This window comes from Achromobacter mucicolens (genome assembly GCF_902859725.1).
Classification (GTDB): domain Bacteria; phylum Pseudomonadota; class Gammaproteobacteria; order Burkholderiales; family Burkholderiaceae_B; genus Achromobacter; species Achromobacter mucicolens.
In genome coordinates this window covers 165,663-221,038 of record NZ_CADIJP010000010.1, presented here as the reverse complement: position 1 = coordinate 221,038, position 55,376 = coordinate 165,663, and the positions used below count along the sequence as shown (strand labels likewise).

Genomic DNA, 55,376 nt, shown 5'->3' with positions numbered 1-55,376 from the left:
AACAGCATGCCGTCACGTTCGCGGCCGGCGTGGCGTGCGAGGGCCAGAAGCCCGTGGTCGCCATCTACTCCACCTTCATGCAGCGCGGCTATGACCAGTTCATCCATGACGTCGCCCTGCAAAACCTGGACGTGACCTTCGCCCTGGACCGCGCCGGCATCGTGGGCGCGGACGGCGCCACGCACGCGGGCAACTATGACATCGCGTTCCTGCGCTGCGTGCCCAACATGGTGGTGGCCACGCCCTCCGACGAAAACGAAACCCGTCTGCTCCTGTCCACCTGTTATCAGTACCCGGGTCCGGCGTCGGTGCGCTATCCGCGCGGCGCGGGCTGCGGCGCGGCGGAAGCCGAGGCCCTGGATACCGTTGAGCTGGGCAAGGGCATCGTGCGGCGCGAAGGCAAGAAGATCGCCATCCTGGGTTTTGGCACGCTGGTGCAGGCAGCGCTGGGCGCCGCTGGCAAGCTCGATGCCACCGTGGCCGACATGCGTTTCGTCAAGCCGATTGACCGCGACCTGATCCTGGATCTCGCGAGCCGCCACGACGCGCTTGTCACCGTGGAAGACGCCTGCATCATGGGCGGCGCGGGCAGCGCGGTGCTGGAAGTGCTGAGCGCGGCCGGCGTGCTGATCCCGGTGTTGCAACTGGGCCTGCCGGACGAATTCATCGACCACGGCGAACAATCGGCCCTGCTGGCCGGCCTGGGCCTGGATGCTGTCGGCATCGAGCAGTCGATCCGCGCGCGTTACGCCAGCCTGCTGGCCTGAGCCGGCTTCATGCTTGCGGCCGAGGGCGCGCGCCTTCAGCCGCAAGGATGAAACACACTGTTCCGGCCCCTCGGGCATGCGGGCCACAGGGTTACCGCTCCTGATCGCCTGCGGGTGGGCGATAATTAGCCCCTTTCAAGACAACTGGGCGGGTCGCTCCACGGCGCACCGGGCCCGGACAGGTAAGCCGAAATGAATTCTCCGATCGACCCCGCCATCGTGATGCCCGACGTCCAGAGCGCCACGGATACACGGCATATCCCGATCCAGCGCGTCGGCATCCGCGGCGTGCGTCACCCCATGCTGGTCCAAAGCGGCGACGGCTCGGCGCAAGGCACGGTGGCCAACTGGACGCTGACGGTGGCCCTGCCGCCCGAAGAAAAGGGCACGCACATGTCCCGCTTCGTGGCCTTGCTCGAAAAATACCGCAGCACGCCCATGACGCCGGCGCTGTTCCGCACCATGGCGGCCGACATGCTGCCGCTCTTGCATGCCGAGCGCGGCGACATCACGGCTTCGTTCCCGTACTTCATCAACAAGTCCGCGCCGATCTCCGGCGTGCAGAGCCTGCTCGACTACGAGGTTCAGTGGATCGCGCGCGCACAGGCCGACCGGGTCGAATTCGAGCTCGTGGTGCAGGTGCCCGTCACCAGCCTGTGCCCGTGTTCCAAGGCCATCTCCGAGTACGGTGCGCACAACCAGCGTTCGCACGTCACGGTTTCGGTCATCCTGAACGAAGACATCTCGATGGACGGCGTGATCCGCCTGATCGAAGACGAAGGCTCGTGCGAGCTGTGGGGCCTGCTCAAGCGGCCCGACGAAAAGTTCGTCACCGAGCGCGCCTACGACAACCCCAAGTTCGTCGAAGACCTGGTGCGCGACGTGGCCGCCCGCCTGAACGCCCACCCCGGCATCGCGCGCTATCGCGTCGAGGCCGAGAACTTCGAGTCCATCCACAACCACTCGGCATACGCCGTCGTCGAAGGCTGAGCGCCGATGCGCCACCCGGCGGCCAGCGACTGGCCGCTCATTGCCGACCTGCAGCAATGGGAAGCGCGGCTGGCCAGCAATCTGGCCAGCCGCGGCCGCCTTGGCGTGGCACTGTACGAGTTCTTCCGCTTTGGCGTGAAACAGGCGTGGGCCTGCCTTTTTGGCGGCCTGATGTGCGCGCTGCTGCTGGGCACGCACTGGTGGTATCCCAAGGATGCCGCCCTGGCGCGCTACGACTTCCTGACGCTGGCGGCGCTGGGCATCCAGGCCGCGTTGCTCGCGCTGCGCATGGAAACCTGGAGCGAGGCCCGCGTGATCCTGATGTTCCATGTGGTCGGCACCTGCATGGAATTCTTCAAGACCGCCGCCGGCTCGTGGATCTATCCCGAGGCGAGCGTGCTGCGCATTGGCGGCGTGCCGCTCTTCACGGGCTTCATGTATGCCGCGGTGGGCAGCTATCTTGCCCGTGTGTGGCGCCTCTTCGACTTTCGCTTTCGGGCGCATCCGCCGCTGGCCGCGACGGTGGCGCTGTCGGTGCTGATCTACCTGAATTTCTTCGCGCACCATTATGTCTGGGACTTCCGGTGGGTGCTGTTCGCGATGACGGCCATGCTGTTCGCGCGCACGTGGGTGTATTTCCGCATCTGGCAGGTCTACCGGCGCATGCCGCTCCTCCTGGGCTTCGTGCTGGTGGCGCTGTTCATCTGGTTCGCCGAGAACATCGGCACCTTCGCCAATGCGTGGCGCTATCCCAACCAGTCGCACGTGTGGCAGGTGGTGTCCATCGCCAAGCTGGGCTCCTGGTTCCTGCTGATGATCATCAGCTACGTCATGGTCAGCGCCGTGAACCGGCCGCGGCCCATTGGCCAGGCCGATCTGCCCGCCGCCGCCGGGCAGGCGCCTGCCGGTAACGCGTCCCTTATTTCCTGAGCTTTCAGCGGCTTGCACGGGATCGCTCAATCGGTGATAATCGAGAGCTTTCTTGCTCGACCGCCCATGGTTTTTGGGTAGCGGGCTGCCCCTTGCGGCGATCGTCGATGATCCTTGATCCACCCATGATGGAAAGCGCGGGTGCAAGACGAACTGCCAGCAAGACATCCTCAAGGAGTTTTACCCATGCGTCACTACGAAGTAGTGTTTATCGTTCACCCCGACCAAAGCGAGCAAGTGCCCGCCATGGTCGAGCGTTACCAAGCACTGGTCACGGGCCAAGGCGGCTCGATCCATCGCCTGGAAGACTGGGGCCGCCGTCAACTGGCCTACCCGATCCAGAAGCTCGTCAAGGCTCACTACGTCTGCCTGAACATCGAGTGCGGCCAAGCCACGCTGGATGAGCTGGAACACTCGTTCCGCTACAACGACGCCGTGCTGCGCCACCTGGTCATCAAGACCAAGAAGGCCCAGACCACCCCGTCGATCATGATGAAGTCGGTCGAGCGCGAAGAAGCCCGCAAGGCTTCGGCGGAAGCTGCCCCGGCTCAGGCCGAGTAAGCAGGCTCACGCAGAGCTCATCGCATCAAGTCCCCTCGGCGCCTGGCAGGATGAACAAGCTGGAACTCAGCGCACGCGTTCTCGAATGCGAGCCTTTGCGCCACACGCCCGCCGGTCTGCCAGCACTCGAAATGCTGCTGGCGCACGAGTCGGAGGTCATCGAAGCCGGCCACCCGCGCCGTGTCGAGCTGACGATCGCCGCCGTGGCACTGGGAGATCTGGCGCTGCTGTTGAAGGACACCGCGTTAGGGTCCGAATTGCTGGTGCAGGGGTTTTTGGCTCCCACCCGCAAGGACTCGGTGAAGATCAAGCTGCATCTGCAGCAGGCACGCAAGATCAAGGCAAGCGCCGGACGCGATCCGCAGGTGGCTTGAAGCGAATGAGACCCAGGGTGCGAGAGCGCCTTCTGAATACGGATAGGTTATGGGGAAGTGGGCAATGACCCAGTCCCCTCAAACATAAAGGCACATATCATGGCTTTCTTCGGAAAACGCAAAGAAAAACGCAAATTCACGCAGCAGAACCCGCTCTTCAAGCGTCGTAAGTTCTGCCGCTTCACCGCAGCCGGCGTCGAAGAGATCGACTACAAGGATCTGGACACCCTGCGCGACTTCGTGCAAGAAAACGGCAAGATCATCCCGGCTCGCCTGACCGGCACCAAGGCAATCTACCAGCGCCAGCTGGACACCGCCATCAAGCGCGCGCGCTTCCTGGCTCTGTTGCCTTACACCGACAACCACAACTAATCCGGGGCACTGAAATGCAAGTTATTCTGCTCGAAAAAGTCGTCAACCTGGGCAACCTGGGTGAAGTCGTGCGCGTGCGTGATGGCTACGCCCGCAACTTCCTGATTCCCCAGAAGAAGGCCCGTCGCGCAACCGACGCCGCCCTGAAGGAATTCGAAGCCCGCCGCGCCGAACTGGAAAAGGCCCAGGCTGAAAAGCTGGCCGCTTCCCAAGCGCTGGGCGAGCGCATGAACGGCTACCAGCTCAAGATCGTTCAGAAGGCCGGCGTCGACGGCCGTCTGTTCGGTTCGGTCACCAACGCCGACATCGCCGAAGGTCTGAAGAAGGCTTCGTTCGAAGCCGTTGAAAAGGCTCAGGTCCGTCTGCCCAATGGTCAGCTCAAGGCCATCGGCGAGTACCCGGTCCAGGTCGCCCTGCACGCCGACGTCGTGGTCGATATCACGGTGCTGGTCGAAGGCGAACTGTCCTGATCCGGCAGTCGCGGTAAAAAGAAGCCGGCCCGCGTGCCGGCTTTTTTTCTTTTCGCGGCAATGGGCCCATTTTCTGCTGAAGGGTGCGTGGCCCCACACCCTTGCTGTACGCTGTCATTACCGAGGACCTCTTGACTCATCCGCCTGTCCACCACAACGCCCCGCCCGGATTGCGAGCCTGGCTCGACAGCGTGGATGCGTCGCGTGAACCTTCGGTGCGCGATGTGACGATAGATGGCGTGCGCTGCATCATCAAGCGGCGCCGGCCCGGCATCCTGCAGGGCGTGAGCTATGTGCTGCGCTACGTGCGCGCCTTGTTCCTCGCCGTGGGCTGCAAGGTGTTCCTGGGCGAGTTTCCGCGCCCCAGCGTGCTGCTGCGTAATGGCCTGGCCCACGAAGGGCAGCGTCTGGCGCAGTTGCTGCAAGCCGGGGCCCGTGTCCCCGAAGTCTGGTGGCGCGAGCAGAACCTGCTCGTGCTGGAGTTCGTGGGCGAAGACCTGGCCGATCTCATCCGCAACGAAGACTCCACCTCGCGCCTGTGGCTCACGCGCGCCGCCGCAGCCGACTTGGCCGCTTTCCATGTGCGCGGCATGTGGCATGGCGGGGCGCAGATCCGCAACGTGACGTTGCGCGACGGCGAGATCTGGCGCATCGACTTCGAGGAAAACATCGGCGCGACGCTGTCACGGCCGCTTGCGCAAGCGTATGACCTGTTCCAGATGCTGGCCTCGCTGGTCTCCTTGCGTAAACTCGAAGACGACGACGCCAGGTTGCTGGGCAAGCTGGCGCTGGACGTCTACCTGGAGAGCAATCCGGATCCCGAAGTGCGCGTCCGCTTGAAGCGCCTGGCGCGCGTGCTGTGCGGCATCGCCATGCCCCTGCGCCCGATCCTCGCCCGTTTTCCCTCGCGCGATATCCAAGGGTTTTTCCGCGTCGCGGACATCCTGCAGCCGTTACTATTGAAGCCATGAACACACCCGCCGATTCCCAGCTCGAGTACCTGCGCGTCCCCCCCCATTCCATCGAGGCCGAGCAGTCGGTCCTGGGCGGACTGCTGCTGGACAACGCAGCATGGGACCGCATCGCGGACGTGCTTCTCGAAGAAGACTTCTACCGGCACGACCACCGGCTGATCTGGCACCACATCGCTCGCCTGATCGGTCTGGCGCGCCCGGCCGACGTTATCACCGTGCACGAATCCCTCGTCAGCGCGGGCAAGGCCGAAGAGTCCGGCGGGCTGGCGTACCTGAACGCGTTGGCGCACAACACGCCGTCGGCCGCCAACATCCGCCGCTACGGCGAGATCGTGCGCGAGCGCGCCATGCTGCGCAAGCTGGTGTCCATCGCCGACGAAATCTCCTCGGCCGCCATGAACCCGCAGGGCAAGGAAGCGCGCCAACTGCTGGACGAGGCCGAGTCAAAGGTATTCAAGATCGCCCAGGAAGGCGCGCGCGGCGCCGCGGGCTTCCAGGAGATCCAGCCGCTCTTGACCCAGGTGGTCGAGCGCATCGACGAGCTCTATCACCGCGAGAGCACGTCCGACGTGACGGGCGTGCCCACGGGCTTTACCGACCTGGACAAGATGACGTCCGGCATGCAGGGCGGCGACCTCATCATCGTGGCGGGACGCCCGTCGATGGGCAAGACCTCGTTCTCCATGAACATCGGCGAACACGTCGCCATCGAAGAGGGCCTGCCCGTGGCGGTGTTCTCCATGGAAATGGGCGCGGTTCAGCTCGCCATGCGTATGCTGGGCTCCGTGGGGCTGCTGGACCAGCACCGCATGCGTACCGGCAAGCTGATCGCCGAAGACTGGCCGCGCGTCACCCACGCCGTGCAGCTCATGCAGGACGCGCAGGTCTACATCGACGAATCGCCCGCGCTCAGCCCGATGGAAGTGCGCGCCCGCGCACGCCGTCTGGCGCGCCAGTGCGGACAGCTCGGCCTCATCATCATCGACTACCTGCAGCTCATGTCGGGCAACGGCTCCGGTGAGAACCGGGCCACCGAAGTGTCGGAAATCAGCCGCTCGCTCAAGGGTCTGGCCAAGGAACTGAACTGCCCCCTGATCGCGCTGTCGCAGTTGAACCGAAGCCTGGAGCAGCGCCCCAACAAGCGTCCCGTGATGAGCGACCTGCGTGAATCGGGCGCTATCGAACAGGACGCGGACGTGATCCTGTTCATCTATCGCGACGAAGTCTACAACCCGGATTCGCCGGACAAGGGCACGGCCGAGATCATCATCGGCAAGCAGCGTAACGGTCCCATCGGCACGGTGCGCCTGACGTTCCAGGGCTCCAGCACGCGCTTCCTGAACTTCTCCGGCGCGCAGCCGCGGGACATGTACTGATCCTGGCAACCGCCGCCGCCCAATAAAAAACCGCGCTGTGCGCGGTTTTTTATTCTGGGCAGCGATCAGTGCTGCGCATCCGGCCGCTTGCCGTAGCGGGCCGCCAGCACGCCGCAGACCATCAGCTGGATCTGATGGAACAGCATCAACGGCAGCACCACCGCACCCACGGCGTGGCCGGCGAACAGCACCTGAGCCATCGGAATGCCGCTGGCCAGGCTCTTTTTCGAGCCGCAAAAGAGCAGCGTGATGCGGTCTTCGATGCTGAATCCAAAAATCCGGCCGGCCAGGGCCGACAGGCCCAGCGCCAGCGCCAGGATCACGCAGCAGCACACGACCAGGCCAACCAGCGCGGGGATGGGGGTGCTGCTCCACAGGCCTTCGTTGATGGCTTCGGAAAATGCCGTGTAGACCACCAGCAGGATCGAGCCCTGGTCCACGAACTTGAGCATGGCCTTGCGTTTGTGGACCCAGGCGCCGATCCAGCGCCGCGCGAACTGGCCCAGCACGAACGGCAGCAGCAGTTGCAGCATGATCTTGCCGACCGCATCGAAAGAGATCGGCGCGCTGCCGGCGTTGGCCACGACCGTGCCAACCAGCAGGGGCGTGAGAAAGATGCCAAGCAGGCTCGAAGCCGACGCGCTGCACACGGCGGCCGGGACGTTGCCGCGCGCCATGGACGTGAACGCGATGGCCGATTGCACGGTGGCCGGCAGGCAGCACAGGAACAGGATGCCCAGGTACAGCTCGGGCGTGACCAGCGGCTCGAGCACCGGCTGCAGCGCCAATCCCAGCAGCGGGAACATCAGGAACGTCGCCGAGAAGATGGTCAGGTGCAGCTTCCAGTGCGTCAGGCCCGCGATGATGGCCTCACGGGAAAGGCGCGCCCCGTGCAGGAAGAACAGCAGGCCCACGGCCACGTTGGTGATCCAGCCGAACACGACGACGCCTTGCCCGTGCGCGGGCAGGAAACTGGCGATGATGACGGTGCAGATCAGGTAGAGGGTGAAGCGGTCAGGCAGGAGTCGAACGAGGCGGGACATGGGAAGGGAGGGAAGAACGGAAAGCGGTGGCGCAGGGCGCCGGAAACGGGGCGTATTGTAGACCCGGCGCGCGGCCGGGCCGTGGCGCGGCCGCGCGAATCGTCCGCGCGCTGAGGCAGCTGGCGGCTTTTTACGCGCTCAGGGCGTCATCGCGAGCGCGAGGTCGAAGGCGGCGACCAGGGATGCATGGTCGGCCAGTCCCTTGCCCGCGATGTCGAACGCGGTGCCGTGGTCAACGCTGGTGCGCACGAAGGGCAGTCCGACGGTAACGTTCACGCCATGATCCAGGCCCAGGTACTTGACCGGGATAAGGCCTTGGTCATGGTATTGCGCCACGACGATGTCGAATTCGCCGCGGCGGGCGCGCATGAAAATGGTGTCGCCCGGCCAGGGGCCGCTGGCATCGATGCCTTCGGCGCGGGCCGCAGCGATGGCCGGTTCGATGATGTCCACGTCTTCGCGGCCGAACTTGCCGCCTTCGCCTGCGTGCGGATTCAGTCCCGCGACGGCGACGCGCGGCTGCGCGATTCCCATCTGGCGGCAGGCGTGGTGCGCCAGGCGCATGGCAGTCAGCTCGGCTTGCCGTGTGATGCGCGCCATGACATCGGCCAACGCGACGTGGATCGTCACCAGCAGCACGCGCAGCTCGTCGTTGGCCAGCATCATCGCGAAATTCTGCGTTCCGGAGCGGTCGGCCAGGATTTCGGTGTGGCCCGGAAAATCGATGCCGGCCTCGTGCATGGACTTCTTGTTCAGCGGCGCGGTGACGATGGCGCGGATGCGTCCGGCGAGCGCATCGTCGATGGCGGCGCAGACGTAATCGTAAGCCGCGCGGCCGGCCAGCGCGCTGACCCGTCCCAACGGCAGGTCTGCTGGCAGGGCGGGGCTGCAGGCCACCACCTGGATGCAGCCCGCATCGGGCCGAGCCTGGCCGATGCCGGAGATCTCGACGATGTCCAGGCGGGCGCCAAGCTGCGCGGCCGCCCGGCGCAGCGCACCCGCGTCGCCATACACGACACAGGGCGCGCCCAAGCCTTGCGCGCAGGCCTTGACGACGATTTCGGGACCGATGCCGGCGGCATCGCCCATGGTGATGCCCACGGGCAGGAGAGTGTTCACGATGCAGGCAGAGAGAGGGGGAATGCGGAAATGCTACACCCGAAGCCGGACGGCGCCGTGGGCATCTACTGGGCGGCGGGCTTGGGCGGATCGATCGGCGCGCATTCGAAGGTGACCGTGGCGCGCTTGGAGCCCAGCCCGGTGGCGTGGTTGGACGTCACGCTGGGCTTCACCAGCTTGCGGCCAAGCGACTGGCAGTACTCGTCCGCGCGCTCCAATGTCTTGATCTTGATCTCGACCCAGCTCAGCAGTTGCGTGCCGGAGCTATAGGTGACGCTGTATTGGTCTTTTTCGAGAGACTTGACCTCGCTCATGCTGGAACACGCGGTCAACAGGACGAGGAGGGCGGCGGCAGGGGCAAGGCGAGCAAGCATGAAAAATCCAGGATTCGCGACAGGCCCCCATTACACCACCATGTTGCGCCCGCCGGAAAGACGGGCCGGGCAAAGGCCGCCGGTCAGGGCGCGGCGACTGCGCTTCGCCGGTCGACCTTGCGGCTGAGAACGATCGAGGTCTGGGTCTGCTTGACGCCGTCGATGAGCCCGATGCGGTCCAGCAGCGCGTCCAGCTGCTCATGGGTCTCGCAGCGCAGGAAGATCAGGTAATCGTAGGGGCCGCTGACGGAAGACACCTCTTCAACCTCGGGCATCTTTTCCAGTTCGCGGATCACGGCCGCCGGCGTCTTGGGAAGCACGCTGATGAAGCAGTAGGCCCGCACCGCTGCCTCTTCCAGCAGCCGGCCCAGGCGCACGCCATAGCCCGCGACGATGCGCTCGCGCTCGAGCCGCGCGATGCGCGCCACCACGGTGGTTCGCGCCAGGCCAAGCTTGCGCGCGAGGATGGCGGCCGGTTCGCGCGCATTGGCCTGCAGCAGGCTCAGCAGTTGCCGGTCGATGGCGTCGAGTCGTTCGTTCATGCGGTGGGCGATGGCGTCGGGCGGAGGGCGAAGTGGCGACGGTACAGGCGCCGGCCTGCCCGCGTCAATGCGGCGGGCTAGCCGTCGGACTCGGGCGGAATGCCGCCGTGATAGATGCGGCCGTCGAACTCGAAGCGCGTGATCGTTTTCTGGGCTGCGTCGAAGATGCGGTCGCGGCTGGCGTCGTCCAGGCCGTCGTGGTCCGCGAAGCTGAAGCGGCACAGGTCGATGTCGCTGTCATAGAACGCGCTGTGCACGAAACGGCTGACATCGGCCTCATGGGCGAAATGCGCGAATTCACGCAGTTGCTCCATTTCGTGGAACGAACCGTTGCGGCTGACCAGCAGCATGCCGAACTTGCGCTCTTCGTCCGCCATGGGTTCGGGCGGCGGCGGCGCGTCGCCAGCGTGCGGATCCTGGCAATCGAAGTGCGCGCCGGCCTCGCGCATGGCGGCCAGCACGCGCTGCCATTCGGACTCCTGCAGCGTCAGGCGCGCCATCATGTAGAACAGCCGCTGCCGGCCCAGCGTGCGCGGCTCGGCGCCGCCGACATAACTGGGCCAGGGCGTCGATGCGTCCAACCCGGCCAGCTCGGCCATCTTGCCATCGCTGTAGCCCAGTCTGTCCTGCAGCCGTTGCAGCGACTGGGCGCTGGGCGGGACGTAATTCTGGATCGTTTTCATGAGCGCGCTCCGGTTGTGCCGGGCGTCTGAAGGCAGCGCCGGCGGCGTGCGCCGCGGTGCCCTTGCGGCTACGCTTCATGCTAGCGCCGACCCCCGTGCTTGCCTAGCCGCAGCAGGGGGTACGCCACTTGCGGCCCCGGCCCGACGCGCGCGGGCGCCATGCTAGGATTTGCGCCAAATTTCATTGCCAGGAGGCTTACATCATGGATATCCAGGAACAGATCGCCGTCGTCGTGCACACCATCTCGCATCAGGGCGGCCGCATCGATGCGCTCAATGCCACGCTGCTGTCGGTGCTGCAATTGGTGAAGAGTTCGCCGGGGCTGCGCGAGGCCATCGAGGCGCAGCTCGAACAGAACTATTCCAGCCTGCTTGCCCGCTCGGAGAACCCGCAATACGTCGCGGGTTTCGAAAGCGTGCGCGACATGGTCGTGACTGCCTTGAAGTGATGTGCGTGGCGGCAGTTACCCACAAGTTCTGTGGACAAGCCTTGGGATAGTGCGGGCATAGATGCCCAAATTCCTTTAATTACAACGGCTTGCGCGGAGCGGTCAAAAGCGGCTCCCTGGCGCATGCGCGGTGCGCAGCCCGACTGCCGCCACGACGGGCCAAGCCCGGGTAATATGCGGCCCCATGCGGAATCAGTATTCATTGGAAGGCCGGAGCCACGCCCTCGCGGCGCGCGTTTCGGAAGCGGCAAAGCTGGCGGCGTTCGACCCCGGCAAGCTTTCCCCCGAGGCGAGGGAAAGCTGGGAGCGCATGGGCCACGGCTTCAAGGCGTGGCATGACTTCGATCAGCGCCACCCGATCCTGCGCCGCCTTGCGCGGCTGCCGATCATCGGCGCCCTGTACCGCAAGGCGCGCCGCCGCCATGTGCAGCGGGCCAGCGGCAAGCTGGTCTTCTGAGCGCCGGCCGCTATCTGCGGCGGCGCGCATGGAGCCGGTAGGCCAGCCACACCAGCACGCCTAGTGCCGCCGCGACCGCCAGCTTGGTTTCCACGCCGTGCAGGCGGCCCAGCAGCGCCTCGATCGTCCGCCCGAAAACGAAGCCCAGCAAACTGAAGCAGACCGCCCAGATCATGGCCGCGATGGCGTTCAACACCAGGTAGCGCAGGGCCGGCACCTTGGATATGCCGAGCGCCACGGGGCCGACCGTGCGCAAGCCATACAGAAAGCGCAGCGCCAGGATGAAACCGTTGGGATACCGGTCGATGGCCGCCAGCGCCCTGTCGAACGCCGGCTTGGCGCGGATGCGCTGCACGTAGCGGTGGTCTCGGTAGCGGCGTCCCACGTAGAACAGGACCTGATCCGCCATGAACGAGCCAGCGAACGCGCAGAGCATGACATAGGGCAGGTGGAACAGTCCCTGGTGCGCCAGGAAGCCCGCAAACACCACCACGCTTTCGCCTTCCAGGAAGGTTCCGCCCACCACGGCCCACAGGCCGTAGTCCGCGATGAATTGATGCAGTGCCGCGTTCATCCTGTCCTTTCTTCAACGATGCGCGCGAGCGCCACCAGTGCGTGTGAGACTTCCGGGGTGATGCGTTGCCCGCAACTGATACGCAGGAAGTGGTCGTAGCGGGCGCCATTCGAAAACATGGCGCCGGGCGCCACGCGTATGCCTTGCCGCAATCCGGTCTCGAAGACGTCCATGCCGGACACGCCCGCGGGCATTTCCACCCAGAGCAGCATGCCGCCTTGCGGCACGCTCAGCCGCGTGCCGCGCGGGAAGTGCGCGGCGATGGCCTCGGCGGTCAGGTCGCGCTGTGTCTTTAACTCGCGGCGCAGCCGGGCCAGGTGGCGGTCGTAGGCGCGCGAGCCCATGAACTCCGCCACTGCGATCTGCGCCAGCGGTTCGTTGGGGCGGCTTTGCGCGAACTTGAGCATGGCGATCCGGGCTTTCCAGCGGCCGCCCAGCAGCCAGCCCAGCCGCATGCCCGGCGCCAGCGTCTTGTGCATCGAAGAGCAATAGATGACGTTGCCGGTGGCATCCCAGGATTTGGCGGCCGCCAGCGGCGTGTCGTCGTCGGTCAGGGCGCCGTAGGTGTCGTCCTCGATGAGCGGCACCTGTTGGCGCTCACACAGGGCCACCAGCCGCGCCTTGTGCGCGTCGGGCATCACGCAGCCCAACGGATTCTGGAAGTTCGGCACCACGACCACGGCGCGGATGTTGCCGTGGGTCTGGAAGGCCAGGTCCAAGGCTTCGATCGACAATCCATGCTGCGGGCTGGTGGGGATCTCGAGCGCGCGCATTCCCAGGCTTTCCAGGATCTGCAGCAAGCCAAAGTAGGCGGGCGACTCCACTGCGATGGTGTCCCCGGGCCGGGCGACGGCGCGCAGCGCCAGATTCAGGGCTTCGATGCAGCCATGCGTGACGATGACGTCGTCCGGCGTCGCGTTGATGCCATTGGCCAGCGCCCGGCGGGCCAGTACCCCGCGCAGGTCGGGATGCCCTTGGGGCGGCACCGGGCTGACCAGCACCTCGGGCGATTGCCTCAGCGCCCGTGTCATTGCCTGCTTGAGCGCCTCCATGGGATACGCCTGCGGCACGGCCGCAGCCAGGGCGAAGTTGGCGCTGACAGGATGGGCCTCGCACTTGGCGATGAAGTCCGAGACGCGATCGTGGATGCCGACATACTGCGCCGCGCCGAGCGTCTGGCGGATGTCCGGCTCGGACACGGGTGGAATGCTGTTGCGCCGGGGTTTGAGAACAAAGTAGCCGGAGCGGGGGCGAGCCTCGATCAGGCCATCGTCCTCGAGCTGGCGGCAGGCCTGCAGGGCCGTGGACAGGCTGACATGATGCGTGCGCACCAGCGTGCGGACGGACGGCATGCGCTGCGCGGGGGCAAGCACGCCGGTCTGGATGGCGCGCCGGTAGTGGTTAGCCAGGCGAAGGTACAGCGGTTGGGGTTCCATGCGCCGATCTTGCTCCCCTGCATTGGGCCGTGGGTAGGCACAGATGAAGGCAAAGTACACCATAACAGCGACAAAATCGAGCCTCTGCATCGGTACAGAAAGCCGATTTGTGTGGCTGTTGCGCAAAGCAGGGCGCGCGTAGCCTGTCATGGTGCTTCTGGAGACCATCATGACCCCGCAATCCACCCCCGACTTCCCGGGCCAGCGCCTGGATCTTCCCGCCGGCGCCAGCCGGATGTTCGTGCTGCGCGCAGGTGCCGCCGTCGTCTGCACTGAAGGTAGCGTGCGCGTCGAGGAGGGCGCAAACGGCCTGGAAGCCGCAAATGGTCTGCATCGCGTCGTTCCGGTTCGCCTGAACGCAGGGGAGGTTCACGGCGTGACGTACGGGGGCGCGGTGCGCGTGAGCGCGCTGGGCGGCGCACAGGTGATATGCCTGGATGCCGAAGGCCGTTTGCCTTCGGTCCTGCGCCGCGCAGCCGGCTTTTTCCACCGTTTCGTGTCGAGAAACGGAAACATTCGCCTGGGTGCGCTGCACAAGATTTCAAAATGATGTATGATTCACACATCAGACGCGGGGTGGAGCAGTCTGGCAGCTCGTCGGGCTCATAACCCGAAGGTCGTAGGTTCAAATCCTGCCCCCGCAACCAGTTTCAAGCAGTACCCGGTCTTGCAAGCGGCGCGTTTCACATGCCCCGGCAAGGCCACAGCAAAAAAGCCGCGACACCGTCGCGGCTTTTTTTCGTCTGCCGATTGCGCTGGGTCATGCCGCGTGTGCGTTCGGAGTTTCCCCGATAGCCGCGCCCGGACACGGCCGCCACCCTGCGCTACCATGGGTCACGCGCGCTACATTGCCGCACAAAAGGAGTGTCCATGGGAACCGCAAAATACGATCATCCCGGCTACGTTGCTGATACGGGCGCTGAGGGCAAGTACCACGTGGGCATCTGGTGCCCGCACGGGTATCCCGCCCACATCCATATCGGCCGTCCGGCCGACCGCGGCGATCCCCATGCCTTGCTGAGACTGCGCATTCCCGACGGCGTCTTCCAGTCGCTGCCGGACGACCCCGAAACCCTGTGCCGCCGCGCGTTGGGGCAGGCGCTGGATGCCGGGCTGCTGCGCACGGTCGCCGTCGATGGCGAGTACCAGGAACTGCGTTTCCAACTGGATGCCGAGCCCTGGTCCGGCCCGATGCAGGCGGCCGAGCGCGCCTGATTATTGTTTGAATCGCCGCGGCAGTTACCCACAGGGATTGTGGAAAACCCTTGGGATAGCTGTTGCGTATATGCAATTTCTCTAGCAAAAACATGGGCTTGGCGGCGGCGGTCAAGAAGTGGCCGCCGTTGCGCTTTCCGGGCAGTCCAAGCGGGCGATCCCGCTGCCAGCCGGCGCAGCCGTGAGACAATCTGCGTCCCCACGGCCCGACGTCCGAACGTCATCTTCGTCCCGGTTTTCTCCCGCATGCGTTCCGCTTTTCCCCTTCCGCGTCCTGTCACCAAGGCGACGGCGCCATGAGCCTGTCCGCCAAACGCGTTGCCATCATTGGGGGCGGCCCGGCCGGCCTGATGGCCGCCGAAAAGCTGAGCGAATCGGGGGCGCAGGTCGACGTGTTCGACGCCATGCCCTCGGTGGGACGCAAATTCCTGATGGCGGGACGGGGCGGCCTGAACTTGACGCACAGCGAGCCCGCCGAGCCCTTTCTTGCCCGCTACGGCGATCGCGCCCCTTTCGTGCAGCCGTGGCTGCAGAAGATGGACGCCGCCGCGCTGCGTGAGTGGGCTCACGCGTTGGGCATCCAGACCTTCGTGGGTTCATCGGGCCGGGTGTTTCCCCAGGAGATGAAGGCCGCGCCGCTCTTGCGCGCCTGGCTCGCCCGGCTGCGCGGACAGGGCGTGCGATTTCACATGCGGCACCGCTGGCTCGGCTGGCGCGGCGGCAAACCCGGCGTGGACGCGTTGCGCTTCGAGACGCCCGCCGGCCAGACGCAGCATGCGGCGGATGCCGTCGTGCTGGCGCTGGGCGGCGGCAGCTGGGCCAAGCTGGGATCCGATGGCGCCTGGGCGCCGGATCTCCAGTCGCACGGTGTGCCGGTTGCGGCATTGCGGCCCGCCAATTGCGGGTTCGACGTCGCGTGGTCCGATCATTTCCGCAGCCGCTTTGCCGGTCAGCCGGTCAAGTCGGTGTCCATGGCCTGCGGCGGACTCCGCCGCCAGGGCGAATTCGTCGTATCGGAAACCGGGGTCGAAGGCAGCCTCGTCTATGCCTTGTCGGCCCCCCTGCGGGACAGGATAGACATCGACGGCAGCGCCGTGGCCTTGTTGGACCTTGCGCCGGACTGGCCTCATGAGAAGGTGATGGCCGCAGTGACGCATCCGCGCGGCGCGCGCTCGATGTCGAGCCACTTGCAAAGCCGCCTGGGGCTGACGGGCGTCAAGGCGGGCTTGCTCAGAGAGTGCGCCAGTGCCGACGACTTCAAGGATCCGGAGCGTCTGGGCCAGCGAATCAAGGCCTTGCCCTTGACGCTTCTGCGGCCTCGTCCGATTGACGAAGCGATCAGCACCGCGGGCGGGGTGGCATTCGATGGGTTGACGGCCGGGCTGATGCTCAAAGCCGTGCCCGGCGTTTTCTGCGTGGGGGAAATGCTGGATTGGGAAGCGCCGACAGGCGGCTACCTGTTGACGGCCTGCATGGCCAGCGGCGTGGCCGGCGCGGCGGGCGTCATGGAATTCCTGAATCCGCAATCCTGACCCGGCAGTCCTCTACGGACTGCCTGGCAAGCGGCAATCAGGAGCCTGTCGTGTGCGGGGCCATGCCGACGGGCGCGCGAGGCGCCAGATCTCCGACCACGTGGCCAACCACGGGCGGCCCGCCCTCGGGCTGCGAGATGATGCCGATCACGCGGGTGATGGCGCTGGCGGGAATGGTCGTGCCGTGCGCGGGATCCTGCACCAGTTGCCAGATCGTGGCGTTGCCCATGCCGGTGTCGCCTTCGGTCAGGTCCAGGTTGTCCAGGCAGTTACGCGCAAAGGAAGACCAATCGGAAGCATTGCAGGGCAGGCCATGAGACGTGGCGAGCCGGGCCAGGGCCAGCGGCGCGTCGGCCTGGCTGGCGGCATGCTGAGCGGCGGTGCCCAGCGTCACGTCCAGGGAAAGCAGGCGGAGAAACTCAACAACGTTGTCCGTGCTCATCTTGTGGTCTCCTTCCTTTGGGGGCTGCTCTGTTCGATCGCCGGGGGCGCCAGTTTTCGGGGAGTCATCCCGGTCACTGTCCCAGCATCGACACCAGCGACTGCTTCAGACGCGGCGAAAAAATCGGCACCGTGTGCGATACGCCGCTGCGGTCGATGCCTTCCTTGAGTTGGACTGACTGCCCCTGGAATATATCCGGGGCAGCGGAAATTTCGTTGTACCGCGCCAGCAGCTCATTGACCTGGGCCTGCGCGTCTGCCAGCGTGCTGCTGTCAGCCAGCTTGCCCGCGGCATGCGCCTGCAAAATGCGATGCAGATCGTCGATGAACAGCGCCAATGCGGCCTGCCCACGGCATTGAGGCTGTTGCCAGCCCCAGCCTTGCGGACCGGCGCCAGCGGGTTGCGATGCTTGTGTCTTCGTCATGTGCGCATCCTAATCCATTGGCGGCAAATACGCGACAGCCGGGAATGCCCCGCAAATGTCACCGGCGCGTAAGGGTGGTGACGGTTTCTTGGCAGCGTTGTTACAGGTGGCGCGCTCGTGTCACGCAAAAAACGGGGCCTTTGAGGTATGCTGGGTTTCGTTTTTTCCATGCCCAGACAGGAGATGTCTTATGAAGAACAGAGTCTTTCTCGTCATGATGCTTTCGATTGCTGCGCTGACCGCGGGGTGCAACACCGTCGCCGGGGCCGGTAAAGATATCCAGCGAGGCGGGGAAAAGATCGAGGGGGCCGCGGAAAAGCGGTAGGGCGTCTGGCTCGCCGCCGTTCGGGCGGCGCAAGGCCACGCCAGAAGTGCCACGATATCGGCATTTCTGGCGTGGCCTTTTTGCTGCCGCTGGCATAATCGCGGAAGTCCGAATAGCAATGGCGGGAAGAATCATGCGCAAGTCTGTATGGGTGGGTGTCGCGTTGGCGGCTACGTTGGCCGGATGCGCCAGCACCGGCGTCTACGAGTCGGAAACCGCAAAGAAAGAGACCTTCAGCGTCGACACCAATTACCAGGCGGCCTTCCGCCGCGCCGGCGAATACGTGCGCACCTGCCACACGCAGGTCAGCCATCCGTACGGCGTCTCCTATGCTTGGCGCCACACGCTTGGCCAGAAAGGCGCGCCGGATGAGATCCAGCTCTACAAGGTCGGTCAGCCCGCGACGGTGCTGGAACTGATTTCCGCGGAACCCGCAGGGCCTGCCAACGCCAAGGTGACCGTGACGGTCCTGGGCGAAGGCCGGTGGGACGAAGCCGAAATTGCGGCGGCGCGCAAGTCTATCCAGAGCGCGACGCCGATCTGCCGTAGCGCCAGCGGCGGCTGATACATGGATCCCCGCGCCCAGCAGATCCGTGCCAACGGCCTGTCGTTCGCGCTGCTGGCAGGCGCGTTCCGGTTCCTGGGGTGGCTGAACGGCGTGGCCGCCCTCGTCCTGGTGGGTTTTTCGCTTGGCATCGTGGGCGGGGACATTGCCGCGCCCGATCTCCAGATTCCCCTCATCCTTTTTCTGGGCGGCCTCATGCTGGCTTGCCTGGGTGTGGCGTTTGCCTACCTTGCGCAGGTCAGCCTGTTGCGGCAAGGCTACAACGGCCATCTGACGCGCGGCCATTGGCCGGCGCAGTTGTTGGCGCTACTTTGCTATGTGGCTAGTGCGTTGGCATTCTGCGGCGCCTGCTGGTTTGCGGCGTCGCAGGCAGTGACGGACGCCCCAAAGGCGGCGGCTTACGCACAGCGTTAAAACGCGGGTAAACCCGTATGCGCAAAAATATTGGACTTGTGTAGACGTACGGAATAATATGCGCACTGCGTATATAACTCCTCTTCTTGGGGCCCGTCATGAGCATCTCCCAGCAAGCCTTTCTGCGCGACGCCATGCGCCGCCTAAATCTCACCCGCGACGTGTTCGCCACCCGCATCGGCGTGAAGCGCCGCGCGCTGGACACCTGGCTGCTTCCTGAAGGATCGCAGGAGTTCCGGGCCATGCCGGAAGTGGTGCAGCGGTTCGTCAGCGAAATCGTGCAAAACGGCGTGCTGCTCGAAAAATATACGCAAAGCGTACAAGACGGCCCCTTGCGTGACCGCATTGCCGTCGAAGGCAAGAATCAGCTCTTGTCGGTGGACCAATTCACCCGCGATTCCGTCGAAGACCTGTTCCGCGTCGCCGACATGATGCAGCCCATCGCGCGCCGCCAGAAGGTGTCGCGAGTGCTGGAAGGCGCCGTGCTGGGCAACCTGTTCTTCGAGGCCAGCACCCGCACCCGCGTGAGCTTTGGATCCGCGTTCTGCCGCCTTGGCGGGTCGGTGTGCGACACGACCGGCTTCACGTTTTCATCGATGGCCAAGGGCGAATCCATCTACGACACGAGCCGCGTCATGAGCGGCTACGTGGACGCGATGGTCATTCGCCATCCCGACCAGGGTTCGGTCGCGGAATTTGCGCGTGCGACGAACATTCCCGTGGTCAACGGCGGTGACGGCCCCGGCGAGCACCCCAGCCAGGCGCTGCTGGACCTGTACACGATCCTGACCGAGTTCTCGCGCCTGGGCAAACTGCTGGACGGCGCGCACATCGCCATGGTCGGCGACCTGAAGTATGGCCGCACCGTGCACTCGCTCATCAAGCTGATGGCGCTGTACAAGAACGTGAAGTTTTCGCTGATCTCGCCCAAGGGCCTGGAGATGCCGACCTACATCGTCGAGCAGGCCAGCCGCAACGGCAACATCATCGAGCAGAAGTCCTCGCTGGCCGAGGGCCTGGCGGGCGCCGACGTCATCTACGCGACGCGCGTGCAGAAAGAGCGTTTCGCCAACGAAGAAAACGAAGGCTATACGCCCGACTTCCAGGTCAACCGCGCCATCATCGACGCCTACTGCAGCCCCGAGACAATCGTGATGCACCCGCTGCCGCGCGACAGCCGTCCGGGCGCCAACGACCTGAGCGTGGATCTGAACCACGATCCGCGCCTGGCGATCTTCCGCCAGACCGACAACGGCATTCCCATCCGCATGGCGATCTTCGCGGTGTTGCTGGGCGTCGAAGGCCTGGTGCAGCATTCGCTGCGCGACGTGACGTGGCAGCATCCGTCGCACGTCGGTCCCGACGATTCGGTCTTCCACGGCCTGGATTGAGGCCAGGCGCCCGTGGCGGCGCCGCGAAAGCGGTCCCGCCACGGCGAATTCAAGCATAATCCGCGCTGGTTTTACGGGCGAGTGCCGCTATCAGGCGCGCACGCCGTTCTTGGGCGGATGATCTTATGTCTTCGAGCAGTTCCGATGTTCCTCCTGCCGCGGCCACCGCCGACGCAGCCAGCGGCCAGGCGTGCTACCTGAGCGCCTCCAATGCGCAGGCCTGGGAGGCGGTCTATCAATCGGTCGACGCCAATACGCGCGGCCAAGTTGCAGCGCTGGTGTCCGACCATGCCGCGCAGCTGGTCGATGCCTTCTATTCCACCTTGCTTGCCGATGCCGAAGCCGGCCCGCGGCTCTCTCACGAAATCGTCTCGACCCGCCTGCACCGCGGCATGACGCATTGGTTGAAAGGCCTGCTCTGCGTGCGCGAGCAAGGCGATATCGACGTGCTGATGGCCACGCAGAAGAAGGTCGGCGAGGTTCACGCGCGCGTCCATATCCCGATCCATCTGGTGATGGCCGGCGCCCGCATCCTGAAGAATGAAATCGCGCAGCGCTTGCGCGCCGGCGGCCTGGAAGGCCAGGCGGCGTCCGTGGCAACGCAGTACGTGTGCAATCTGTTCGACCTGGCCATCGAACAGATGAGCCGCGCGTTCATGCGCGACATCAATCGGGGCGCCCGCAACGACGAGGCCTATCGACTCTTTGCGTTGGGCCAGAACATTTCGACCGAACGCGAGCGGCAACGCGCCGCCTTGCTGGAATGGAGCCAGGCGGTGCTGATCGGCCTGCACTACCGCACGCCGGAGCAGGCGCTGCCGCGGCTGGCCGCCTCGGAGTTCGGACTTTGGCTCCAGCACAAGGGCGCGGTGCTGTTCGAAAGCGCGCCGGCGCTGCGGCAGATCATTGATGCCGTGGCGCGGCTGGATGACACGGTGCTGCCGGGGATGATGCAAAGCGCCAGTCAGGCGCCAGAATCTCTGCCCAATCAGGTGCGGGAACTGCAGGAGCTCGTGGCGCGCATCAAGCATCTGCTCAACGGCCTCTTTGACATGGTGGCCGAGATCGAAAGCGGCAGCGATCCGCTGACCAACGTGCTCAACCGCCGTTTCCTGCCGTCCGTCATCGGCCGCGAGATCTCGCTGGCGCAGCGTCAGCGGTCAAGCTTTTCGGTGCTGTTGCTGGACATCGATCACTTCAAGGCCATCAACGATGCGCACGGCCACGCGGGCGGGGACCAGATCCTGCGCCAGTTTGCCGAAGTCGTGCATCAGACCTGTCGATCCAGCGACTTCGTGTTCCGCTATGGCGGCGAGGAGTTTCTTGTCGTGCTGGTGGACACGGGCCCGGGCGCTGCGCTGGCCGCCGCCGAAAAGCTCAATGCCGAGATTCGCCGGCATCGCTTCGTGATCGCCGAGTCCGGTGCGCTGCATGTGACAGCCAGCATCGGCGTGGCGACCTTCGACGGCCATCCCGACTATGCCTACCTGATCGATCGCGCCGACAAGGCGCTGTACAAGGCCAAGCAGGCCGGCCGCGACCGCAGCGTCGAGGCATGAAAAAGGGCCGCTCGACAAGAGCGGCCCCTGGTGTTGCTGCCGGGTAAAGGCGGCTTAGATTTTCTTTTCGCCGCCCAGCGCTTCGACCAGTTCGGCCATCATCTTGGCCAGTTCGCCAGTCATCAGCATCATGTCGGAATCAAACTTTTCGTCGTCGTTCGCGGCCACGCCTTCGTTGCCTTCCTTCAGCACGTCCAGCGGCGCCACGCGCTTGACGTCCAGGCCTTCGGTCAGGACGAACGACACGCGGTCGGCCCACGTCATGGCCAGGCGGGTGCACTGCTTGCCCGACTGGATGTGACGGCGCACGTCGTCAGCGTCAATGGAGTGCTTTACGTAGCGGATCGCGGCGCCGCTTTCACCGGACGAGCGCAGTTCGGTGTCCTGGTCGATGGTGAAGTTGGTGGGCGCTTCGTCTTCGGCCAGCCAGCCGGTCATGGCGGAGGCCGGCGATTGGGCGACGTACAGGTTTTCCAGCGGGAAGGGATCGACGCACTTGGCGAGCAGGCCGATGACTTCGTCGGCCTTGGCCGAAGCGGCCGCGTCAATGACGAGCCAGTTGTTCTTCGGGTCGATCCACACGCGCGTGTCGCGATAGACGCTGAAGGCGCGCGGCAGGAGCTCGTCCGTGACGCGCTCCTTGATTTCCTTCATCTGCTTGCGGCCAGGCTTGTAGCCTTGCTGCTCTTCGATTTCCTGGGCGCGGGCCTTGGCGACCTGGTTGATGACCGTGCCCGGCAAGAGCTTCTTTTCAGCGCGCAGGCTGAGCAGGATCTGGCCGTTCACTTCGTGGGCCAGGCCGCCGTTCTCGCGCGGGGGCACCCAGCCCAGGCTTTGCATTTCGAGGTTGTTGCCCGTCTGGTAGGCATGGCGCGCCAGCGTTTCTTCAAGCTGCTCGCCGGTCAGGGTCCAGGGCGAGGAGAGGCGGTAAATCTTGAGATTCTTGAACCACATGAGCGTCGGCCAAAAGGGTTGATTCTATACGACGCGGCGGCTTTGCCGAAGGGGGCAGGCACGTCGGCAACCGGCGACACGTTCTGTCACTGACAGGGACCAGCCTATCCGGTAATGTCCCGCGCACCAACGTGAGATTGGAGTGAAAAGATGAAAATCATTGGCGCGATCCTCATTGTCCTGGGCGTGGTTGCCCTGGCCTATAAGGGCTTTAGCTACAAGTCCGAAGAAACGGTTCTGCAGATCGGATCTGTGAAGGCCACGGCGGAAACCGAGAAGTCGGTGCCCATCCCGACGTGGGCAGGCATTGCCGCGATCGTGGCGGGTGTGCTCGCCATCGGCGTGGGCATGCGTCGTTGATACGAGCCGGCCGCGAGGCCGGCCATGCAGCATGAAGAGGGCGGTTGCGCTGCGGCCGCCCTTTGTCTTTTGCGGGCTGCCGCAAAAAAAGCGGCCCGGCTCAATAAAGAGTCGGGCCGGTACGGGAGCACGCAATGCCGCGTCATAAAAGGCTCGCGGGGAACGCGGCATTGGTGTCAGATCAGCAGCCCTGCAATCGTCTGACAGGGGGATCAATCGTCAGGCAATCTTGCGCAAGGCCGTAATCTGAGCGCTCAGTCTACTGGCGCAGGTCTGACATGGTCCTGAAAGTGCCGAACAAAAAAAAAGCTCCGCGAGGAGCTTTTGAAAGGCCGGGCAGGCGCAGCAGTCCCGCCCGGCGGGGGATGGTTTGTCAGGCGTTGATGTCGTTGTCCTTGGATTCGCGCACGAAGAGCGTGCCGACCACCAGAGTCATGACGGCGATGATGATCGGATACCACAGGCCGTCGTAGATGTTGCCGGTGGCCGCGACCACGGCGAATGCGACCGGAGGCAGGAAGCCGCCGAACCAGCCGTTGCCGATGTGGTAGGGCAGGCTCATCGACGTGTAGCGGATGCGCGTCGGGAACATCTCCACCAGCATGGCGGCGATCGGACCGTAGACCATGGTCACGTACAGCACCAGGATCGTCAGCAGCACCACGACCATCACGTTGTTGGTCTGGGCCGGATCGGCCTTGGCCGGGTAGCCGTGGCTGCGGATCGAGGCGGTCAGCGTCTTGTCGAGTTCGGCGACCTTGGCCTTGAACTCGGCCGGCGCCAGCGAACGGCCGTCGAACGAGGCGAACTCTTCATTGCCGATCTTGACGCGGGCCACGGAACCGGCCGGAGCCGCTTCGTTGCGGTAGTTCACCGAGTTGCGGGCCATGAACGACTTGATCACGTCGCAAGAGCTGGTGAACGAGGCCGTGCCCACGGGGTTGAACTGGAACGAGCAGGTGCTCGGATCCGCGATCACCGTGACCGGGGCGGTGGCTTGCGCCTTTTCAAGCGCCGGGTTGGCGAAGTGGGTCAGGCCCTGGAAGATCGGGAAGTAGGTCGCCGCGGCGATCAGGCAGCCCGCCATGATGATGGGTTTGCGGCCGATCCTGTCCGACAGCGCGCCGAAGATCACGAAGAAGGGCGTGCCGATCAAGAGGGCGATGGCGATCAGGATGTTGGCGGTGTTGGCGTCGACCTTCAGCGTCTGCGTCAGGAAGAACAGCGCGTAGAACTGGCCCGTGTACCAGACCACGGCCTGGCCGGCGGTCAGGCCCAGCAGCGCCAGCAGCACGACCTTCAGGTTCTTCCATTGGCCGAACGATTCGGCGATCGGCGCCTTCGAACCCTTGCCTTCTTCCTTCATGCGCTTGAAGGTGGGGGATTCATTCAGCTGCAGCCGGATCCAGACCGAGATGCCCAGCAGCACCACCGAGATCAGGAACGGAATGCGCCAGCCCCAGGCCTTGAAGTCGTCTTCGCCCATGACCGTGCGGATGCCCAGGATGATCAGCAGCGACAGGAACAGGCCCAGCGTCGCGGTGGTTTGAATCCAGGACGTGTAGAAGCCGCGGCGGCCGTGCGGGGCGTGTTCGGCGACGTAGGTCGCCGCGCCGCCGTATTCACCGCCCAGCGCCAGGCCTTGCAAGAGCCGCAGGACGATCAGGATGGCGGGAGCGGCCAGGCCGATGCTGGCGTAGCTGGGCAGGATGCCGACCAGGAACGTCGACAGGCCCATGATCACGATCGTGACGAGGAAGGTGTATTTGCGTCCGACCAGGTCGCCCAGGCGGCCGAATACCAGCGCGCCGAACGGCCGCACCGCGAAACCGGCAGCGAAGGCCAGCAGCGCGAAGATGAAGCCCGCGGTCGGGTTCACGCCGGAAAAGAAGTGTTGGGCAATGATGGCTGCGAGCGAGCCATACAGGTAAAAGTCATACCACTCGAACACCGTGCCGAGCGAAGACGCGAAGATGACCTTGCGCTCCTCCTTGGTCATCGGACGCGGATCCGCGGATGGACCGCGGCCTGCCATGGTAGTTGTGCTCATGATGTCTCCTCGTTTTTTAGGCCGGCGTTTTTCCGCCGTGCTTGACCCTCCGCCGGCGCGACCGACATCGAGCTAAGCGTCACATTGGGGCGCGACGCTGACGAGGTTCTGACGGGACCCTTACTTGAATCTTAAAATTGAAACAAATGGTAATCGTGCCGGGGAGGGCTAGGGATAGTCCTTAGCTTTCGGCCGGCTCGGGCGGGGGCGTGTAGAGGGGAAAAACGACGCGGATGCGGGTGCCGGGCAGGTCGGAGTGTTCGGTGGGATGGTCGCTGATCACGACGCTGGCCTGATGCTTTTGCGTGATCTCGCGCACGATGGCCAGGCCCAGGCCGCTGCCGTCCGAGGACGTGCCCAGCACGCGGTAAAAGCGGTCGAACACGCGCTCGCGCTCTTCGGGCGCAATGCCCGGTCCCGAGTCCTCGACCTCCAGGAGCCCCTCGCCGTCCGCCTGCAGCACGCGCACGGTGATATGCCCGCCGCGAGGGGTGTAGCGCAGCGCGTTGTCCACCAGGTTGTTCAGCAGTTCAGCCAGCAGCAGCGGATTGCCGTTGATCTCGACGGGCGTGTCCGACCCCTCGAAACCGAGATCCGTGCTGAGCGACAGCGCCAGCGGCACCCAGTGCATGGTCTGCTCATAGGCGATGGCGTTGATGTCCGTGCGCGTCAGGCCGACGGCGCTGGGGTTTTCGGCGCGTGCCAGCAGCAGCAGCTGATTGACGAGCCGGGTCGCCCGTTCCGAGCCGGTGACCAGTTGCCGCAGGCTGGACTGCATTTCCTCGGGGCTGGCGTCGCGCAGCGCCAGTTCCGCCTGCGTGCGCAGTCCCGCCAGCGGGGTCTTCAATTGATGCGCGGCGTCGGCCACGAAGCGGCGCTGCGCCTGCACGTTGGCGGACAGCCGGTCCAGCAGGTCGTTCATGGCCGCGACCAGCGGCGCGATCTCGGAGGGCGCGGCGCGCTCGTCGATGGGCGAAAGATCGTCGGGGCGGCGGGCGCGCAGGCGCTGCTGCAGCGCATTCAACGGCGCCACGCCGCGCGACAGCCCGAACCAGACGAGCAGCACGGCGATCGGCAGCACCACGAATTGCGGGATGATGACGCCCTTGATGATGTCGTTGGCCAATTGCGTGCGTTTCTCGACGGTCTCGGCCACGATGAGAAGCGCCGGCTGCGTGCCCGGCAGATGCAGGTCTACCCAGGTGAACGCCAGCCGGATACCGAAGCCGCGTAGCGTGTCGTCCTCGTACTGCACCTCGCCGGGGCGGGGCTGTCCCACGGTGGTTGGCAGCGGCAGCGCGCGGTCGCCGCCCAGGTATTCTCCCCGGCTGCCCAGCGCCAGCCAGAACACGCTGTCCGTCTCGTCGGCGCGCAGCACGTCGCGCGCGGCGTCGGTCATCTTCAGCACCGCGCGGCCATCCTGCGCGTGGACCTGGCGCGTCAGCACGTGCAGGTTGTTGGCCAGCGCGCGGTCGTATGGCACGTTGGCGATGTTCTGCGCGACCACGTAGGTGATCGCGACACTCATGGGCCACAGCAGGAATAGCGGCGCCAGCATCCAGTCCAGGATTTCGCCCAGCAGCGAACGTTGGGGCGGCGCAAAGCTCGGGCCCTTGGACCCGGCTTGCATGATATCCAGGGCTTCCTGGTTGAGCGGCTCTGGGGAGGGCTCAGCTTGCGAGGTACGCCGCACCCTGGTCCCGCTCAAGACAGTAGCCCAGGCCGCGCACGGTGACGATCTTCACGCCGCTGGGCTCGAGCTTTTTGCGCAGGCGGTGCACGTAGACCTCGATGGCGTTGGTGCTGACCTCTTCGCCCCATTCGCACAGATGGTCGACCAGTTGGGTCTTGCTGACCATGCGTCCGCTGCGCGTCAGCAGGATTTCGAGCAGGCTGACTTCGCGGGCCGACAGATCCAGCGTCTGGTCGTCCACGATGGCGACGCGGCCGGTCTGGTCAAAGAGCAGCTTGCCGTGCTTGAGCATCGTGCCGCCGCCGCCCGCGCCACGCCGCGTCAGCGCGCGCACGCGGGCTTCGAGTTCGGACAGCGCGAAGGGCTTGGCCATGTAGTCGTCCGCGCCCAGGTCCAGGCCCTTGACGCGCTGCTCGATGCTGTCGGCGGCGGTCAGGATGAGGACGGGCAGGGCGGAGTTGCGGGCACGCAGGCGGCGCAGCACTTCCAGGCCGGCCAGTTGCGGCAGCCCGAGGTCGAGGATGAGCAGGTCGAAGGCCTGGGCGGCCAGTGCGGAATCGGCGGCAAGCCCGTCGCGCACGGCATCCACTGCATAGCCGTTGTGGCGCAACGAGCGGGACAGGCCATCGGCCAGGATGCTGTCGTCTTCGGCGATCAGGATACGCATGGGCTGCTGCTAGGAAGATACACGCCGGCCCGGAGGGCGGAGAAAGGCGAAAATACCGGGATCGCTCCGGATTCTGTCACACGGCGCCGGGCTTGCCACTCAGGGTATACGTGCAAAAGACTGGCACACTGGTTTTTTGTACAGTATAATCCGATGCCATAATCTGATCCGTAGCTCAAGGCTCCACGTCAGGCCTTAGGTCAGGCAAGCTCAGACCGGCCAGCTCAGACCCGCAGTTTTTCCGACTTCCAGATACGTTACAGACAGGACTCCTCATGGACGACAAAACCACCAAGGCCGCCGCTTCGGAAAAGGCCAAGGCGCTCGCCGCAGCGCTTTCGCAGATCGAAAAGCAGTTCGGCAAGGGCTCGATCATGCGCTACGGCGACAACGAGGTCTCGCATGACATCCAGGTGGTTTCCACGGGTTCGCTCGGTCTGGATATCGCGCTGGGCGTCGGCGGCTTGCCGCGCGGCCGTGTCGTCGAAATCTACGGTCCGGAATCGTCGGGCAAGACCACCCTCACGCTGCAGGTCGTCGCCGAAATGCAAAAGCTGGGCGGCACCTGCGCCTTCGTCGACGCGGAACACGCTCTGGATGTCCAATACGCGTCCAAGCTGGGCGTCAACCTGGCCGACCTCTTGATCTCGCAGCCGGACACGGGCGAGCAGGCGCTGGAAATCACCGACGCGCTGGTGCGCTCGGGTTCGGTCGACCTGATCGTCGTCGACTCGGTGGCCGCGCTGGTGCCCAAGGCCGAAATCGAAGGCGAAATGGGTGATTCGCTGCCCGGCCTGCAGGCCCGCCTGATGAGCCAGGCGCTGCGCAAGCTGACCGCCACCATCAAGAAGACCAACTGCATGGTCATCTTCATCAACCAGATCCGGATGAAGATCGGCGTCATGTTCGGCAACCCCGAAACCACCACCGGCGGCAACGCGCTCAAGTTCTATGCGTCCGTGCGCCTGGATATCCGCCGCATCGGCTCCATCAAGAAGGGCGACGAGGTCGTCGGCAACGAAACCCGCGTCAAGGTCGTCAAGAACAAGGTCGCGCCGCCGTTCAAGCAGGCTGAGTTCGACATCATGTATGGCGCCGGCATCTCGCGCGAAGGCGAAATCATCGACCTGGGCGTGGCCGCCAACGTCGTCGACAAGTCGGGCGCCTGGTACAGCTACAACGGCAACCGCATCGGCCAGGGCAAGGACAACGTGCGCGAATACCTGAAAGAGCACAGGGAACTCGCCATCGAAATCGAAAACCGCGTCCGCGAAAACCAGGGCATCGTCAGCCGCGCCGCTGAATTCGTGCCCACGGCGGAAGACACCGCCGAATAATCCCGGGCATTCGACAGGGCTCGCCGCGGTTCAGGCAAGTCTCATCGCCGGCCCGGCTGGGCTGGGAAACTGCGGCAGGCGCCAAGATGGGCCTGCCGTTTTGTTTAGCAAGCAGGAAAGCGCATGAGCTGGAAATCGACTCCCGCGTCCGCCGAGCGCCAACGCGCCAGGTTGGACGACGAATTCGAAACGGTCGCCAAGCCGCAAGGCTTGCGGCGCACGTCCGATGCGCGGGTGGTCCGCGAAACCGCAGCGTCTGAGGATTCGGCCGATCGCGCCGAATCCTCCGGCCTGTGGCAGCGCAGTTCCGAGCAGCGAAGTTCCGATCGCCGCGGCGGCGCGCGCGGCCGGCGTGCCGATCCTGCCGCCAGCGCCGACGAGGCGTCAACGTCCGACGGCAAGCAGGCTCGCAAGGGGCCGTCGCTGAAGATGCGGGCAGTGGGGTATCTATCGCGGCGCGAGCACGCACGCGAAGAACTGGCGCGCAAGCTGTCTGCTTATGCCGAAGATGCGGCCGAGGTCGAATCTGTACTGGACGCGCTTGAGAAGGAGGGCTGGCTGTCCACCGAACGCTTCGCCCAAAGCCTGGTTCATCGGCGCGCCTCGCGGCAGGGGGCGGCGCGCATCGTGCAGGAATTGCGCCAGCATGGCGTGGACGACAGCCAGGTCGCGGAACTGCGTGAACAGCTTCGCGCCACCGAATACGACCGGGCGCTTGAGGTCTGGAAAAAGCGCTTCAGCGCCAAGCCCGAAGATCGCGCGGCCTATGCAAAGCAGGCGCGCTTTCTGGCCAGCCGGGGTTTTGCGCACGACGTCATCCGGCGCATCCTCGGCGAGGGCGACGAAGACTGACGCCCGGCCAGCCGGCGTGGTTCCCCGTGGGCGTCTACCCAGCCGGCGTCGCTGCGGCCGTCGTTGTTCCTTACGTTTTCACTTCGGTCGTCACTTCGGTCGTCATTTCGCCGACTTGATGCCCGACAGCGTTTTGAAGCAGACGTCGCGGGTAATGGTCAGAAACTCGTCGATATACGAGGCGTCCGTGTCCTCGCTGCGCACGGTCGCATACAGCGTGCGCCACACCCCTTGGGGCCCCAGGCGGCAAAGCCGCAGCCATCCCTGATTCATGTATTCCGTCAGCGCCCAGTTTGGCAGGGCCGCCACGCCGCGGTTGCTGGCCACGAGCTGCGCGATGATCGGCGTGAGTTCCGCCTTGCGGACCGCGGCGGGCTCCACGTCGGCAGGGTCCAGAAAGGCGGTGAAGACATCCAGCCGCTGCTTGTCCACGGGGTAGGTGATCAGGGTCTGGTCCGCCAACTGCTCCGGCAGGATGAATTTACTGCCCGCCAACGGGTTGGATTCGGACACAGCCAGCACCAGCTCATATTTGAATAGCGGCAGGTACTCCACCGCATCCAGCGGCTGCGGGTCTGACGTGATGACCAGGTCCAGATCGCCGCGCACCAGCGCGGGCAGGGGGGCGAACGAGAACGCCGCGGACAGGTCCAGCGCCACATCCGGCCATTGCGCGCGGAAGGCGTCCAGCGCCGGCATCAGCCACTGAAAGCAGGAATGACAGTCGATCGCCAGGTGCAGCCGGCCCGTGCGCCCGGCCGCCAGCCGCTGCAGGTCGCGTTCCGTGGCGCGGATGCGCGGCAGGACTTCATCGGCCAGCGCCAGTACCCGCAGCCCTGCCGTTGTCAGCCGGGCCGGCCGCGTGCGCCGATTCAGCAGAGGCGTGCCCAGGCGGGTTTCGAGATCCCGCAGTTGATGCGACAGCGCGGATTGCGTCAGGTGCAGGCGTTCTGCTGCTTCCTGAAGGCTGCCGCCGTCCCGGATGGCGGTCAGTGTTTCGAGGTGACGGATTTCTAGCATTGAGGGCGGCTGAGAGGGTCGGGATCCGGGGCGGGATCCAGGCGCCAAACCCCGGCGGGTCGGCATGACTGCCTATTCTATGAGGTTTCCTCATCTTATGAATGCATACATTGATTTTGATTCATTTTGATTTGGCCTCAGAATGATCGTCACTTGAACAAATTTTGTGGATGGCGGCTATAACATGACTACGATTCATAATTTGGGTTTCCCCCGCATTGGGGCCCAGCGTGAACTCAAGCGGGCGGTCGAGGCCTATTGGGCCGGCAAGCAGACCGCCGACGCCCTGGAAGACACGGGCCGTGAACTGCGCGCCCGCCACTGGCGCCTTCAGGCCGCGGCCGGCCTGAAGTTCGTGCCGGTGGGCGACTTCGCCTGGTACGACCAGATCCTGGAATGGACAACGCTGCTGGGCGCGGTGCCGGCGCGCTTCGGCCAGAAGGACAGCGAGCCGGTCTCGCTGGACACGCTCTTTCGCATGGGACGCGGCCGCGCGCCGTCGGGCAAGCCCGCAGCCGCCTGCGAAATGACCAAGTGGTTCGATACCAACTATCACTACATCGTCCCGGAACTGGTGCCCGGCCAGACCTTCCGTATTGCCCGCGAAAGCCTGTTCGACCAGGTCAGGGAAGCCCAGGCGCTGGGTCTTGAGGTCAAGCCGGTCATTCCCGGCCCGCTGACGTGGCTGTTCCTGGGCAAGGGAGACGCTTTTGCCGGCGGCGCCGCCGATGCCGGGAAACTCCAGCTTCTGGCAGCGCTGCTGCCGGTCTATGAAGAGGTGCTGGCGCGGTTTGCCAAGCTGGGCGTCGAGTGGGTGCAGATCGATGAGCCGATCCTGGCGCTCGACCTGCCGCAAGTCTGGCGCGATGCCTTCAAGCAGGCTTATGCCACGTTGTCCGCCAGCGCGGTCAAAGTGCTGGTCGCAACCTACTTCGACGGTCTGAAGGACAACCTCTCGACGGCGCAGGCGCTGCCCGTGGCCGGCCTGCACGTGGACCTGGTGCGTGCCCCCGAACAATTGGCCGACGTGGTGGCGGGCCTGAACGACGGGCAGGTGCTGTCCGCCGGCATCATCAACGGCCGCAACATCTGGCGCACCGATCTCGATGCCGCCATTGCCACGCTCGCCCCGCTTGCGCGCCAGCTTGGCGACCGTCTATGGCTGGCGCCGTCGTGCTCGCTGCTGCACGTGCCCGTCGACCTGGAAAACGAAACCGAACTGGACGCCGAACTCAAGAGCTGGCTTTCCTTTGCCGCCCAGAAGCTCGACGAGCTGAGCCTGCTGGGCCGCGCGCTGGACAGCGCCACGGACCCCACGGTGCAGCAGGGGCTGGCCAGCCAACGCGCGGCGCTGGCCGCGCGCCGCGCCTCGGTGCGCATCCACAACCCGGCCGTGGCCGAGCGCATGGCCGCCTCCAAGGGCATGTCGCGCGACCGGGCGCCGTTTGCAGGCCGCATCGCGCGCCAGCAGGAACAGCTGGGGCTGCCCGCCTATCCCACCACGACGATCGGCTCGTTCCCGCAGACGGCCGAAATCCGCGCGCTGCGCCGCGACTGGAAGGCGGGCGCCCTGACCGACTCCGCGTATGAAGCCGCCATCCGCAAGGAGATCGAGGAAGTCATCCGCTTCCAGGAAAAGGTGGGCCTGGACGTTCTGGTGCACGGTGAGCCCGAGCGCAACGACATGGTGGAGTACTTCGGGGAGCTGCTGGCCGGTTTTGCCTTCACGAAAAACGGCTGGGTGCAGAGCTACGGTTCGCGTTGCGTGAAGCCGCCGATCATTTTCGGCGACGTGGCCCGTCCCGCGCCCATGACGGTGGGCTGGTCGTCCTACGCACAGTCGCTGACCGACAAGCCGGTCAAGGGCATGCTGACCGGTCCGGTCACCATCCTGCAGTGGTCGTTCGTGCGCGACGACCAGCCGCGCGAAGCCACCTGCCGCCAGCTGGCGCTGGCGCTGCGCGACGAAGTGGTGGACCTGGAAGCGGCCGGCATCAACGTCATCCAGATCGATGAGCCGGCCATCCGCGAAGGCCTGCCGCTGCGCCGCGCCGATTGGCAGGCTTACCTGGACTGGGCCGTGGACTGCTTCCGCCTGTCGACCGCCGGGGTGCGCGAGGAGGCGCAGATCCACACGCATATGTGCTATTCGGAATTCAACGACATCATCGAATCCATTGCCGCCATGGACGCGGATGTGATCACGATCGAAACGTCGCGTTCCAATATGGAGCTGCTCAAGGCATTCGAGGACTTCCGGTACCCGAACGACATCGGCCCCGGCGTGTACGACATCCACTCGCCCAACGTGCCCGAGGTCGGCTGGATGGTTGACCTGATGAACAAGGCCGCCGCCCGCCTGCCCAAGGAACGCTTGTGGGTCAATCCCGACTGCGGCCTGAAGACGCGGGCCTGGCCGGAAACGGAGGCCGCGCTGATTGGCATGGTCCAGGCGGCGCGAGCGCTGCGCGAGGCGGCCTGACGGCCGATGGCGTCCCTGGCGCGTGAGCGCCGGGCCTCCTGCATTTCCAACCCGGCTGCGCCCGACGCGCACGCCGGCTTTTTACCTACCGCAGACGCGATTTCCGGCCCTATGCCGAGCCGGACGGCGAAACCGGCAGGGGCTGCGTGGAAGGAGGGGAGTAACGGCGCCGCGGTCAGCGGACTGGACAGCGGGGCATCCGCCGGCCAATTAATACGATTGCGCGAATGCCGCCTGCGCTATACTTTGAAGGTTTTGTTGCCGCGCACCATACGCGCAGGCCATCTTTGCCCCGCAGGCCCCCCTCGCATGCCCTTGCCACCGCCGGATTGTCCTCGCCAACCGCTGCATACGCGTTCCATACGTGTGCAGTCGTACGCGCGCGATGACGGCAACTGGGACCTGGAAGCCGAGCTGATCGACGTGAAAGCGTACGATTTTCCGAAGCGCGACGGCGAGATGTTCAAGGCCGGGCAGCCCATCCACCATATGCACCTGCGCATCACCATCGACGAGGAATTCTCGATCGTGGCGGCTCAGGCCGTCTATGATGCGGCGCCTTATGGCGAGCATTGCAAGGCCATTGAGCCGGCGTACACTGACCTGATCGGCATGAACCTGCTCAAGGGGTTCCGCCGCCAGGTCAAAGAGCGGTTCGGGCATGTGGAGGGCTGTACGCACATGACCGAACTGTCGCAGGTGCTTCCCACCGCGGCGGTCCAGACCATGGCCAACCGCCGGCGGCAGGAACCCAACCCGAACCGGCGTCCATTCCAACTGGACGGCTGCCATGCGCTCAGCACTGGCGGCCCTGTGGTGGCTGAGCATTATCCCGAGTGGTACACCGGGGGTAGCGCTGAGGCATCGGCCGAGTCGTCCTCCGATTCACCTTCTTTTTCTCATACGTCCTGACAGGTAACACATGAAAATCCACGAGTATCAAGGCAAGGAACTGCTGAAGCAATTTGGCGTCCCCGTGCCGCGCGGGATCCCCGCTCTTTCCGTCGACGAGGCCGTGGCTGCCGCTGAAAAGCTGGGTGGACCGGTTTGGGTCGTCAAGGCACAAATCCACGCGGGTGGCCGCGGCAAGGGCGGCGGCGTCAAGCTGGCCCGCTCGCTGGACGACGTCCGCAAGCTGGCATCCGAAATCCTGGGCATGCAGCTGATCACGCATCAGACCGGCCCCGAAGGCCAGAAGGTCCGCCGCCTGTACATCGAAGACGGCGCCGACATCCAGAAGGAATACTACGTTTCGCTGGTCACCGACCGCGCCACGCAGAATGTCGCTTTCATCGCTTCCAGCGAAGGCGGCATGGACATCGAGGAAGTGGCTCACTCCACGCCCGAAAAGATCATCACCGAATACATCGACCCGCTGGTTGGCCTTTCCGCCGAGCAAGCCACCAAGATCGCCAACGCGATCGGCCTGCCCGCCGACTCGACCGCCCAGGCCGTTGACGTGTTCCAGAAGCTCTACAAGTGCTACATGGACACCGACGCCTCCCTGGTCGAAATCAACCCCCTGAACCGCGACAGCAAGGGCAACATCATCGCCCTGGACGCCAAGTTCAACTTCGACTCCAACGCCCTGTTCCGTCATCCGGAAATCGTCGCCTACCGCGACCTGGACGAAGAAGATCCCGCTGAAATCGAAGCCAGCAAGTTCGACCTCGCGTACATCCAGCTCGACGGCAACATCGGCTGCCTGGTGAACGGCGCCGGTCTGGCCATGGCCACGATGGACACCATCAAGCTGTTCGGCGGCGAGCCGGCCAACTTCCTGGACGTCGGCGGCGGCGCCACGGCCGAGAAGGTCACGGAAGCCTTCAAGATCATGCTGGCCAACAAGAGCGTCAAGGCCATCCTGGTCAACATCTTCGGCGGCATCATGCGCTGCGACGTGATCGCCGAAGGCGTCATCACCGCTTGCAAGGCCGTCAACCTGAACGTGCCGCTGGTCGTGCGCATGAAGGGCACCAACGAAGAACTCGGCAAGAAGATGCTGGCCGACTCCGGCCTGCCGATCATCAGCGCCGACACGATGGCCGAAGCTGCCACCCGCGTCGTAGCCGCCGTCAAGTAAAGCAAAAATCAAGGATTCACAATGTCGATTCTGATCAACAAGGACACCAAGGTCATCACCCAGGGCATCACGGGCAAGACGGGCCAGTTCCACACCCGCATGTGCCGTGAGTACGCCAATGGCAAGGCCGCCTTCGTGGCCGGCGTGAACCCCAAGAAGGCGGGTGAAGATTTCGAAGGCGTGCCGATCTTCGCGTCGGTCAAGGACGCCAAGGCCGACACCGGCGCCACCGTCTCGGTCATCTACGTGCCGCCCGCCGGCGCCGCTGCCGCCATCTGGGAAGCCGTCGAAGCCGAGCTGGATCTGGTGATCTGCATTACCGAAGGCATCCCGGTCCGCGACATGCTCGAAGTCAAGAACCGCATGAAGGCCAAGGGCAGCAAGACGCTGCTGCTGGGCCCGAACTGCCCCGGCCTGATCACCCCGGACGAAATCAAGATCGGCATCATGCCCGGTCACATCCACCGCAAGGGCCGCATCGGCATCGTCAGCCGTTCGGGCACCCTGACGTACGAAGCCGTGGCGCAAGTCACCGAACTGGGCCTGGGCCAATCCAGCGCTGTCGGTATCGGCGGCGACCCCATCAACGGCCTGAAGCACGTCGACGTGCTCAAGCTGTTCAATGACGATCCCGACACCGACGCCGTCATCATGATCGGCGAAATCGGCGGCCCGGACGAAGTCAACGCCGCGCAGTGGGCCAAGGACAACATGAAGAAGCCGGTCGTCGGCTTCATCGCTGGCGTCACCGCCCCTCCCGGAAAGCGCATGGGCCACGCCGGCGCGCTGATCTCCGGCGGCGCCGACACCGCCGATGCCAAGCTGGAAGTCATGGAAGCCTGCGGCATCCGCACCACGCGCAACCCCTCCGAAATGGGCAAGCTGCTCAAGTCGGTGCTGTAAGTTCCAGCAACGCGCGATAAAAAGCCCGCTTCGGCGGGCTTTTTTTTGGCCGGGTTTTTTGAGGCTTTCTTAGGGAAATCCCGCGTCCAGGAAGCGGCCGGGTGAATCATACGGAAAGCTGAACGAAACTATAATGAAAGAAATTTTGCGCGTACCAGCAAGAATGCCGTCGGGCTCGCACCAAGACGGTCAGTACGTTTTTGCGTTCAATTCATCCATTAATTTGGTTTTGTCCTAGGGGGATCACACCTAGGAAAGAGAGGCATGGAACTCAGTTCAGCGGCATTCTGGATCGCGTTGCTCCAGATCATTTGGGTCAACATTCTGCTATCGGGCGACAACGCCGTGGTTATTGCGCTGGCAGCGCGCTCGTTGCCTCCGGCACAACAGAAAAAAGCGATCGTGGTCGGTTCCGCCGCTGCGATCATCATGCGTATCGTACTGACGCTCGTTGCGGCCAAGCTGTTGTTGCTGCCGTGGCTCAAGCTGATCGGCGCGCTGCTCCTGGTCTACATCGGCGTCACCTTGCTGCTGCCCGAAGGCGAAGAAGACGGTGCCGGCAAGTCGCATGGCAACCTGTTGACCGCCATTCGCACCATCATGATCGCCGACCTGGTCATGAGCCTGGACAACGTGGTGGCCGTCGCCGCCGCTGCGATGGGCGACACGACACTGCTGGTGCTCGGCCTGGCCATCAGTATTCCGCTGGTCATCTTTGGCAGCACGCTGCTCTTGAAGGTCATCGAACGCTTCCCGCTCATCGTCTGGGTTGGGGCGGCGCTGTTGGGTTTCATCGCAGGCGAGTTGCTGGTGGGCGACCCGGCGTTGCAAGAGCCGGTGGCGCGTATCGATGCCGCATTGGGCGTTACTCAGCACAGCTTTGCACTGATGTCGGGCGCGATGGGCGCGGTGCTGGTGCTGCTGATTGGTAAAGTTTTGCTTGCGCGTCGGAAAGCTGACTGAAAGCTGAACTACAATAATATGTTTTTCTAAATAAACCTGCCGCGCGAAGGCGCGCGGCAGGGCGGCCGGGCCGGGACCGGCCATTCTTTTCATAAATGCCTTCGGGGGTTCAAAGTGCTTGAGTTTTTTCAGACGCTGAGTTGGGCAGCGGTATTTCAGATCATCCTTATCGACATCCTGCTCGGCGGCGACAACGCTGTCGTGATCGCGCTGGCGTGTCGCAACCTGGCGCCCAAGCAACGAATGCAAGGCATTTTGTGGGGCACCGCGGGCGCAATCATTCTGCGCGTCGTGCTGATCGCCTTCGCAATGCAGCTTCTGAACATCCCGTTCCTGAAGGTCGTGGGCGCGCTGCTGCTCGTCTGGATCGGCGTCAAGCTCCTGGTTCCCGAAGACGATGCGCATGGCGACATCAAGGGCGGCACATCCATCGTCGCCGCGATCAAGACCATCATCATTGCTGACTTCGTGATGAGCCTGGACAACGTGATCGCGATCGCCGGCGCCGCGCAGAATGCGCATGCCGACCATCAGCTGGGTCTGGTCATTTTTGGCCTGGTCGTCAGTGTGCCGATCATCATCTGGGGCAGCACGCTGGTGCTCAAGCTCATCGACCGCTATCCGCTGGTCGTCACTTTCGGCGCGGGCCTGCTGGGCTGGATCGCTGGCGGTATGCTGGTCACCGACGTTATTGTCGAGCGTCAATTTGGCGTTCAGCCGACTACGGTTAAAATCGCCGCTGAAATCATTGGCGCCTTGCTCGTTGTTGTCCTTGGACGGTGGCTTGCAAGCCGCAAGAACGCTTCCAAGGAATCAGCACATGAGTCTGCGTAGATCCACCGATCCCCAGCAATCCGAATCGGGCCTGAGCCTTCTTCAGGGTCTGTTCGTGCTGGCCATCCTCGGGGTAGTCGCGACGATCATCGTCTCCAACTTCGTTTGATGGCGTCACGTGTCTCTACCGCAACGTCTGGTCATTGCGACCCGCGCCAGCCGGCTTGCCCTGTGGCAAGCCGAGCATGTGCGCGATCGGCTGCGCACGCTGTACCCAGCGTGCGCAGTTGAACTTCTTACCCTGACAACCCGAGGCGACCAGATCCTCGACCGCACGCTGTCCAAGGTGGGCGGCAAGGGTCTGTTCGTCAAGGAACTCGAAAACGCGCTGCTCGACGGCCGTGCCGATCTCGCCGTCCACTCCCTCAAGGACGTGCCGGTGGATCTGCAGGCGCCGTTTGAGCTTTGCGCCGTCCTCGATCGCGCGGATCCGCGCGATGCCTTCGTGTCCAACAGATATGCCTCGCTGGCGGACCTGCCCGCGGGCGCCGTGGTCGGCACGTCCAGCCTGCGCCGCGAGTCCCAGATCCGTTCCCGGTTTCCCGCCCTGGTGGTCAAGCCCCTGCGCGGCAATCTGGATACGCGCCTCTCCAAGCTCGACAAGGGCGACTACGACGCCATCGTGCTGGCTGCCGCCGGCCTGGACCGTCTTGGCATGGGCGAGCGCATCCGCAGCCTGCTCGATCCCGCCGACAGCCTGCCGGCGGCCGGGCAGGGCGCCCTCGGCATCGAAATCCGTAACGACCGCGACGACATGCGCGCGTGGCTTGCACCGCTGGTCAGTGCAGACACGACCGCCTGCGTGCTCGCCGAGCGCGCGGTGTCGCGCAAGCTGGGCGGCTCCTGTCAGGTGCCCCTGGCCGCCTTTGCCCAGCTTGCCGGCGACACGCTGTCGCTGCGCGCGCTGGTGGCCTCGCCCGACGGCACCCGTGTCGTTCATGCCACGCACAGCGGTCCCATGACCGAAGCCGAAGCCATCGGCGAAGCCGCCGCCTCCGAACTCCTGGAGGCGGGTGCGGAGACGATTCTTCGCGAACTGCTGCAAAACCCCGGGTCCGTCTGATGGACCCGGCGTTTGCAGCCGCCGACGGGCCGCGCATCGCCATCCTGACGCGGCCCGCAGGGCGCAACGAAGCGCTGGCCGGCCGTCTGCAGGGCGCTGGTTGGCAACCGTGCATCCTGCCCGCACTTGAAATCCACCCCCTTGCTGTCGCCGCCGAAGACCTGCCCCGGCCGTCGGCCTACGACCTCGTCGTGTTCGTCAGCGGCAATGCCGCGCGCCAATACCTGGATCAGCTCGCGCGCGCCGATGGCGCCGCGGACTGGCCTGCGGGCGTCGCGGTCGCCACGGTCGGGCCCGCCAGTGCCCAGGCGCTGCGCGAGACCGGCCGTTTTGGCGTGAATACAACAGTTCTGCATCCGGACGAATCGGCTCCCAGCCACGATTCCGAGGCGCTTTGGCGCGTGCTTGCTGCCCAGTCTCAGTTGCCCGCGCGCGTGCTGGTGGTGCGGGGCACGCAGGGGCGGGACTGGCTCGGCGATACGCTCGAGGCGCATGGTGCCCACGTGACGCGCCACGCGGCCTACCGCCGGCAACCGGCTGGCTGGACCGCCGAACAGCTTGCCACCCTGCGGCGATGGGCCGATGCGGGCGTCACCGCCTCCTGGCTGATCACCAGCGGAGAGGGCGTCGACGCCATTTATGGTCAGCTCAGCGCCGCGGGTCTGACCGGGTGGTGGCAGCGCTGCCGCTTCGTGGCCACGCACCCCTCGTTGATTGGCCGCCTGCCGCAGCCGCGTATTGGCGCGTCCGAGCCGGCGATGGTAAAAATCTGCGTGCCCAACGACGAGTCGATATTCCAGGCTTTTGTTGCTGCTTGATTCGTTGGTTCGGACTGACACCGAATACAATCGCGTCATGACAGATAAGACTCCCGCTACCGATCCGGCCGTTCATCCGGCCGCCCCGGACGCAAGCGCGTCCGCATCGGCCCCGGCCGACTCCGTCAAGGCCCGTCCGGCCAAGCGCGGCAGTGGTCCCTTGGCCACCGCGCTGATAATCGTCATCCTGTTGGCCGTGGGCCTGGGATATGCGTTGTGGAAGCAACGCACCCAGTTCGTCTCCGCGGGCCGCGAAGTGGCAACGCGCCTGGATACGCTCAGCGTCGACGTGGCGCAAGCCCGCAAGGACACCCGCGAAGCCCTTGCCCTCGCGCAGGCGCAGGCCGGCCGCGTCGCCGAACTCGAAGACACGCTGCGCGAAACGCAAAGCCAATACAACGCCCTGCAACAGGCGTGGCAGAACTTCAACGACAGCGCCAGCGATGAACTGCTGGCCAATGACGTCGAACGCCTGCTGACCATCGCCAATCAGCAATTGCGCCTGGCCGGCAACGTCTCCAACGCCATCGTCGCCCTGGAAACCGCGCAATCGCGCCTGGCGCGTGCCGACCGCCCGCGGTTCTCCAGCCTGCAGCAATCCATCAATGGCGACCTGGACCGCCTGCGCGCCGTGTCCACCGTCGACATCCCCGCGCAATCGGGCCGCATCGAACGCCTGGTCGCGCTGATCGGCAAGGCGCCGCTGCTGGTGCCGGACACCGTGTCGCCGGGCGTGTCCCCGGTCGGTCAAGCCCAGCCGCCCGCGCCGGCCCCCACGATCGATCCGCAGGCCGGCCTGCCCGCCGATGCGCCCTGGTGGCAGCGCTGGCGCGCCGAAGTGGCCTCGTGGCCTGGCCGCGCGGGCTCCGCGCTGGCTCATGAACTTGGCGGTCTCATCACCATCCAGCGCGTGGACGAACCGGCCGCGCTGCTGTTGTCGCCCGAACAGGCCGACCAGGTGCGCGGCACGCTGCGCCAGCGCCTGTTGACGGCGCAGCTCGCGATGCTGATGCGCCAGCCCTCGGTCTGGAAGAGCGAGCTCGACAACGTCGGCTCGACGCTTTCCAAGTACTTCGATGGCCGCTCGCCTGACACCGTCGCCGCGCAGACGCTTGCGCGTGAACTGGCCCAGACCGACATCGCCGTGCGCATGCCGGATGTGGCGGACAGCCTGAACGCCGTGGCGGCCCTGCGCGCCGCCGGCTTCAAGACCAGCGACCAGGACTGAACTCATGCGTACCTGGTTCTGGACCCTGCTGCTCGCCGTCGTCGCCGTCGCCCTGGCGGTGGTCCTGCGCTCGCACGCGGGCAACGTGCTGCTTCTGGTGTGGCCGTGGCGCATCGAGATGTCGCTGACGCTCGCCGTCCTGCTCATCGTCGCCACCTTCATCATCCTGTACGTGGGCCTGCGGCTTCTGGCCTGGCTGCTCGCCATTCCCGATCGCGTCCGGGCCTGGCGCGGCAAGCGCGCGCAGGCGCGCGACCACGAATTGCTCGAACGCGGCTGGATTGGCCTTCTTGAAGGCCGCTACGCCCACGCCGAAAAAGACCTGACCAAGCTTCTGGACCAGACCAAGGTCCGCACGCGGCGCGTGCTGGCAGCCCTGTCGGCTGCACGTGCCGCGCATGGCCTGGGCGAATTCGACCGGCGCGACCGTCTGCTGGCCAACGCGCAAGAGCAGGCCGGCACCGAGCCCGGCCTCATTGAAGCCACCGCCACCGTGTCGGCCGACATGCTGCTCGATCAGGGCCGTGCTGAACGCGCACTGACCGTGCTGGGTCCGCTGGCCGACGGCGGCGCCCGTCATTTGCACACCATGCGTCTGCTGCTGCGGGCGCACACGGCCCTGAATCATCAGGAACAGGTTTTCGCGCTGGCGCGCGGACTGTCGCGCCGCAATGCGCTGGGCCGACCCGAAGCCGACGTCCTGATCGATGCCGCGGGCGCCGCGCGCTTGCGTGCCGCCGCGGCCAACGATGCCTGGCGTCCCATCTGGAAAGACCTCAAGGCCGAAGAGCGCCTGCTCCCGGAAATCGCCCTGGCGGGCGCCGCGGCATTCGAAGCCGCCGGCGAGCCCAACGAAGCGGCGCGCGTCCTGGAATCGGCCATCGCGGTCAAGTTCAATCCCGCCCTGGTGGCGGCCTATGCGCGCTGCGAAGCCGACCAGGTGTCGCGGCGCCTGGCCAAGGCCGAGACCTGGCTGCATCAACGCCCGACCGATCCCGACCTCCTGACCGCCCTGGGCATGCTGTGCCTGAATGGTCAGCTCTGGGGGCAGGCCGAACGCTACCTCTTGCGCAGCCTGGCGCGCCGCAGCGATGCGCAGACGCACGCGCTGCTGGGCAGTCTGTACGATCGTCTGGACCGGCCGGTCGATGCCGTGCGCCACTGGCGCCTGGCCACGGCCGCCAGCATGGCGTTGCCGGTGCTGGCCTCGGATGCGGCGCTTCCCGCCGCGGACACCGGCTCGGACCCGTATCGCGTGGATGCCGAAGGCGGCTATGCCGTCGGCCTGTCGGACACGGACAGCGATGCGGACACCGGTGGCGATTACCCGGCCTTGCCGCCGGCTGCCGCATCGGCGTCGGACTACGTACTGGATCCGGATGCCCGCGCCAGCAAGGCCCAGCAAGACCGCGCCCTGGCGCCCGAAGACGCGCCGCTGGCTCGCGGAACGTCCGACATCGACGAATACTTCGACAGCGCGCCCATTCCTGCTGCGGCGTTCGACGAGCCCGTGCCCACGTATGCGCCGGCCCCCGCCGCGCCGGCCCCCAAGCCTGTGCCGCCCGCGGCGCCCGTGCCCACCACCAAGCCGCCGTTCAAGGACGACGGCTCGATTTGAATATCCTTTCAGACAAACAAGGTTGAACCATGAGTCTTGATCGCGTCTCCCCTGGCAAGAAGCTGCCGGAAGACTTCAACGTCATCATCGAAATCCCCATGAACGCCGACCCGGTGAAGTATGAGGTCGACAAGGATTCCGGTGCAATCTTCGTTGACCGCTTCATGCTGACGGCCATGCACTATCCGTGCAACTACGGCTACATCCCCCAGACCCTGTCCGAAGACGGCGACCCCGCCGACGTCCTGGTCCTGACCCCGTTCCCCATCCAGATCGGCGCCGTCGTGCGCTGCCGCGCCATCGGCGTGCTGGAAATGGACGACGAGTCGGGCGGCGACGCCAAGCTGCTGGCCGTGCCGATCGAAAAGCTGTACCCCCCGTACCGCAACATCAAGTCCTACGAGGATCTGCCCGCGGAAGACATCTCCCGCATCCAGCATTTCTTCGAGCACTACAAGGACCTGGAAAAGGGCAAGTGGGTCAAGGTCAAGGGCTGGAAGGGCGTGGACGCCGCTCACGAGGAAATCGTGCGCAGCGCCGAGCGCTACACCAAGGGCTGATCGGGCCACACGCCAGCCGGCATCTTGCCGGCCGGCGCCTACCGGCGGCGCGGCCGCGACGGCCCGTGGCCTGTCGCAGCCGCGCCGTTGTCTTGCAGGCGCCCGTTCCGTGCGGTCCTCGCATTGGCCGCAGAAAGGGCTACACTCGCGAGTGCTTTTTCAAACGCCCGGCCGCCCAACAACAACAACGCCCCATCGCGGGGGCACAGGGCATGCCAAGCGCGCGCGGCGTCGGGGTAACATTTTTCCCGGATATTCCGGTCACGTATTTGTCATAGGTTGATAGCTCATGGACTACGTTTTGCCTCCCCAGCCGCCCGTCGCGGTCCCCGTTGCCGGCAGCGCCGCGCTGTTCCCCGTGCGCCGCGTCTATTGCGTCGGCCGCAATTACGCCGAACATGCCAAGGAAATGGGTTTCACGGGCCGTGAAGATCCGTTCTTCTTCTGCAAGCCCGCTGACGCGGTGCTGTTCGTGGCCGACGGCGAAACCGGCAAGATGCCTTATCCGCCCAAGACTTCCAATCTGCACTACGAGATGGAGCTGGTCGTGGTGCTGGGCAAGGGCGGCCGCGACATCCCCGTCGACCAGGCCAACGAATGCGTGTGGGGCTATGCGCTGGGTCTGGACATGACCCGCCGCGACCTGCAAGGCGAAATGAAGAAGCAGGGCCGCCCCTGGGAAATCGGCAAGGCCTTCGACCAGTCGGCGCCGCTGGGCCCCATCCACCCGCGCAGCGTGGTCGGCACGCTCGACAAGGGCGCCATCTGGCTGGACGTCAACGGCGAGCGCAAGCAATCCAGCGACATTTCGCAGATGCTGTGGAATATTCCGGAAAGCATTTCGTATCTGTCGGGCCTGTTTGAACTGCAGCCCGGCGACATCATCTTCACCGGCACGCCCGAGGGCGTGGGCGCCGTGCGCCAAGGTGACGTGATCACTGGCGGCGTCGAAGGCCTGGGCGAACTGCGCGTGCAGATCGCCTGAGCGCAGGCGCTTTCATTTTTTTATTTTGGAGTCACAGCATGCGCGGCAAGATTGTGCTGACTGCCTTTGTCGTGTTCGGCTTCGTGCTGGCCGGTTGCAATACCGTCGCCGGCATGGGCAAGGACATGTCCCGGGCGGGCAATGCCATCACCAACGCAGCCGACAAATAATCGGCGCGCGGTAGTGAAAAAAAGCCCCTTGAGCGATCAAGGGGCTTTTTGTTTGCCGGTGCGAGAACAAGCCTAGAGCACGTCGCCCGCGTAGTCGGCCAGGCGGGAGCGCTCGCCACGTTGCAGCGTGACGTGGCCCGAGTGCGGCCAGCCCTTGAAGCGGTCGACCACAAAGGTCAGGCCTGAACTGCCTTCTGTCAGGTAGGGCGTGTCGATCTGCGCGATATTGCCCAGGCAGATCACCTTGGTGCCAGGGCCCGCACGGGTCACCAGCGTCTTCATCTGCTTGGGCGTCAGGTTTTGCGCCTCGTCGATGATGAGGTACTTGTTCAGGAAGGTGCGGCCGCGCATGAAGTTCAGGGATTTGACCTTGATGCGCGAGCGGATGAGGTCCATGGTGGCCGCGCGGCCCCAGTCCCCGTTGCCTTCGCCTTCGCCCATGTTCAGCACGTCGAGGTTGTCTTCCAGCGCGCCCATCCAGGGCAGCATCTTTTCCTCTTCGGTGCCGGGCAGGAAACCAATGTCTTCACCGACGGGCACCGTGACGCGCGTCATGATGATCTCGGTGTAGCGCTTGGTTTCCAGCACCTGCGTGATGCCCGCCGCCAGCGCCAGCAGCGTCTTGCCCGTGCCGGCCTGGCCCAGCAGCGACACGAAATCGCATTCCGGGTTCATCAGCAGGTTCATGGCGAAATTCTGCTCGCGATTGCGCGCGGTGATGCCCCAGACGTTGTTCTTGCCGTGGGTGTAGTCGCGCAGGGTGGCCAGCACCGCCATCTTGCCGCTGACTTCGCGCACTTGCGCGTACAGCGGCATCTGGCCTTCGAAGTAGACGAACTGATTGACCACGAATTGCGAGCACAGCGGGCCGTGGATGCGGTAGAAGGTAGTGCCGCCCTGTTGCCAGGATTCGACGTCCTTGCCGTGCTTGTTCCAGAAGTCTTCGGGCAACTGCATCACGCCCGAGTACATCAGGTCAGAGTCTTCGAGGACATGGTCGTTGAAGTAGTCTTCGGCGGCCATGCCCAGCGCGCGCGCCTTCAGGCGCATGTTGATGTCCTTGGACACCAGCACGACCTCGCGCTGCGGGTATTTTTCCTGCAGGGCGCGCACCACGCCCAGGATCTGGTTGTCGGCCTTGCCCATCGGCAAGTCCGAGGGCAGGGTGCTGTGGATGGCCGTGGTCTGGAACATCAGGCGGCCCGTGGCATCCTTGTTGCCCAGCTTGGCCAGCTCAAGACCTTCGTCCAGGTGCGTGGCGTCCTGCACCAGCGAATCGAGCGACCGGCTGACCTGGCGCGCGTTGCGCGCGACTTCCGACATGCCCTTTTTCTGGTGGTCCAGTTCTTCCAGCGTCATCATCGGCAGGAAGATGTCGTGCTCTTCGAAGCGGAAGAGCGAACTGGGATCGTGCAGCAGCACATTCGTGTCCAGCACGAACAGCTTGCGAGGTTCGTTCTGGGCGCGCGCCTTGCCGCGCTTGGCGGGGGCGGGCGCGGCCTTGGCCTGCTGGCGCGCGGGGGCGCGTGCGGCGGGCGCTGCGGGGGGAGGCGCCTGGTGAGCGGGAGACGGCGTGTGGGCCTTGCGTGCCGGCGCCGCCATGCCTTCAAGTTCTGGCTGTACCAGCAGTTCGTCCTCGTCTTCGGCGAGGGCTGCCTGGGTGTTGGACCGCGCAGCGGCAGTCTTGGTGGTGCGGGCCTGCGCCCGGGCGGATTCGCCCGAGGGGAAGGTCAGGATGGCTGCGGGGCGGGTAGGCAACTTCGGAAGCGGCATATGCGTCACTCTCCTGTTTGGGCCGGCTATAGCGCCTGACGGGTTTCCTGTGCGGCTAACCGATGCTTTTGGCGGCTTGCAGGACTTCCTTGGCGTGGCCCGGGACCTTCACCCCGCGCCACTCCTGCACCAGCACGCCATAGGCGTCGATCAAGAAGGTGCTGCGTTCGATGCCGCGCACCTGCTTTCCATACATATTCTTCTGCTTGATGACGCCGAACAGATTGCAGACGGTTTCGTCGGCGTCGGAGATGAGAGGGAAAGGAAGCTCGTACTTGGCCTTGAAATTCTCGTGCGACTTCAGCGAGTCGCGCGAGATGCCGATCACGATTGCGCTGGCCGACAGGAAGTCGGCGTGCAGATCGCGGAAATCCTGGCTTTCGGTGGTGCAGCCGGGCGTGTTGTCCTTGGGGTAGAAATACAGGATCACGGCCCGCCCCTGGCACTGCTCGAGGCTGATGGGGCCGATCGTGCTTTCGGCGGTGAACAACGGGGCGGGTTTGCCTATGCTCGGCGTCATTAATTCGTGGCTCCGTGGGGAGGGATGAGGGCGACGACCACGCGCCGGCCTTCAGCCATCAGGATGTTGTAGGTGCGCGAGGCAGCGTGGGTGTCCATGGTTTCAACGCCGATGCCGATCGCCAAAAGGGGACGCAGCACGTCGGGGCGCAGGAACTGTTGCTTGCCGCCGGTGCCCACCAGCAGGACTTCAGGGGCGTTAGCCGGGCGGGTGGGCGCGGCTTCCGGGGCATCCAGAAAATCCAGGGGATTGCGGGCGGGCTCGGACAATCCGGCTGCCAGGAGCAAGAGGGAGGAGGTAATGTCGGCCGTCGACTCAACAGGCCAGATGGTCACTTCGCCTTCGGGGCCGAAAGCGACCGAAGAGGAAAAACGTACCTGGTTGACCTCGATGTAGCCATCGCCGTAGGCGGTGACAGTGTTTAGAGCGGCCGTCGCAGGATCGGTATGCAGCTTCAATAAAAACTCCGGCTTTACGTGCTTGATAATAGCGCATCGGACACGCTGCATGTTGCAACGTATCCACGGGGAAAAAGGGGCTTTTTTGCCCCATTTGCCGCCAAGGCGTCGTTGCGCTAGATTACAGGGTTTTGCTGCGCTGCAATCGTGAGCTGGCGCGGCTCAGAGCCCCTTTCCCCTTCGCGCGACCGCGCCCTGGTCTTTTTGCCTTTTCGCCCCTAAGGATTCCCATCATGAGGAAGTTCTCTCGCATCGAGCGTTTGCCCCCGTACGTTTTCAACATTACCGGCGAGCTCAAGATGGCGGCGCGTCGGCGTGGCGAAGACATCATCGACATGTCGATGGGCAATCCGGATGGGGCGACGCCCAAGCACATCGTCGACAAGATGGTGGAGGCGACCACGCGTCCCACCACCCACGGCTATTCGGTGTCCAAGGGCATCCCGCGCCTGCGCAAGGCGATCTGCGACTGGTACCAGCGCCGCTACGCGGTCGAGTTCGATCCGGACTCCGAGGCCATCGTCACCATCGGCTCCAAGGAAGGCCTGGCGCACCTGATGCTGGCCACGCTGGATCGCGGCGACACCGTGCTGGTGCCCAATCCCAGCTACCCGATCCACATCTACGGCGCCGTCATCGCGGGCGCCAACATCCGTTCCGTGCGCATGACGCCGGGCGTGGACTTCTTCGAGGAACTGGAACGCGCCGTGCGCGAATCCATCCCGAAACCCAAGATGATGGTGCTGGGCTTTCCCAGCAACCCGACCGCGCAGTGCGTGGACCTGTCGTTCTTCGAACGCGTGGTGGCGCTTGCCAAGGAACACGACATTCTCGTCGTGCATGACCTGGCGTATGCCGACATCACGTTCGACGGTTATGTGGCGCCGTCCATCATGCAGGTGCCCGGCGCGCGCGACGTTGCCGTCGAGTTCTTCACGATGAGCAAGAGCTACAACATGGCCGGCTGGCGCATCGGCTACATGGTCGGCAACCGCGAGCTGGTCAACGCGCTGGCTCGCATCAAGAGTTATCACGACTACGGCACGTTCACGCCGATCCAGGTGGCGTCCATCGCCGCGCTGGACGGTCCGCAGGACTGCGTGAACGAAATCGTGGCGCAATACCAGAGCCGCCGCGACGTGCTCGTGCGCGGCCTGCATGAAGCAGGTTGGAATGTGGAGATTCCCAAGGCGTCCATGTACATCTGGGCGCAGATCCCCGAACCCTACCGGGCGATGGGCTCTTTGGAATTTGCCAAGCGTGTCCTGTCGGATGCGAAAGTGGCCGTGTCCCCCGGGATCGGCTTCGGCGAGTATGGCGACGAATACGTGCGCTTCGCGCTTATCGAAAACGAGCAGCGCACGCGTCAAGCGGTGCGCGGCATCAAAGATATGTTCCGCAAGGACGGATTGCTGAAGTGATGGGTGCCCACCCCCGCAGCGCTGCGCGCTTCCCCCTCTGAGGGGGCATGCCTGCGGACCGGCGGAGCCGGATCCGCGGCATCCCGATAAGGGGCGACCGCTTTCTTGCGTCGGGGGTGCTGCGCAACAGCACAAAGCATTATGGAGAACTGAAATGAATTCCCCTCAACGCCCGCCCGCAGAGGGCGGCGCGATGAAACCCATGAAGGTGGGTCTGCTTGGTCTTGGCGTGGTTGGCGGCGGCACGTGGACCGTGCTGTCTCGCAACGCCGAGGAAATCGCCCGCCGCGCCGGCCGCCGCATTGAAGTCACCCGCGCCGCCGTGCGCGATGTGGAAAAGGCGCGTGCCCGCGTGGGCGACTCCATTCTGGTCGACACCGATGTGCACGCGCTGGTGCGCGATCCCGACATCGACATCGTCGTGGAACTGATCGGCGGCGACACGCTGGCGCGCGAGCTGGTGCTCGAAGCCATCGCCAACGGCAAGCATGTGGTCACGGCCAACAAGGCCTTGCTGGCCAAGCATGGCAACGAGATCTTCGCCGCCGCGTCCGAACGCGGCGTGATGGTGAACTTCGAGGCCGCCGTCGCGGGCGGCATCCCCATCATCAAGGCGATCCGCGAAGGCCTGACCGCCAACCGCATCCAGTGGGTGGCCGGCATCATCAACGGCACCACCAATTTCATCCTGTCCGAAATGCGCTCGCGCGGGCTGCCGTTTGCCGACGTGCTGGCGGAAGCGCAGCGCCTGGGCTACGCCGAAGCCGACCCCACGTTCGACGTGGAAGGCGTGGACGCGGCCCACAAGCTGACGCTGCTGGCCTCGCTGGCATTCGGGGTGCCGGTGCAATTCGACCGCGCCCACATCGAAGGCATTTCGCAACTGGCCGCCGAAGACATCGAACACGCCGAGCGCCTGGGCTATCGCATCAAGCTGCTGGGCATCACCAAGCGCCGCCCCGACGGCATCGAGCTGCGCGTGCATCCGGCGCTGGTGCCGTCCGAGCGCCTGCTGGCCAATGTCGAAGGCGCGATGAACGCGGTGCTGGTCAAGGGCGACGCCGTCGGCCCGACGCTGTACTACGGTCAGGGCGCGGGCGAAGAGCCCACCGCCTCGGCCGTCGTGGCCGACCTGGTCGACGTGACGCGCCTGCACACTGCCGATCCGGGCAACCGCGTGCCGCACCTGGCCTTCCAGCCGGACGCCATGTCGGACACCCCGATCCTGCCGATCGAACAGGTCAGCACGTCGTACTACCTGCGTCTGCGCGTGGACGATCAGCCCGGCGTGCTGGCGGATATCGCCCGCATCCTGGCCGACCGCGGCATTTCCATCGGTTCGATGATCCAGCAGCCGTCGCACATCGGCGGCGCCGACATCATCTTCCTCACGCACGAGGCCGTCGAAGGCAACGTCAATCAGGCCATCGAGCGCATCGAGTCGCTGCCGTTCGTGCGGTCCAAGGTGACGCGCCTGCGCGTGGAGAACCTGACGTGATCGGGGGCGCCCGGTGCATCGTGGAGCAATTGACATGAAATACATCTCTACGCGCGGCGGCATGGCCCCGCTGGAATTCTCCGACATCCTGCTCGAAGGCCTGGCGCCCGACGGCGGGCTGGCGGTGCCGCAGACGCTGCCGCAGGTTTCCGCGGAAACGCTGGAATCGTGGCGCGGCCTGTCGTATGCCGACCTGGCCTTCGAAGTGCTGTCGTTGTTTGCCACGGACATCCCATCGGACGACCTGCGCCGTCTGACCCGTGCCGCCTACACGCCGCAGATCTTCAACAGCGAGGACATCGTTCCGCTGCGTCCGCTCGATGGCGGGCTGTCGCTGCTGGGCCTGTCCGAAGGTCCGACGCTGGCGTTCAAGGACATGGCCATGCAGTTCCTGGGCCAGGTCTTTGAGTACGTGCTCTCCAAGCGCGGCACCACGCTGAACATCGTGGGCGCCACCTCCGGCGACACGGGTTCAGCCGCTGAATACGCGCTGCGCGGCAAAAAGGGCGTGGCGGTGTTCATGCTGTCGCCCCACGGCCGCATGAGCGCCTTCCAGCGCGCGCAGATGTACTCGCTGCAAGACGAGAACATCCACAACATCGCCGTGCGCGGGGTCTTTGACGAAGCCCAGGACATCGTCAAGGCGCTGGCCGGCGATCTGGCCTTCAAGACGAAGTACCGTCTGGGCGCCGTCAATTCGATCAACTGGGCCCGTATTGCCGCCCAGGTCGTCTACTACTTCCATGGCTGGCTGCGCGCCACCGAGCGCGCGGGACAAGAAGTGTCGTTCGCCGTGCCGTCGGGCAATTTTGGCAACATCCTGTCGGGCCACATCGCCCGCAGCATGGGTTTGCCCATCCGCCGCCTCGTGCTTGCCACGAACGAGAACAACGTGCTGGAGGAGTTCTTCCGCACTGGCGTGTACCGTCCTCGCGCGGCCGCGCAGACGTACGCCACGTCCAGCCCCTCGATGGACATTTCGCGCGCGTCGAACTTCGAGCGCTTCGTGTTCGACCTGACGGGCCGCGATACCGACCGCGTGAAGGAATTGTGGACGACGATGGCGCGCGACGGCGCGTTCGACCTGTCGGACATGAAGGACCAGTTCGAGTCGCGTTATGGCTTCGTGTCGGGCGCCAGCTCGCATACGGATCGCCTGGCCACGATTCGCTCCGTCTACGACGCCACCGGCGTGCTGGTCGACCCGCATACTGCCGACGGCGTGAAGGTCGCGCGCGAATTCGTCGAGCCGGGCGTTCCCATGCTCGTGCTGGAAACCGCGCTGCCGGCCAAGTTCTCCGAGACCATCGAGGAAGCGCTTGGCCGTCCGGCCACGCCGCCGGGCAACCTCGCAGACCTGGAATCGCTGCCGCAGCGCGTCGAGGTCATGGACTGCAGCGAGGCCGCCGTACGCCGTTTCATCGAGACACACGCCAAGGTGTAAGCGCGATTGCCGCTTGTGTACGGTTGCAACCCCTCCCAGGCGCGTCCTGCGAGGGGTTTTTCATTATTGGGGTCGGGGACGATTACGTTCTTATGCATTTTGCCGACAACCCGACACGATTTCGGGGGGCGATTCGGATAGAGTGAAATCACCTATTCAACACTCGGAGAACACAACCATGAAGCTGAAGACCATGACGTTGGCCCTGGTGATGACCGGCGTTGGTGTGCTGGCCGGATGCTCGTCGCCCTCGGTTATTCACCAACGCGACGGATCTTCGACCGTAGCGCCCGACGAGCCCGAATACGACAAGAAGTCGGGCATGTATGAATACGAACAGAACGGCAAGAAGATGCAGATCAACAAGGACGACGTGAAGTCCATCGAAGAGGTCAAGTAACGCAACCCCTGCTTGCCTGTACCCTTGAAAAAAAGCCCCCGGCCATGATGGCCGGGGGCTTTTGCATTGGCGCGCCGAAAGCGCGGCGGGAGTCTTACTTGCCCGCGTCCTCGGCGTGATAGCGGCCCACGCGTTCGACTTCGTTCTTCGAGCCCAGGATGACGCTGACGCGCTGGTGCAGCGTGTCAGGCTGGATGTCCATGATGCGCTCGACGCCGTTGATGGCGGCACCGCCTGCCTGTTCGATCAGGAAGCTCATGGGATTGGCTTCGTACATCAGGCGCAGCTTGCCGGCCTTGCCCGGCTCGCGCGCATCCCACGGGTACATGAAGATGCCGCCGCGGGTCAGGATGCGATGCACGTCGGCCACCATCGAGGCGATCCAGCGCATGTTGAAGTCCTTGCCAAGCGGGCCGGTAGAGCCGGCCAGGCAGTCATCGATGTAGCGCTTGACCGGGGCAGCCCAGTGGCGCTTGTTCGACATGTTGATGGCGAATTCCTTGGTGTCTTCCGGCACGCGGATGTTCTCGTGCGTGAGCACCCACGAGCCCATTTCGCGATCCAGCGTGAAACCCACGACGCCGTTGCCGATGGTCAGCACAAGCATCGTCTGCGGACCGTACACCGCGTAACCGGCCACCACCTGCTTGTTGCCCGGTTGCAGGAAGTCGGCTTCGCAGACGGGCGCGCCCGACACGTCGTGCGGCGCGTGTAGCACCGAGAAGATGGTGCCGATGGAGACGTTCACGTCGATGTTCGACGAACCATCGAGCGGATCGAACAGCAGCAGGTATTCGCCCTTGGGATAGCGGTTCGGGATCAGATGGATGGTTTCCATCTCTTCCGACGCCATGGCCGCCAGGTGGCCGCCCCATTCATTGGCTTCCAGCAGGATCTCGTTGGACAGCACGTCGAGCTTCTTCTGGACTTCGCCCTGGACATTCTCGCTTTCCAGGCTGCCCAGAACGCCGCCCAGCGCGCCCTTGCTGACCGCGTGGCTGATGGCCTTGCAGGCGCGCGCCACCACTTCGATGAGCAGGCGCACTTCCGGCGCCAGGGCTTGGGCGGAGCGTTGCTGCTCTACCAGGTATTGAGTGAGTGTTTTACGTTTCAAAAGGATCTCCCTATGCAGCGAATTCTAAAGCCTTGGATACGATTTCCTGGACGTTGCGCGACAGGCCGTCGTGCTGGCGCACCTTTTCAAGCGCGGCCTGCATGGGGGCACGCAGCGCCGGGACGAAACGAGACCAGTTGTCGAGCGCACGCGCCAGCCGCGCGGCGATCTCCGGATTGAGCGCGTCCAATGCCAGCACCTGCTCCGCCCAGAACGTGTAGCCCGAGCCGTCCGGCTGGTGCATGCCGCGGGCATTGTTGAGGCAGAACTGGAAGATCAGCGCGCGGGCGCGGTTCGGGTTGCGCAGCGTGAATGCCGGATGCTTCATCAGCTCGCGGGCGGTCTGCACCGTGGTCGAGCGGGCGGTGGCCTGCAGCGCGAACCACTTGTCCACCACCAGCGGATTGGCGCTCCATTTGGTGTAGAAAGCGGCCAGCGCCTCTTTCGGGTAGTCGCCTTGCCCGAAGTTGATCAAGGCGGCCAGCGCGGCCATGCTGTCGGTCATGTTGCCGGCGGTGGCGTACTGCGCTTCGGCAAGGCGCCGGGCTTCGGGTTCGCCAGCGGCCATCAGGTGGCTGAGCGCCAGGTTCTTCAATGCGCGCATGCCGGCGGGAATCGGCGCGGGGCTATATTCGCCCGGCGTCTGGTTCTCGTCGAAGGCGCGGCGGAATTCGGCATGGAGCTGACGGCCGAGTTCGGCGCGAAGGAAATCGCGCGCCACGGCCAGGGCAGGCGGATCGACCCGCTGCATGCGCTCGGCCAGCGTTTTTTCCGAAGGCAGCGCCAATGCGCGCGCACGGTACGCGGCGTCCAGGGCGGGATCGGTCAGCAACGCGCGCCAGGCTTCGAGGAAGGCGGCATCGGCCTGCAGCGGGCGGCCCGCCTGGCTTGCGTCGGCCAATGCAAGAATCTGGCGGGTGGCCAGTTCCTGGCCGGCTTCCCAGCGTGCGAACGGATTGCCATCGTGCGCGGACAGCAGCGCCAGTTCCTCGTTGGACCAGTCGTAGTCCACGATGACCGGCGCCGAGAAGTCGCGCAGCAGCGAGGGTACGGGGCGGTCGGCGATATCTTCGAACACCCATTGCTGGCTTTGCGTGGTCAGTTCCAGCAGGGCGGTGTCCACGACCGCGCCGTCCTGACGCAGCGGCAGCGCGTTGCCCTCACGGTCCAGCAAGCCGATCGCAAACGGAATGTGGAAGGGCGCCTTCACGTAGTCGGGGCCGGCCTTCTTTTCCACGCCGACCGGCGGGCAGGCCTGGGTAAGCGTCACGGTGCAGCGGCGGGTGGCCGTGTCGTGGTCGAGCCTGACCGTGACGCGCGGCGTGCCGGCCTGCCGGTACCAGCGGCGGAACACGGACAGGTCGCGACCCGGGTGCTGCTTGACGTAGACGGATTCCATCGCGGCAACGAAGTCGTCGCACGTGACGGCCTGGCCGTCGTGGCGGCGGAAGTATTCGTCCATGCCTTCGCGGAACCCGGCCTCGCCAAGCAGCGTGTGCTGCATGCGGATGACCTCGGCGCCTTTCTCGTACACGGTGGCCGTGTAGAAGTTGCCGATCTCCTGGTAGCTCTCGGGGCGGATCGGATGCGCCATGGGGCCGGCGTCTTCCGGGAACTGCGCGGCGCGCAGCGCCACGACGTCGTCGATGCGCTTGACCGCGCGGGCGCTGGCCGCCGCGGCCGCGTCCATGTCGCGGGCCATCATGTCGGCGCTGAATTCCTGATCGCGAAAGACCGTGAGACCTTCCTTCAGGCTCAGTTGGAACCAGTCGCGGCAGGTGACGCGGTTGCCGGTCCAATTGTGGAAATATTCATGCCCGATGACCGACTCGATGCCTTCGTAGTTGGCGTCGGTGGCGGTTTCGGCGTCGGCCAGCACGTAGGCCGCATTGAAGATGTTCAGGCCTTTGTTTTCCATGGCTCCCATATTGAAGTCATGGACGGCCACGATCATGAAGCGGTCCAGATCCAGTTCGAGACCAAAGCGGCTCTCGTCCCAGCGCAAGGAACGCACCAGGGAATCCAGTGCCCATTCGGTTTTGGTTTCGGAGCCCGGGTCGCTGTAGACCTGCAGCAGCACGTCCCGGCCGCTGACCGTCTTGACCGTGGTTTCGCGATGCGTCAGGTTGCCCGCGACCAGCGCGAATAAGTAGCAGGGTTTGGGGAACGGATCTTCCCACTCGACTTCATTGCGGCCGTCGGGCAATTGGCGCGAGGCGATCAGGTTGCCGTTGGACAGCAGCACGGGATACTCGGGCTGCGCGCGCAGCGTCACGCGGTAGCGCGACATCACGTCGGGACGATCGGCAAACCAGGTAATGCGCCGGAAGCCCTCGGCCTCGCATTGCGTGAAGAAATTGCCGCCCGACACATACAGGCCCATCAGCGTGGAATTGGCGGAAGGCTTGCAGCGGCTGACGATTTCAACGGTCGCGTCGGCGGGCAGGCCGCGCAGCGTTAGCGTGTGTTCGGTCAACTGGTAGCTGGCCGCGGGCAGCGGCTCGCCATTCACGCCTACCGACACGAGTTCCAGCTCTTCTCCATCCAGGATCAGGGCGGCGTCAGCGCTGGCTTCTTGCCTGCGCTGCACGTGCATCGTGCAACGCACTTCGGTCGCGTCGGGCGCGAGATCGAAGGCGAGGGCGACTTCAGGAATTTCGTAGGGGTAGGGCTGGTAATCCTTGCGGTATACGGTAACGGGCGTGTCGGTGCGCATGGGATTTGCAGTCCTGTATGAACAAGGAGGCTAT

At 64.9% G+C, this 55,376-nt stretch carries 59 protein-coding genes and 1 tRNA gene (1 of these 60 only partly in view); 41 read left to right on the top strand and 19 right to left on the bottom strand.

Annotation, left to right across the window (positions count from 1 at the left end; all coding sequences use genetic code 11):
* The 9 genes from dxs to HV786_RS15160 all read left to right on the top strand — a co-directional run.
* Positions 1-767, top strand: partial view of a 1-deoxy-D-xylulose-5-phosphate synthase gene (gene dxs, locus HV786_RS15200; RefSeq protein WP_128827778.1) — the final stretch only. The gene continues 1,096 nt to the left of window position 1, outside the view; only the last 767 of its 1,863 coding nucleotides appear in the window; its start codon lies off the left edge, out of view; it ends in the stop codon at positions 765-767.
* Between the two features lie 192 nt (positions 768-959).
* Positions 960-1,757: a GTP cyclohydrolase FolE2 gene (folE2, locus tag HV786_RS15195; protein WP_128827779.1), complete on the top strand. Its 798-nt coding sequence runs from the start codon at positions 960-962 to the stop codon at positions 1,755-1,757.
* A gap of 6 nt (positions 1,758-1,763) precedes the next feature.
* On the top strand, positions 1,764-2,687 hold the full coding sequence (locus HV786_RS15190; RefSeq protein WP_128827780.1) for a DUF817 domain-containing protein: 924 nt from the start codon (positions 1,764-1,766) through the stop codon (positions 2,685-2,687).
* Positions 2,688-2,873: 186 nt separating this feature from the next.
* Positions 2,874-3,248, top strand: coding sequence for a 30S ribosomal protein S6 (gene rpsF, locus HV786_RS15185; protein ID WP_056322467.1), 375 nt, complete (start codon positions 2,874-2,876; stop codon positions 3,246-3,248).
* Between the two features lie 50 nt (positions 3,249-3,298).
* The gene (gene priB, locus HV786_RS15180; RefSeq protein ID WP_056322469.1) at positions 3,299-3,622 is read left to right on the top strand and encodes a primosomal replication protein N; all 324 of its coding nucleotides are present in this window, start codon (positions 3,299-3,301) and stop codon (positions 3,620-3,622) included.
* Positions 3,623-3,721: 99 nt separating this feature from the next.
* Entirely contained in the window at positions 3,722-3,994 is a 273-nt protein-coding gene (rpsR, locus tag HV786_RS15175; protein ID WP_006218308.1) for a 30S ribosomal protein S18, read from the top strand.
* A gap of 14 nt (positions 3,995-4,008) precedes the next feature.
* A complete protein-coding gene (rplI, locus tag HV786_RS15170) occupies positions 4,009-4,464 on the top strand; it encodes a 50S ribosomal protein L9 (RefSeq protein ID WP_056322471.1) in 456 nt (151 codons plus the stop codon).
* Between the two features lie 131 nt (positions 4,465-4,595).
* Complete coding sequence (locus tag HV786_RS15165) at positions 4,596-5,435, top strand: RIO1 family regulatory kinase/ATPase domain-containing protein (protein ID WP_128827781.1); 840 nt, start codon at positions 4,596-4,598, stop codon at positions 5,433-5,435.
* On the top strand, positions 5,432-6,814 hold the full coding sequence (locus tag HV786_RS15160) for a replicative DNA helicase (protein WP_056322477.1): 1,383 nt from the start codon (positions 5,432-5,434) through the stop codon (positions 6,812-6,814). Before HV786_RS15165 ends, HV786_RS15160 begins: the two co-directional genes overlap by 4 nt.
* A 65-nt stretch (positions 6,815-6,879) precedes the next feature.
* On the opposite strand, the gene HV786_RS15155 is transcribed toward HV786_RS15160, so the two are convergent.
* From HV786_RS15155 to HV786_RS15135, 5 genes are all read right to left on the bottom strand, one after another.
* A complete protein-coding gene (locus tag HV786_RS15155) occupies positions 6,880-7,857 on the bottom strand; it encodes a bile acid:sodium symporter family protein (RefSeq protein ID WP_062838665.1) in 978 nt (325 codons plus the stop codon).
* A gap of 138 nt (positions 7,858-7,995) precedes the next feature.
* Positions 7,996-8,976, bottom strand: a complete 981-nt coding sequence (pdxA, locus tag HV786_RS15150) for a 4-hydroxythreonine-4-phosphate dehydrogenase PdxA (RefSeq protein ID WP_128827782.1) — start codon at positions 8,974-8,976, stop codon at positions 7,996-7,998.
* Between the two features lie 65 nt (positions 8,977-9,041).
* Positions 9,042-9,350, bottom strand: coding sequence for a hypothetical protein (locus tag HV786_RS15145; RefSeq protein WP_062838666.1), 309 nt, complete (start codon positions 9,348-9,350; stop codon positions 9,042-9,044).
* Between the two features lie 83 nt (positions 9,351-9,433).
* Positions 9,434-9,892, bottom strand: coding sequence for an Lrp/AsnC family transcriptional regulator (locus HV786_RS15140; RefSeq protein ID WP_056322485.1), 459 nt, complete (start codon positions 9,890-9,892; stop codon positions 9,434-9,436).
* 77 nt (positions 9,893-9,969) lie between these two features.
* A complete protein-coding gene (locus tag HV786_RS15135; protein ID WP_056322487.1) occupies positions 9,970-10,575 on the bottom strand; it encodes a hypothetical protein in 606 nt (201 codons plus the stop codon).
* A 203-nt stretch (positions 10,576-10,778) separates the two neighbouring features.
* Between HV786_RS15135 and HV786_RS15130 the strand changes: the two genes are divergently transcribed.
* Complete coding sequence (locus HV786_RS15130) at positions 10,779-11,024, top strand: hypothetical protein (RefSeq protein ID WP_056322490.1); 246 nt, start codon at positions 10,779-10,781, stop codon at positions 11,022-11,024.
* A gap of 184 nt (positions 11,025-11,208) precedes the next feature.
* Positions 11,209-11,481, top strand: coding sequence for a hypothetical protein (locus HV786_RS15125; protein ID WP_056322493.1), 273 nt, complete (start codon positions 11,209-11,211; stop codon positions 11,479-11,481).
* 10 nt (positions 11,482-11,491) lie between these two features.
* Here HV786_RS15125 and HV786_RS15120 read toward each other — a convergent pair whose 3' ends face one another.
* The gene (locus tag HV786_RS15120) at positions 11,492-12,055 is read right to left on the bottom strand and encodes a DedA family protein (RefSeq protein ID WP_128827783.1); all 564 of its coding nucleotides are present in this window, start codon (positions 12,053-12,055) and stop codon (positions 11,492-11,494) included.
* On the bottom strand, positions 12,052-13,491 hold the full coding sequence (locus tag HV786_RS15115) for an aminotransferase-like domain-containing protein (RefSeq protein WP_062838669.1): 1,440 nt from the start codon (positions 13,489-13,491) through the stop codon (positions 12,052-12,054). Before HV786_RS15115 ends, HV786_RS15120 begins: the two co-directional genes overlap by 4 nt.
* A 169-nt stretch (positions 13,492-13,660) precedes the next feature.
* Between HV786_RS15115 and HV786_RS15110 the strand changes: the two genes are divergently transcribed.
* From HV786_RS15110 to HV786_RS15095, 4 genes are all read left to right on the top strand, one after another.
* A complete protein-coding gene (locus HV786_RS15110) occupies positions 13,661-14,041 on the top strand; it encodes a hypothetical protein (RefSeq protein WP_128827784.1) in 381 nt (126 codons plus the stop codon).
* A 20-nt stretch (positions 14,042-14,061) separates the two neighbouring features.
* A tRNA-Met gene (locus tag HV786_RS15105) sits at positions 14,062-14,138 on the top strand.
* 223 nt (positions 14,139-14,361) lie between these two features.
* Positions 14,362-14,706, top strand: a complete 345-nt coding sequence (locus HV786_RS15100) for a hypothetical protein (RefSeq protein WP_056322501.1) — start codon at positions 14,362-14,364, stop codon at positions 14,704-14,706.
* A gap of 296 nt (positions 14,707-15,002) precedes the next feature.
* Positions 15,003-16,238, top strand: a complete 1,236-nt coding sequence (locus tag HV786_RS15095; RefSeq protein ID WP_175211175.1) for a TIGR03862 family flavoprotein — start codon at positions 15,003-15,005, stop codon at positions 16,236-16,238.
* A gap of 37 nt (positions 16,239-16,275) precedes the next feature.
* On the opposite strand, the gene HV786_RS15090 is transcribed toward HV786_RS15095, so the two are convergent.
* Together HV786_RS15090 and HV786_RS15085 are read right to left on the bottom strand one after the other, a co-directional pair.
* On the bottom strand, positions 16,276-16,680 hold the full coding sequence (locus tag HV786_RS15090) for a hypothetical protein (RefSeq protein ID WP_056322507.1): 405 nt from the start codon (positions 16,678-16,680) through the stop codon (positions 16,276-16,278).
* 73 nt (positions 16,681-16,753) lie between these two features.
* Positions 16,754-17,104 (bottom strand): hypothetical protein, encoded by a 351-nt coding sequence (locus HV786_RS15085; RefSeq protein WP_056322508.1) that lies wholly within the window; start codon positions 17,102-17,104, stop codon positions 16,754-16,756.
* 190 nt (positions 17,105-17,294) lie between these two features.
* On the opposite strand from HV786_RS15085, the gene HV786_RS15080 reads away from it, so the two are divergent.
* The 5 genes from HV786_RS15080 (at position 17,295) to HV786_RS15060 (ending at position 21,358) form a co-directional block, all read left to right on the top strand.
* Positions 17,295-17,429 (top strand): entericidin A/B family lipoprotein, encoded by a 135-nt coding sequence (locus tag HV786_RS15080; RefSeq protein ID WP_056322511.1) that lies wholly within the window; start codon positions 17,295-17,297, stop codon positions 17,427-17,429.
* Positions 17,430-17,562: 133 nt separating this feature from the next.
* Positions 17,563-17,994, top strand: coding sequence for a BPTD_2524 family lipoprotein (locus HV786_RS15075; RefSeq protein ID WP_056322513.1), 432 nt, complete (start codon positions 17,563-17,565; stop codon positions 17,992-17,994).
* Positions 17,995-17,997: 3 nt separating this feature from the next.
* A complete protein-coding gene (locus HV786_RS15070) occupies positions 17,998-18,408 on the top strand; it encodes a hypothetical protein (protein WP_128827785.1) in 411 nt (136 codons plus the stop codon).
* 98 nt (positions 18,409-18,506) lie between these two features.
* The gene (locus tag HV786_RS15065; protein ID WP_056322519.1) at positions 18,507-19,799 is read left to right on the top strand and encodes an aspartate carbamoyltransferase; all 1,293 of its coding nucleotides are present in this window, start codon (positions 18,507-18,509) and stop codon (positions 19,797-19,799) included.
* A gap of 125 nt (positions 19,800-19,924) precedes the next feature.
* Positions 19,925-21,358, top strand: coding sequence for a diguanylate cyclase (locus tag HV786_RS15060; protein WP_128827786.1), 1,434 nt, complete (start codon positions 19,925-19,927; stop codon positions 21,356-21,358).
* 54 nt (positions 21,359-21,412) lie between these two features.
* Here HV786_RS15060 and HV786_RS15055 read toward each other — a convergent pair whose 3' ends face one another.
* Entirely contained in the window at positions 21,413-22,312 is a 900-nt protein-coding gene (locus tag HV786_RS15055; RefSeq protein ID WP_062838487.1) for a recombination-associated protein RdgC, read from the bottom strand.
* 150 nt (positions 22,313-22,462) lie between these two features.
* Between HV786_RS15055 and HV786_RS15050 the strand changes: the two genes are divergently transcribed.
* Positions 22,463-22,672, top strand: a complete 210-nt coding sequence (locus HV786_RS15050; protein ID WP_128827787.1) for a hypothetical protein — start codon at positions 22,463-22,465, stop codon at positions 22,670-22,672.
* 373 nt (positions 22,673-23,045) lie between these two features.
* Here the strand turns inward: HV786_RS15050 and HV786_RS15045 are convergent, their stop codons facing one another.
* From HV786_RS15045 to HV786_RS15035, 3 genes are all read right to left on the bottom strand, one after another.
* The gene (locus tag HV786_RS15045; RefSeq protein WP_418910201.1) at positions 23,046-24,707 is read right to left on the bottom strand and encodes an MFS transporter; all 1,662 of its coding nucleotides are present in this window, start codon (positions 24,705-24,707) and stop codon (positions 23,046-23,048) included.
* Between the two features lie 196 nt (positions 24,708-24,903).
* A complete protein-coding gene (locus HV786_RS15040) occupies positions 24,904-26,280 on the bottom strand; it encodes a sensor histidine kinase (RefSeq protein ID WP_128828373.1) in 1,377 nt (458 codons plus the stop codon).
* Between the two features lie 112 nt (positions 26,281-26,392).
* Positions 26,393-27,082 (bottom strand): response regulator transcription factor, encoded by a 690-nt coding sequence (locus HV786_RS15035; protein WP_063952853.1) that lies wholly within the window; start codon positions 27,080-27,082, stop codon positions 26,393-26,395.
* Positions 27,083-27,357: 275 nt separating this feature from the next.
* On the opposite strand from HV786_RS15035, the gene recA reads away from it, so the two are divergent.
* Positions 27,358-28,419 carry a recombinase RecA gene (recA, locus tag HV786_RS15030; RefSeq protein WP_128827789.1) on the top strand — a complete coding sequence of 354 codons (1,062 nt, stop codon included), beginning with the start codon at positions 27,358-27,360 and terminating at the stop codon, positions 28,417-28,419.
* Between the two features lie 123 nt (positions 28,420-28,542).
* Positions 28,543-29,271, top strand: a complete 729-nt coding sequence (gene recX / locus HV786_RS15025; protein ID WP_128827790.1) for a recombination regulator RecX — start codon at positions 28,543-28,545, stop codon at positions 29,269-29,271.
* Positions 29,272-29,373: 102 nt separating this feature from the next.
* On the opposite strand, the gene HV786_RS15020 is transcribed toward recX, so the two are convergent.
* Entirely contained in the window at positions 29,374-30,291 is a 918-nt protein-coding gene (locus HV786_RS15020) for a LysR family transcriptional regulator (RefSeq protein WP_128827791.1), read from the bottom strand.
* Between the two features lie 184 nt (positions 30,292-30,475).
* Between HV786_RS15020 and metE the strand changes: the two genes are divergently transcribed.
* The 14 genes from metE to HV786_RS14955 all read left to right on the top strand — a co-directional run bounded on the left by metE (position 30,476) and on the right by HV786_RS14955 (position 43,998).
* Entirely contained in the window at positions 30,476-32,773 is a 2,298-nt protein-coding gene (metE, locus tag HV786_RS15015; RefSeq protein WP_175211173.1) for a 5-methyltetrahydropteroyltriglutamate--homocysteine S-methyltransferase, read from the top strand.
* 309 nt (positions 32,774-33,082) lie between these two features.
* Positions 33,083-33,685, top strand: a complete 603-nt coding sequence (locus HV786_RS15010) for a DUF2889 domain-containing protein (protein WP_056322544.1) — start codon at positions 33,083-33,085, stop codon at positions 33,683-33,685.
* A 10-nt stretch (positions 33,686-33,695) separates the two neighbouring features.
* On the top strand, positions 33,696-34,856 hold the full coding sequence (gene sucC / locus HV786_RS15005) for an ADP-forming succinate--CoA ligase subunit beta (protein WP_056322547.1): 1,161 nt from the start codon (positions 33,696-33,698) through the stop codon (positions 34,854-34,856).
* Between the two features lie 21 nt (positions 34,857-34,877).
* A complete protein-coding gene (gene sucD / locus HV786_RS15000) occupies positions 34,878-35,759 on the top strand; it encodes a succinate--CoA ligase subunit alpha (RefSeq protein ID WP_056322550.1) in 882 nt (293 codons plus the stop codon).
* A gap of 264 nt (positions 35,760-36,023) precedes the next feature.
* Positions 36,024-36,722 (top strand): TerC family protein, encoded by a 699-nt coding sequence (locus tag HV786_RS14995; RefSeq protein WP_128827792.1) that lies wholly within the window; start codon positions 36,024-36,026, stop codon positions 36,720-36,722.
* 114 nt (positions 36,723-36,836) lie between these two features.
* Positions 36,837-37,556, top strand: coding sequence for a TerC family protein (locus tag HV786_RS14990; protein WP_056322555.1), 720 nt, complete (start codon positions 36,837-36,839; stop codon positions 37,554-37,556).
* The gene (locus tag HV786_RS27455) at positions 37,543-37,665 is read left to right on the top strand and encodes a hypothetical protein (RefSeq protein WP_255357201.1); all 123 of its coding nucleotides are present in this window, start codon (positions 37,543-37,545) and stop codon (positions 37,663-37,665) included. Before HV786_RS14990 ends, HV786_RS27455 begins: the two co-directional genes overlap by 14 nt.
* Before the next feature lie 9 nt (positions 37,666-37,674).
* Entirely contained in the window at positions 37,675-38,619 is a 945-nt protein-coding gene (gene hemC / locus HV786_RS14985; RefSeq protein WP_128827793.1) for a hydroxymethylbilane synthase, read from the top strand.
* Positions 38,619-39,437: a uroporphyrinogen-III synthase gene (locus tag HV786_RS14980; RefSeq protein WP_175211171.1), complete on the top strand. Its 819-nt coding sequence runs from the start codon at positions 38,619-38,621 to the stop codon at positions 39,435-39,437. The genes hemC and HV786_RS14980 overlap by 1 nt, the downstream gene beginning before the upstream one ends.
* Before the next feature lie 37 nt (positions 39,438-39,474).
* The gene (locus HV786_RS14975; protein ID WP_175211169.1) at positions 39,475-40,665 is read left to right on the top strand and encodes a uroporphyrinogen-III C-methyltransferase; all 1,191 of its coding nucleotides are present in this window, start codon (positions 39,475-39,477) and stop codon (positions 40,663-40,665) included.
* A 4-nt stretch (positions 40,666-40,669) separates the two neighbouring features.
* Positions 40,670-42,283, top strand: coding sequence for a heme biosynthesis HemY N-terminal domain-containing protein (locus HV786_RS14970; protein ID WP_175211166.1), 1,614 nt, complete (start codon positions 40,670-40,672; stop codon positions 42,281-42,283).
* Positions 42,284-42,312: 29 nt separating this feature from the next.
* Positions 42,313-42,843 carry an inorganic diphosphatase gene (gene ppa, locus HV786_RS14965; protein WP_056322566.1) on the top strand — a complete coding sequence of 177 codons (531 nt, stop codon included), beginning with the start codon at positions 42,313-42,315 and terminating at the stop codon, positions 42,841-42,843.
* A gap of 289 nt (positions 42,844-43,132) precedes the next feature.
* On the top strand, positions 43,133-43,828 hold the full coding sequence (locus HV786_RS14960) for a fumarylacetoacetate hydrolase family protein (protein WP_128827800.1): 696 nt from the start codon (positions 43,133-43,135) through the stop codon (positions 43,826-43,828).
* A 38-nt stretch (positions 43,829-43,866) separates the two neighbouring features.
* Entirely contained in the window at positions 43,867-43,998 is a 132-nt protein-coding gene (locus tag HV786_RS14955; protein WP_008164311.1) for an entericidin A/B family lipoprotein, read from the top strand.
* 72 nt (positions 43,999-44,070) lie between these two features.
* Here the strand turns inward: HV786_RS14955 and HV786_RS14950 are convergent, their stop codons facing one another.
* From HV786_RS14950 to HV786_RS14940, 3 genes are read right to left on the bottom strand one after another with little or no spacing between them, the layout of a single operon-like run.
* Complete coding sequence (locus HV786_RS14950; RefSeq protein ID WP_175211165.1) at positions 44,071-45,771, bottom strand: PhoH family protein; 1,701 nt, start codon at positions 45,769-45,771, stop codon at positions 44,071-44,073.
* 55 nt (positions 45,772-45,826) lie between these two features.
* Positions 45,827-46,291, bottom strand: coding sequence for a peroxiredoxin (locus HV786_RS14945; RefSeq protein ID WP_062838474.1), 465 nt, complete (start codon positions 46,289-46,291; stop codon positions 45,827-45,829).
* On the bottom strand, positions 46,291-46,749 hold the full coding sequence (locus HV786_RS14940) for an Mth938-like domain-containing protein (protein ID WP_128828374.1): 459 nt from the start codon (positions 46,747-46,749) through the stop codon (positions 46,291-46,293). The genes HV786_RS14945 and HV786_RS14940 overlap by 1 nt, the downstream gene beginning before the upstream one ends.
* Before the next feature lie 233 nt (positions 46,750-46,982).
* Between HV786_RS14940 and alaC the strand changes: the two genes are divergently transcribed.
* The 4 genes from alaC (at position 46,983) to HV786_RS14920 (ending at position 51,512) form a co-directional block, all read left to right on the top strand.
* Entirely contained in the window at positions 46,983-48,170 is a 1,188-nt protein-coding gene (gene alaC, locus HV786_RS14935) for an alanine transaminase (RefSeq protein ID WP_008164319.1), read from the top strand.
* 193 nt (positions 48,171-48,363) lie between these two features.
* Positions 48,364-49,668, top strand: coding sequence for a homoserine dehydrogenase (locus HV786_RS14930; RefSeq protein WP_056322581.1), 1,305 nt, complete (start codon positions 48,364-48,366; stop codon positions 49,666-49,668).
* Positions 49,669-49,702: 34 nt separating this feature from the next.
* Positions 49,703-51,112 (top strand): threonine synthase, encoded by a 1,410-nt coding sequence (gene thrC, locus HV786_RS14925; protein WP_128827802.1) that lies wholly within the window; start codon positions 49,703-49,705, stop codon positions 51,110-51,112.
* A gap of 178 nt (positions 51,113-51,290) precedes the next feature.
* Complete coding sequence (locus tag HV786_RS14920; protein WP_062838472.1) at positions 51,291-51,512, top strand: YgdI/YgdR family lipoprotein; 222 nt, start codon at positions 51,291-51,293, stop codon at positions 51,510-51,512.
* 94 nt (positions 51,513-51,606) lie between these two features.
* On the opposite strand, the gene HV786_RS14915 is transcribed toward HV786_RS14920, so the two are convergent.
* Together HV786_RS14915 and pepN are read right to left on the bottom strand one after the other, a co-directional pair.
* A complete protein-coding gene (locus tag HV786_RS14915; RefSeq protein WP_056322592.1) occupies positions 51,607-52,626 on the bottom strand; it encodes a class 1 fructose-bisphosphatase in 1,020 nt (339 codons plus the stop codon).
* A gap of 10 nt (positions 52,627-52,636) precedes the next feature.
* Positions 52,637-55,342 carry an aminopeptidase N gene (gene pepN / locus HV786_RS14910; RefSeq protein ID WP_128827803.1) on the bottom strand — a complete coding sequence of 902 codons (2,706 nt, stop codon included), beginning with the start codon at positions 55,340-55,342 and terminating at the stop codon, positions 52,637-52,639.
* Positions 55,343-55,376: the final 34 nt, after the last annotated feature.

Coding starts and splice junctions, on each gene's coding strand:
- folE2 (WP_128827779.1), top strand. CDS start 960: ATGAATTCTCCGATCGACCCCGCCATCGTGATGCCCGACGTCCAGAGC.
- HV786_RS15190 (WP_128827780.1), top strand. CDS start 1,764: ATGCGCCACCCGGCGGCCAGCGACTGGCCGCTCATTGCCGACCTGCAG.
- rpsF (WP_056322467.1), top strand. CDS start 2,874: ATGCGTCACTACGAAGTAGTGTTTATCGTTCACCCCGACCAAAGCGAG.
- priB (WP_056322469.1), top strand. CDS start 3,299: ATGAACAAGCTGGAACTCAGCGCACGCGTTCTCGAATGCGAGCCTTTG.
- rpsR (WP_006218308.1), top strand. CDS start 3,722: ATGGCTTTCTTCGGAAAACGCAAAGAAAAACGCAAATTCACGCAGCAG.
- rplI (WP_056322471.1), top strand. CDS start 4,009: ATGCAAGTTATTCTGCTCGAAAAAGTCGTCAACCTGGGCAACCTGGGT.
- HV786_RS15160 (WP_056322477.1), top strand. CDS start 5,432: ATGAACACACCCGCCGATTCCCAGCTCGAGTACCTGCGCGTCCCCCCC.
- HV786_RS15155 (WP_062838665.1), bottom strand. CDS start 7,857: ATGTCCCGCCTCGTTCGACTCCTGCCTGACCGCTTCACCCTCTACCTG.
- HV786_RS15145 (WP_062838666.1), bottom strand. CDS start 9,350: ATGCTTGCTCGCCTTGCCCCTGCCGCCGCCCTCCTCGTCCTGTTGACC.
- HV786_RS15140 (WP_056322485.1), bottom strand. CDS start 9,892: ATGAACGAACGACTCGACGCCATCGACCGGCAACTGCTGAGCCTGCTG.
- HV786_RS15135 (WP_056322487.1), bottom strand. CDS start 10,575: ATGAAAACGATCCAGAATTACGTCCCGCCCAGCGCCCAGTCGCTGCAA.
- HV786_RS15130 (WP_056322490.1), top strand. CDS start 10,779: ATGGATATCCAGGAACAGATCGCCGTCGTCGTGCACACCATCTCGCAT.
- HV786_RS15125 (WP_056322493.1), top strand. CDS start 11,209: ATGCGGAATCAGTATTCATTGGAAGGCCGGAGCCACGCCCTCGCGGCG.
- HV786_RS15120 (WP_128827783.1), bottom strand. CDS start 12,055: ATGAACGCGGCACTGCATCAATTCATCGCGGACTACGGCCTGTGGGCC.
- HV786_RS15115 (WP_062838669.1), bottom strand. CDS start 13,491: ATGGAACCCCAACCGCTGTACCTTCGCCTGGCTAACCACTACCGGCGC.
- HV786_RS15110 (WP_128827784.1), top strand. CDS start 13,661: ATGACCCCGCAATCCACCCCCGACTTCCCGGGCCAGCGCCTGGATCTT.
- HV786_RS15100 (WP_056322501.1), top strand. CDS start 14,362: ATGGGAACCGCAAAATACGATCATCCCGGCTACGTTGCTGATACGGGC.
- HV786_RS15095 (WP_175211175.1), top strand. CDS start 15,003: ATGAGCCTGTCCGCCAAACGCGTTGCCATCATTGGGGGCGGCCCGGCC.
- HV786_RS15090 (WP_056322507.1), bottom strand. CDS start 16,680: ATGAGCACGGACAACGTTGTTGAGTTTCTCCGCCTGCTTTCCCTGGAC.
- HV786_RS15085 (WP_056322508.1), bottom strand. CDS start 17,104: ATGACGAAGACACAAGCATCGCAACCCGCTGGCGCCGGTCCGCAAGGC.
- HV786_RS15080 (WP_056322511.1), top strand. CDS start 17,295: ATGAAGAACAGAGTCTTTCTCGTCATGATGCTTTCGATTGCTGCGCTG.
- HV786_RS15075 (WP_056322513.1), top strand. CDS start 17,563: ATGCGCAAGTCTGTATGGGTGGGTGTCGCGTTGGCGGCTACGTTGGCC.
- HV786_RS15070 (WP_128827785.1), top strand. CDS start 17,998: ATGGATCCCCGCGCCCAGCAGATCCGTGCCAACGGCCTGTCGTTCGCG.
- HV786_RS15065 (WP_056322519.1), top strand. CDS start 18,507: ATGAGCATCTCCCAGCAAGCCTTTCTGCGCGACGCCATGCGCCGCCTA.
- HV786_RS15060 (WP_128827786.1), top strand. CDS start 19,925: ATGTCTTCGAGCAGTTCCGATGTTCCTCCTGCCGCGGCCACCGCCGAC.
- HV786_RS15055 (WP_062838487.1), bottom strand. CDS start 22,312: ATGTGGTTCAAGAATCTCAAGATTTACCGCCTCTCCTCGCCCTGGACC.
- HV786_RS15050 (WP_128827787.1), top strand. CDS start 22,463: ATGAAAATCATTGGCGCGATCCTCATTGTCCTGGGCGTGGTTGCCCTG.
- HV786_RS15045 (WP_418910201.1), bottom strand. CDS start 24,707: ATGGCAGGCCGCGGTCCATCCGCGGATCCGCGTCCGATGACCAAGGAG.
- HV786_RS15040 (WP_128828373.1), bottom strand. CDS start 26,280: ATGCTGGCGCCGCTATTCCTGCTGTGGCCCATGAGTGTCGCGATCACC.
- HV786_RS15035 (WP_063952853.1), bottom strand. CDS start 27,082: ATGCGTATCCTGATCGCCGAAGACGACAGCATCCTGGCCGATGGCCTG.
- recA (WP_128827789.1), top strand. CDS start 27,358: ATGGACGACAAAACCACCAAGGCCGCCGCTTCGGAAAAGGCCAAGGCG.
- recX (WP_128827790.1), top strand. CDS start 28,543: ATGAGCTGGAAATCGACTCCCGCGTCCGCCGAGCGCCAACGCGCCAGG.
- HV786_RS15020 (WP_128827791.1), bottom strand. CDS start 30,291: ATGCTAGAAATCCGTCACCTCGAAACACTGACCGCCATCCGGGACGGC.
- metE (WP_175211173.1), top strand. CDS start 30,476: ATGACTACGATTCATAATTTGGGTTTCCCCCGCATTGGGGCCCAGCGT.
- HV786_RS15010 (WP_056322544.1), top strand. CDS start 33,083: ATGCCCTTGCCACCGCCGGATTGTCCTCGCCAACCGCTGCATACGCGT.
- sucC (WP_056322547.1), top strand. CDS start 33,696: ATGAAAATCCACGAGTATCAAGGCAAGGAACTGCTGAAGCAATTTGGC.
- sucD (WP_056322550.1), top strand. CDS start 34,878: ATGTCGATTCTGATCAACAAGGACACCAAGGTCATCACCCAGGGCATC.
- HV786_RS14995 (WP_128827792.1), top strand. CDS start 36,024: ATGGAACTCAGTTCAGCGGCATTCTGGATCGCGTTGCTCCAGATCATT.
- HV786_RS27455 (WP_255357201.1), top strand. CDS start 37,543: ATGAGTCTGCGTAGATCCACCGATCCCCAGCAATCCGAATCGGGCCTG.
- HV786_RS14980 (WP_175211171.1), top strand. CDS start 38,619: ATGGACCCGGCGTTTGCAGCCGCCGACGGGCCGCGCATCGCCATCCTG.
- HV786_RS14975 (WP_175211169.1), top strand. CDS start 39,475: ATGACAGATAAGACTCCCGCTACCGATCCGGCCGTTCATCCGGCCGCC.
- HV786_RS14970 (WP_175211166.1), top strand. CDS start 40,670: ATGCGTACCTGGTTCTGGACCCTGCTGCTCGCCGTCGTCGCCGTCGCC.
- ppa (WP_056322566.1), top strand. CDS start 42,313: ATGAGTCTTGATCGCGTCTCCCCTGGCAAGAAGCTGCCGGAAGACTTC.
- HV786_RS14960 (WP_128827800.1), top strand. CDS start 43,133: ATGGACTACGTTTTGCCTCCCCAGCCGCCCGTCGCGGTCCCCGTTGCC.
- HV786_RS14955 (WP_008164311.1), top strand. CDS start 43,867: ATGCGCGGCAAGATTGTGCTGACTGCCTTTGTCGTGTTCGGCTTCGTG.
- HV786_RS14950 (WP_175211165.1), bottom strand. CDS start 45,771: ATGCCGCTTCCGAAGTTGCCTACCCGCCCCGCAGCCATCCTGACCTTC.
- HV786_RS14945 (WP_062838474.1), bottom strand. CDS start 46,291: ATGACGCCGAGCATAGGCAAACCCGCCCCGTTGTTCACCGCCGAAAGC.
- alaC (WP_008164319.1), top strand. CDS start 46,983: ATGAGGAAGTTCTCTCGCATCGAGCGTTTGCCCCCGTACGTTTTCAAC.
- HV786_RS14930 (WP_056322581.1), top strand. CDS start 48,364: ATGAAACCCATGAAGGTGGGTCTGCTTGGTCTTGGCGTGGTTGGCGGC.
- thrC (WP_128827802.1), top strand. CDS start 49,703: ATGAAATACATCTCTACGCGCGGCGGCATGGCCCCGCTGGAATTCTCC.
- HV786_RS14920 (WP_062838472.1), top strand. CDS start 51,291: ATGAAGCTGAAGACCATGACGTTGGCCCTGGTGATGACCGGCGTTGGT.
- pepN (WP_128827803.1), bottom strand. CDS start 55,342: ATGCGCACCGACACGCCCGTTACCGTATACCGCAAGGATTACCAGCCC.